Raw genomic sequence first — 41,958 nt, forward strand, 5'->3', positions numbered from 1 at the left:
GTCGCACTCGATATGATCAAAGAAAAAGAATAATCCAATCGCAACCGTTCGCACTGGATACGGGCCACTCTCACGGGATGGAGTGGCCCGTATCTCGAGCGTGTAAGCGTCGCACATCCTGAAAGGATTGCGCGGCAGTCTTATGTCAAGGCGGGGGGCGAAGCGCGGATTTACCACTTTCCATCGACCATTCTTTATATATCATTGTATATAGATTGAATGGGATTCTCGCCAATGTTCCGCATTTTGAGCCCGCTGCTGGCGGTATTGCTTCTCGTGCTGGGGAGTTGTTCCGATGCCGGGCATGGGCGAGACGAGCCGCCGCTTGTGCTGGCCGCTGCCAGTTTGCAGGAAGCGATGACGGCTGCGGCAGATGCCTGGGCCGGGAAAGGGAATCCGAAGCCGGTCCTGTCGTTTGCGGCCACTTCTGCGCTCGCACGCCAGATCGAGGCCGGGGGGGGAGGGGACATCTTCGTGTCCGCGGACGAAAAATGGATGCGCGAGGTCGCCGAAAAAGACCTGATCGTGCCTGATAGCCGAACTTCGTTTCTGGGCAATGACCTCGTCCTCATAGCTCCGGCAAACAGCAACCTTGCCATACAGATCGCGCCCGGCTTTGCGCTGGGAAATGCTTTGGGCAATGGGCGGCTTGCCATGGCCGATCCCGATGCCGTGCCTGCCGGTCGATACGGCAAACAGGCGCTTGTTTCGCTGGGTGTATGGGAAGCAGTTTCGGGCCGGATCGCAAGCGCGGAAAATGTTCGGGTTGCATTGGCACTTGTCAGTCGGGGGGAAGCGCCGCTGGGTATCGTTTACGCGACCGATGCGATGGCAGAACCGGGAGTGCGCGTGATCGGCACCTTCCCTGAAAATAGTCACACGCCGATCCGTTATCCCCTGGCTCTGCTCAAGACTTCGGACAATTCGAATGCGAAGGCATTCCGCCTGTTTCTCCTGTCATCCGAAGGCAGGGCCATTTTCCAGAGTTTCGGTTTCAGCGTGTTTTGACATTCATGACGCCTATCTCACCTTCCGAATGGGCCGTAGTGGCCCTTTCCCTGAAAGTCAGTTGTGTGGCGATCGTCATCATGCTGCCCGTGTCCTTCGGGTTGGCCTGGCTGCTGGAACGCACACGTATGCCCGGCAAGGTGCTGCTGGATGCGTTTGTGCACCTGCCTCTCGTTCTGCCGCCGGTAGTGACCGGCTGGCTGCTGTTGCTGGCATTCGGCAGCAATGGCCCTGCTGGTCGCTTTCTCGCCGATACAATGGGCATCACTTTGATGTTCCGGTGGACCGGTGCGGCTCTGGCGGCTGCCGTAATGGCTTTGCCGCTGATGGTGCGCGCGATCAGGTTATCGCTGGGCGGAGTAGACCGGAAGCTGGAGGCTGCGGCCCGAACACTAGGAGCAAGCCCATGGCGTACTTTCACATCCATCACGCTGCCATTGGCGATGCCTGGAGTCCTTGCAGCGGTGGTCCTGGGCTTTGCGCGGTCGATAGGGGAGTTCGGAGCTACGATTACGTTTGTATCCAATGTCCCCGGTGAGACGCGCACTTTGCCATTGGCAATTTATACGGCCCTGCAGGTGCCCGGCGGCGAAGGGATCGTGACAAGGCTCGCGCTGATTTCGGTGGCGCTATCCCTGGCCGCGTTGGTCATGTCCGAATGGCTTGTCCGGCGGGGGCGAACCGGGGGGGGCGGGCATGTCCTTTGAGGTCGATGTCTCCATCCGCCGCGGGCAAAGAATTATTGCTGCACGCATTGCTTCCTCGGAAAGTCTCGTCGCCCTGTTTGGCCCATCGGGCGCGGGCAAGACCAGTATTCTGGAGGCTATTGGCGGGCTTCTGCGTCCGGAAAACGGGCGCATCGCGATCGCGGGGCAGGTCCTGTTCGACAGTGCGTCCAGGATCGCCCTGCCACCCGAAAAGCGTGCCTGCGGCTATGTATTTCAGGATGGGCGCCTGTTTCCGCATCTCCGGGTGCGCGATAATCTGCTCTATGGCTGGAAACTGGCCTCCCCAGATCGTCGGTGGCTGACACTGGAAGTCGCAATGGAGTTTCTGGGAATTGCACATTTGCTGGATCGCATGCCGCACACTCTTTCAGGCGGTGAAGCACAGCGGGTAGCGATCGGACGAGCGTTATTGTCCGGCCCGCGTTTTCTCTTGATGGATGAGCCGCTCTCTTCGCTCGATTCCGCCCGACGGCATGAGATCATGCGATTGATTGAGCGGATCCGCGACGAGATGGACATCCCGATCCTTTATGTCAGCCATGACCGTTCCGAGGTGGAACGGCTTGCCTCTACTGTGATTGAGGTGGACTGACTGTCAGGATCTCTGCTGTTCGAGTGGAGCGGGTAAGAGGTTGCATTCCAGAGCTGCCCAATCGGCACCGTTCTCAATCCGCCCGGCCTGCTTTTGCAGCATACGATAGTGTTGCAGGACTTCATGCCCGAAAGAGGTCACACGTGCCCCGCTTCGCGCTGAACCGCTGGGCATCGTAGAGACGAGCGGTTCGCACCAGCAGCGGTTCATGACATCGACCAGCATCCAGGTTCTGCGATAGCTCATTCCCAATGCTCTGCCGGCAGCGGAGATGGACCCTTCTTTCCCGATGGAATCGAGCAGATCCGCTTTTCCCGGACCCATGGCGATTTCGTCGCCGCACATGATCTGGATCTTGATCTTGAGCGTGTTCATGACCGCTGTTCTGACTGAAGCTGTGGGGACGCGCAACGGTATGGTGTCCAGAGAGCCCTGCGGATCGCCGGCGTCCCTGTCAGGGCTGAAACAGAACCCGCGTGGCGGCTGACGCGGCGGATGCACGATTTTCCACACCGACCTTGATGAAAACCTGTTCAAGGTGCTTGTTTACGGTGCGAGCGCTGATGTTGAGTATTTCGCTCATATCCTTGTTGGACTTGCCCCGCGCGGTCCAGAGGAGGACTTCCGCTTCGCGCGGGGTCAGCCCGAAGGCTGCCTGCAACAGGATGGTTTCGTTTCCTTCGGACGAACGATCCAGTCGAAACAGATGATCGCCCCCGCCTGCGTCACCGAGGTGGGCAAGCGAAAACCGGCTGCCATCATCGCCAAATGTGGCGGTGGAACCGGGACTGGATGCAATGTTGTCCTGCACCTGCGTTCGGAGGGCGGCCAGCGTTTCCGGCTCCAGTCGCTCAATCAGCTTTTGCGCCTCGGGCGTAGTCCAGCCAATGGCCCCGGCATTGTTGCAAGTGAACAGAAGTGCCCCCATGCTTTCCAGGCCGGTCAGGGCGCTACGCGCCTTGTGAGCGTTGGCAAGATGGACACGGATGCGTGCGGCCAGTTCGTCCAGCACAATCGGTTTGGAGACATAATCGACGCCGCCTGCTTCCAGGCCCATGACGACGTGTTCGGTGTCGCTGAGGCCGGTCATGAAGATCACGGGGATATCAGCAGCGTTTTCTCTGGCCTTGATGAGGCGGCAGACCGCAAAACCATCGGCACCGGGCATTACTGCATCCAGCAGGATGAGATCGGGAGAAACACTGTCGAGCAGGGTCAGGGCCTGATTCCCGTTCGCGGCCAGTTCCGGGCTGAAACCCTCGCTGGTGGCAAAGCGTTCGAGCATGCTCAGCGTGTCGGGATCGTCATCCACGATAAGAATGACCGGCTTCATGATGTACTGCCCCGGCTATCGAGTTCTTCAAGATCGAGAAGCACGCGAATGCGTTCCAGAAGAACGTCAATGTCGTAGGGCTTGGTCAGGTAATCGTCATGAGGGTCGTCGGCACGGCGGGCTCGCTGGAAATCGTGAACATTGGCGGAAACCATCAGGATAGGCACTGCATCGCCATGGTCCTTGCGGATCGTGCGGGCTGCATCCCATCCATTCATGCCAGGCATGGAGACGTCCATGATAACCAGATCAGGTGGGGTCTGACGAAACCGGTCGAGTGCGGACTGGCCGCTTGCCGCGAAATCGAGCTCGAAACCGCAAGGGGACAAGAGGTCACGGGCGAGATCGAGGTGGGCCGGATCATCATCGACAATCAGGATACGTTTGCGGGGGCCGGAATAGCTATTGGCCAGGGTGGGAACATGGCCCTGACTTTCGGGCGGCTGGGCTTCGGAGAAGAACATCTTGACCTTGAATGTGCTGCCTACGCCGGGGGTGCTTTTGACAGTCAACTGGCCGCCCATGATGTCCACGAGTAAACGGGTGATGGTCAGCCCCAGCCCAACCCCCGGTTGCCCGCGGACCGATTGAATGCGTTCGAAAGGTTCGAATATGCGGTCGAGATAGGCCTCGTCGATGCCCACACCTGTGTCCTGGACTTCGAACTCCGCCACAGGATTGCGCCAGTAGATGTTGAGCGATGCCGTCCCTGCGGGCGTATATTTGATGGCATTGGATATGAGATTGATGAGAATCTGTCGAAGACGCTTCTGGTCGGTGTAAATCCAGGTCGGCAGGTGCGCGGGGCGACTGTGTTCGAACTGAATGCCGCGCGCGGCGGCCTGTACGCGGAACATATCGACGATTTGGGTCAGCAGATCCTGCAGGTTTACCCGTTCCCGCGCGATTCTTACCGATCCGTTCTCGATCCGCGAGACATCGACAAGGCCATCGACCAGGTCGGAAAGGTGGGTTGCACTGCGGCGAATGACCCGGACGGCGTCGCCGACTTCGACATTGCTGTCGCGCTCCATCAATTGGGCATAGCCGGAAATCGCATTCAACGGCGTGCGGATCTCGTGGCTGATACCGATGATGTAACGGCTCTTGGCGAGATTGGCGGCCTCTGCCGCGTTCTTGGCGCGTTGCAGTTCGGCATCCGTGCGGGCGTGTGCTTCGATTTCCTCGATCAATGAAAGCGTTTGCCGTTCGGATTCATTTTCAGCCGCGCGTTGGCTTTCCCGCGCCAGGACGAAATACCAAACGCCGAAGCCTGCCGCGGCCATGAAGCCGACATATACCGCCCACAGGACGCCACTGAGCTTGGCCGCATCGATGCCGGTTGCAAGGCGTTGATAGTAGATCAACAGCAGCACGAGCCCGATCACTGCAATCGTTATCGCGTAGGCGATGAGGAACCGGACAATCCGTGCATAGACGGCATCCGTCAGCGGGGCAGGGACTATTCGCCGTGCTATGGCGACCAGGCGGTTGATCGAGGGGGGCTGGTTCTTGCAGGCATCGTGGCAGCGGGCCTCCAGCGTACAGCATAGCGAACAGATGTTGCCGTCATAGACCGGGCAGAACGCCATATCGGGCGCTTCGAAGGTGTTACGGCAAACTTTGCAGGTACATTCGGGTCCGTCCAGCACATCGCGGGGGCGGGCGATGTAATGTTTTCCGCCAGTGGCCTTCGCGATGACCGGTGCCAGCAGGAACGCCACGGCAAGACCTATCACCGGAGAGAACATCTGAGGGCCGGGCCCGAACAGGCCGGCAAAGCACAGCGTGGAGCAGATGATCGACCCTGCCATCGCGCCGACCCCGACGGGATTGATATCGTAGAGATAGGCACGGCGGAATTCGATGCCCGGCGGGCTCAGGCCCAACGGCTTGTTCACCATCAGATCCGCGATGACCGCCCCGAACCAGGCAACCGCGAAATTGCTGTAAAGCGTCAGGACGCGTTCGACGACATTCTGGATGCCGCCCTGCATGAGCATGAGTGCGATAATGGTGTTGAATACGAGCCAGACCACCCGGCCCGGATGGCGGTGTGTCAAACGGGAAAAGAAGTTCGACGAAGCGATGGACCCGGCATAGGCATTGGTGACGTTGATCTTGATCTGGCACAGCGCGACAAAGACAGCGGTCAGGACGATTGCCCCCGTCTGGTTGGAGAACAGGCCGCCAAAGCTCATGAAATAGAGCATTGCCGGATTACCCGCATCGTTGATGCCCATGCCTTGGCCGAGTGCGATGACTGCAAGGAACGATCCAAGGGCAATCTTGACGCCGCCCAGCAGAATCCATCCTGGCCCGGTGAAGATGAGCGCGGTCCACCAGCGCCGGGCGCTGACCTCCTCCTTCGCAGGGAGGAACCGGAGGTAATCGACCTGTTCCCCGATCTGAGGGAGGAGGGACAGGAAGATGGCAAGCGCTATGGCGAAATTCTGCAACGGTTTCCCTGCCTCGGTGCCGCCGAAATGCACCCACCGTTCCAATCCTTCGGGACCTTGCATGGCGAGGAACAACAACGGCGTGACCTGCAACGCGAGCCAGAATGGCTGAGTCCAGTTCTGCCATTTGCTGATCCGTTTGAAGCCGTAAGCGGCGATGGGAATCACGACCACTGCACTGATGAGGTGCCCGATAGGTAGAGGAATGCCGAAGCACAGTTCCAGCGCGGCGGACAGAATGACTGCCTCGATCGCGAAGAGAATGAAAGTGAAGGAGGCATAGACTGCTGACGTGATGGTGGAGCCGAGATAACCGAATCCCGATCCTCGCGTCAGGAGGTCCATATCGACCCCATAGCGAGCGCCATAGTAGCAGATAGGCAGACCGGTAACGAGGAAGATGGCAGCCGCGACGGCAAGCGCCCAGGCCATGCTGTCGAAGCCATAGCCAATGGTTACAGTCGCGCCGAGCGCCTCGCATGCAAGAAATGCGATGGAGCCCAACGCCGTGTTGGCTACCCATGCGGGCGACCAGATACGCGCACGCATCGCCGTGAAGCGCAGCGCATAATCTTCAAGGGTCTGGTTGTTGACCCATTGGTTATAGCGCCGCCGCGTTCCGACGATGACCTGACGTTTTACGGCAACGTCCGACATCATGCTTTCCGGCTTCACTTCAGGGCCCGTTGCCAATCCTTGAGTGCTCCATCAACCAAGGCCGGCAAGGAGCAGCCCCATGCCTGCTCCGGCCGCGCCGAATATGCGCAATGCGGGCAACGGAAGGATTCGCGACAGCCAGTATCCTCCTGCGTGAAGGATCGCGCTCGAAAGGAAGAAACCTGCCGCGAATAACGCCGGTGCTGCGCCTTGTGGCATCTCGATGCCATGCGCCGCGCCATGCGCATAGCCAAAAGCTGCGACCGGCAAAATGGCGAGTTGTACCGGCGCTTCCAATCGGAATGCCGTGGCAAGGCCAAGTGCGATCAGCGAAACGAGAATGGTGGCTTCGACCAGGGAGCCTGAGATATATCCGGCAGTGAGGAACCCAACCACGAGGCTGGCGAGAAACGTTGCGGGAATGAGCCAGCCGCGCCGTTTGACGAATAGTGCGGCGCCCAGACCAACGAAAAGCATGGCGAGCAGATGGTCAATTCCGGTCAATGGATGCATGATTCCGTTGGCGAAACCATGCGCGCCGTCATGCCCGGGATGGGCCATGGCGCTTGCGGGAAACAATCCGACAGCGAGCGCGGCGAGGCGGGATGGGAGGTGCTTCATGCCGAGTTCCTTTCCGGTAATCCGCCGGTTCTGGCAATGAACCCGGCAATCTCTGCAACGCCTTGGCCTGTGCGGATATTGGTGAAGACGAAAGGCCGCTGACCGCGCATTTTCGCGGCATCGCGATCCATTACCTCAAGACTGGCGCCGACCAGCGGAGCGAGATCAATCTTGTTAATGACCAGCAGATCCGACCGGGTAATACCCGGCCCTCCCTTCCGCGGTATCTTGTCCCCTGCAGAGACGTCGATCACGTAGATCGTGATATCTGCCAGCTCGGGGCTGAAAGTGGCGGCCAGGTTGTCGCCCCCGCTTTCGATCAGAATCAGGTCCAGCGCGGGAAAGCGCGCCTGAAGTTGCCCGACTGCGGCGAGGTTGATCGACGCGTCTTCGCGGATTGCCGTGTGCGGGCACCCGCCGGTTTCCACGCCGACAATCCGTTCCGGAACCAGAGATCCCGCGCGAGTGAGAAATTCGGCATCTTCACGTGTGTAGATGTCGTTGGTGATCGCGGCGATTTCGTAAGTGTCGCGCAGATATTTGCACAACGCGTCCATCAACGCGGTCTTGCCGGAGCCTACCGGGCCGCCAATGCCTACCCGCAATGGGCCGGATGAGGACGGGGGATTTGCCATCGAGTTCATGTGCGAAACAACCTCGTATATTGGGTTTCGTGAGCCATGCAGCCGAGATCGGCGACAAGAGTGCAGCCGCCCATTGCCGCGAAAGGGTCGCCTTCAGGCAGTCCGTGGGCGTTTTCGACCGCCGCAAGGATGGGACCCCGCAATTCGCGCAGTACGGTCTGGCCATCGGTTTGCCCGAGCGGAACAAGCCGTTGGGCGGCGGAAACCAGATTGGAAACGGCTCCGTGCAACCATGCGGTCAGCCCCATGCGCAGGGGAATGCCCCGGCAGGCGAACAACACCGCACTGGCCACGGGGTAGGTCAGGTTCTCATCGGTCAGGCTTTCGAGATAGCAGGAAAATCGCGAGACCCCTGCCGCGCTGATTGCAATCCGCCGGAAAGCCGCACCCTGCGCACAGCTTTCCAGTTGTCGTTCATATCCCGTCTGGGCGGCGACAGCGAGTTCGGCGACGTCGAGCAGCGCCGCGGTGTCGCCAGCGTCGGCCGCGCGCCAGGCATGAACGAAAATCACCAGATCGTTGTGGATCGCACCGTTTTCCAGTGCCGCAACAATCCATTCGAGTGTGGTTTCGCGGTTGGTGACATGACCTTCCTCCACCGCCCACTCCAGCCCGCTCGAATGGGCAAAGGCGCCGATCGGCCATGCCGGAGACATCCAGCTCATCAGGTCGAACAAGTCGGTTTCAGCCATGGATTTGGCTTGCGGTGTGGCTATGATCGTCCTCGTCGTGATGGTGATGCCCATGGCCGAAGCCGCCTTCATAGGCACCGCCTTCGGGATCGAATGGGGCTATCACAGGGCTGCATTGCCCGCCGAGACCCGCGACCATCTCCGCAATCACATGATCCTGTCGGATACGTATGGTTCCGCCACAGGTGCCGGGCAGCAGCTGCGTCGGCAGGTGGCGGTTCCCCAGATGCCAGGCAATGCGGACCATGTGGGCATCCGATGTCGCGCTGATTTCGATCAGCGGCTCCCCCATGGCTTCCACTTTCACCATGGCGCCGTCCTCCAGCCTCAGCCAGTCGCCATCGCGCAGATGCACGGGGCGAGGCATGTCGAGAAGGATGGTCTGTCCGGCACGGGTGGTAAAGACCATGCGGCGGCGGTTGCGCTGGTCATGGTCCAGGCGAACAGTATCGCATGGTTCTCCATGGCCGTGCTTTTCGATGGCGGTGATCCTGCGCATAGCGGCCTCTCTCAGTACAGGTGGTAGAGCTGCGTGAGCGGCAGCTCTGTCGCGGGCTCGCAAGTCAGCAGCTCTCCATCGGCGCGTACCTCGTACGTTTCCGCGTCGATTTCGAGGTGTGGCAGCGCATCGTTCAATTTCATCTGGGCCTTACCGATTCCGCGGGTTCCGGTGACGGGCAGAACAGTGCGTTGAAGCCCCAATTCCGCTGCTATCCCCGCATCGTAGGCTGCCTGGCTGACGAAGGTGATACAGCTTGCGGCCATCGCCTTTCCGAAGCTGCCGAACATCGGACGGGAATGGACCGGTTGCGGGGTCGGGATGCTCGCATTGGGATCGCCCATCATTGCCTGCACGATCATCCCCCCTTTGAGAACAAGGTCGGGCTTCGCGCCGAAAAATGCAGGATTCCAGAGGACCAGATCGGCCAGTTTGCCGACTTCGACAGAACCGACTTCCCGCGCCATGCCTTGCGCAATCGCGGGATTGATCGTGTATTTTGCGATATAGCGGCGCACCCGCAGGTTGTCGTTGTTTTGACTGTCTCCGGGGAGGGTGCCGCGTTGCTGCTTCATCTTGTGCGCGGTTTGCCAGGTGCGCGTGATCACCTCACCGACCCGGCCCATGGCCTGACTGTCGGAGGAAATGATCGAGAGCGCCCCCATGTCGTGAAGGATGTCTTCCGCCGCGATTGTCTCTTTGCGGATACGGCTTTCGGCAAAGGCTAGATCTTCCGGAATCGATGGGTCTAGGTGATGGCAAACCATCAGCATATCGAGGTGTTCTTCGATCGTGTTGACAGTGAAGGGCATCGTTGGATTGGTCGAAGATGGAATTACGTTGGCAAATCCCGCCAGCTTGAGAATGTCTGGTGCATGGCCTCCACCAGCGCCTTCCGTATGGAAGGCATGGATCGTCCGCCCTTTGAACGCGGCAATCGTGTCGTCGACGAAGCCGCTTTCGTTGAGCGTGTCTGTATGGATCATAACCTGCACGTCCATGCGGTCGGCAACGTCGAGGCAGCAATCTATGGCCGCGGGTGTCGTGCCCCAGTCTTCGTGCAGCTTGAGCGCGGCGGCACCGGCTTTGACCTGTTCGACCAATGCCGCGGGGTCACTGGCATTGCCCTTGCCCGCGAAGGCGAAGTTGATGGGCAGCCCTTCCGCCGCGAGCAACATGCGCTGAATATGCCATGGGCCCGGTGTGCAGGTTGTGGCGTTGGTGCCGGTAGCCGGGCCGGTACCGCCGCCAACGAAGGTGGTGACGCCGCTGGCCAGCGCTTCTTCCACTTGCTGGGGGCAGATATAGTGGATGTGGGCATCGAACCCTCCGGCGGTAACGATCCTGCCTTCACCTGCGATCACTTCCGTGCCGGGCCCAATAACGATGTCCACACCCGGCTGAATATCGGGATTGCCCGCCTTGCCGATGGCGGCAATACACCCACCTTTGAGCGCGATGTCCGCCTTGTAAATGCCGGTCCAGTCCACAATCACGGCATTCGTGATAACCGTATCTGCAGCGCCTCCGGCATTTGTGACCTGACTTTGGCCCATGCCGTCGCGGATTACCTTGCCGCCACCGAATTTGACTTCCTCGCCCAGAGTGGTGGCGTCGCTTTCGATTTCGATGATGAGGTTGGTATCAGCCAGACGCATGCGGTCCCCGGTCGTGGGGCCGAACATGTCGGCATAAGCGGCGCGAGACATGCGATAGGGCATCAGTCTGCCTCCTTGTCCGCAGCTTCGTCCACCGGGCCCATAACTTTGCCTTGAAAACCGGTGACGATCCGGGCCCCACGCAGCGGGACAAGGTTTACTTCACGGGACTGACCCGGCTCGAAGCGCACGGCGGTTCCCGCAGGAATGTCGAGCCGTTTACCGGTCGCGGTCTTGCGGTCGAATACCAGCCCTTCGTTCGCTTCCGCGAAATGATAATGGCTACCGACCTGAATAGGGCGATCCCCCGCATTGGCGACTTTCAAAGTCGTGACGGGAGAACCGGCATTTAGTTCATGTTCTCCATCCGCGGCAATGATTTCGCCCGGGATAATCGCGTCAACGGATCGGGTCATGTACGCTCACCAGCTTGGTTCCGTCCGGGAAAGTCGCTTCCACCTGGACGTCGTGGAGCATTTCGGCCACGCCGCTCATGACCTGATCCGCAGTGAGGATGTGCGCGCCTGCCTCCATCAGATCGGCCACGCTGCGCCCGTCCCGTGCGCCTTCGAGCACGAAATCGGAAATGAGAGCGACCGCTTCGGGGTAGTTGAGCTTAACATTACGCTCGAGCCTGCGGCGAGCGACTATCGCGGCCAGCGACAGCATCAGTTTGTCCTTCTCGCGGGGGGTCAGGTTCATGTCAGCACCTCCAGACGCGGGGCAGGGGCCGCCCTTCGCAGAGAACGGCAAGGGCGGTGGCAATGTCGTGACGCAAGGTGTCGCAATCGGGGGCTAGCAGGCGTACTGCGAGCAGTCCGTTCCACGAACTGGCCGCAGCCTTCCCCCTTGCCTGCTGAAGCGCGTCACGAACCGGCTCCAGCAATCCGCTTGCCCCGTCGGATGCATGAACCAGCACCGCCATCGCCATCGCGCCGCCCCCGATTGCTGCGCGCTGCATGAGCGCGGCGATATCGCCGTCTAGCGCAAGCGTATCGGCATAGATCAATTTCCCGCTGCGCCAGATCCGCATCCGGTCACGCAACGAACCGCGCCGAACCGTTTCACCCATTGCCTGTCGCCCGAGAACTAGCGCTTCGACGCCCAGAAAGGTGACGTTCTCTGCCAGCACGATTTGCGCTTCCCGCTGCAGCTGACAACCGTCGAACAGGATGGTTTCCTGAGGCAGCCATTCTGCCCGTGCGCCACGCGCCACTTCAAGGTGAGTGGCAATGGTGCTGCCTTGCGCAACGGCACGATAGACTTTTTCGGCGGCCTGGGTGGTGACAGTGGCAAAGCTGTCTTCATCCCATGTGACGCGCTGATCCAGTCGATCGCCTTCGGCGAGGCCGCCCGCCGTGTTCATCAGCACGGCGCAGGGCGCTTCGTTCCCGCTTGGGCGGGGCACGCGAAGCCGCAGGCACCCGGACTGATAGGCTCGCCCAATTCGCAGACGGCCGTCCCGGTTATGGAATGACAGGTCGACAGCCCCCTTGCTGCGCAAGGAATGCGGCACTGCGGCCTGCGCTTTGCGAAGCCATGCGGGGCTGTCTGAATAGGCCGTATCTATAGCCCGGTGCACGTGGGGATGTCTCCTGTGAGCCATGCGATTTGCGTTTGCAGCATGAGAATTCACCCATTGGCTGCGAAGTCACATGGGGCATTTGACGTATGGACAGGAGGTAAGGTCCGGAAACTTCGTCCAGCAGCCACACGACCTACGTCAAATGCCCCATGGCGCTCTGCTGCTGCACTGCACAATCTCTGCGCATTGCCGGCTCGGAATTTCCCGATCGGTATGGTTTCAGCGGAGGGAAATATATGATTCTATGGAAGAAAGCCTCGCTTGTGGGGGCCGCGCTCGTTACCGGCGCGACGGCCATGGCCGGCCCAGCCCTGGCAGACGAGTTGCCGGTCAAGATAACGGGGGGCGTTACTTTTCTAACCGACTATCGCCTGCGCGGGGCCTCGCTCAGCGACACGGAACCGGTGATTCAGGGATCGGTCGAGGCGAGCGTTCCGCTGAGTGAACAGGTCAGCGTGTTCGCAGGCGTCTGGGGCTCCAGTCTGGATAAGGACGCAGGTGCCGGTTCCATGGAAACCGATCTCTATGCGGGACTGCAGGGTTCGTTTGGCGATGTCAGCGTGCGGGCGCGTTATCTCCGGCTCGTGTTCCATGACGCCAAGGATATTGACTTCGACCAGTTCGAAGTCGGCCTGAGCGCACCTGTCGGCCCGTTCAGTATCGGCGTGGGCGGCGTGCATGACGAATACAACGGCGGAGGCCACAGCACTTACGTCTACAGTAGTGCGTCATATCCGATTGCCGACACCGGGTTCGCAGTGAAGGGCCTGGTTGGATACGAAGACGGCACCAACTGGGACGACAAGGTCAACTGGTCGCTCGGGCTCAGCTATTCCAAGGGGCCGTTCGTGGTTGGGGCCGACTACATCGACACTAACCGCTTCTCTGCCGCATCGGATGGCAAGAACCGCGCAGGGGGCACGGTCGTCGCCTATGTCGGCGGGCGTTTCTGACAGTACCCGATCATCCATCAACCGGATCGCCCGGGTGGCGGTCCATGCAAGGGATTCAGAACATGAATATCATGACAAAGAGGACGTTCCTCGCCGCTGCGCTGGTGTGCACGGCAATGCTGGGGGCCTGTTCCAAGGGCAGTGAAGAGGCATCGCCCGCGGCGGACGCCGGTGGTGATGCCGTCAAGGTCGGCGTGCTTCATTCGCTGTCCGGCACGATGGCCATCAGCGAAGTTACCGTGAAGAATGCCACTCAACTGGCGATCGACGAGATCAACGCCGCAGGCGGCGTGATGGGCAAGCAGATTGCTCCGGTTATCGAGGACGGGGCATCCGACCCGGCGATCTTCGCGCAGAAGGCCTCCAAGCTGATCGAGAACGATGGCGTGGTTACCGTTTTTGGCGGGTGGACCTCTGCCAGTCGCAAGGCCATGCTGCCGGTCTTCGAAAAGACCAAGAACCTGTTGTGGTATCCGGTGCAGTTCGAAGGCAACGAATGTTCCGCGAACATCATGTATTCCGGTGCGCAGCCGAACCAGCAGGCGCTGCCTGCCTATGACTGGGCAAAGGAACAGGGTTACAAGAAAATGTTCCTGGTCGGATCGGACTATGTCTATCCGCGCACTGCCAACCTGATTTTGAAAAAGCATATCGAGAAGGATGGCCTGACCCTGTCGGGTGAGGAATACCAGCCATTGGGCGGCACGGAATTCTCTGGCGTTGTGGGCAAGATCAAGGCCGCCAAGCCCGACATCATCTTCAACACGCTCAACGGCGACAGCAACGTGGCATTCTTCAAGCAGATGGCTGCGGCTGGCATGGGCCCGAAAGTGGTTCCGGTGATGTCGTTCTCCATCGGCGAACAGGAAGCAATGGCCATGGGCCCGTCGCTGGTCGAAGGCGGCTATGCCGCGTGGAATTATTTCCAGAGCCTCGACAACGAAGAGAACAAGAAGTTCGTTGCTGCCTACAAGGCGAAATTTGGCGGTGATTCCGTGATTACCGATCCGATGGTGCACGGCTATCTCGACGTTTACGCCTGGAAGGCCGCGGTGGAAAAGGCCGGCAGTACCGATCCGGATAAGGTGCGCGCAGCCGCCGTTACGCTGGATGCGATCCCGACCCCGTTGGGCATGGCCAAGTTCATGGACAACAACAGCCTGATCCAGACAGCCTACATCGGCCAGTCGCAGGCTGATGGCCAGTTCAAGATCCTCTGGTCTTCAAAGGAAGCGATCAAGCCCGATCCCTACGATCCGGTCACCTTCCCGGGCAAGACCTGCAAGATCGGATGATGTGAGAACAGCGGCATCATCTGTGGCGCGGTGACCCCGCCGCCTGCCCCGGGAGCGCTCCACCGCCCCGGGGCAGAAAGGGGCTCTGCCGTCCGACATCCAGACAGCCGAAATCCAGACAGGGGGCATGACATGGACGCAATCTTTCTAACCGGGCAGCTCTTCAACGGCTTCAGCGTCGCGTCGCTCTATGTGCTGGCGGCGCTGGGGCTGGCGCTCAGTTTCGGGCTCATGCGGGTCATCAACATGGCCCATGGCGAAATCCTGATGCTGGGCGGTTATCTCGCCTATATGGCGATGAGCCTGTTTCCGGGGCCGTTGGGCCTCTTCGTGGCCATGATCTTCGCTTTCCTCGGTGCCGGAATTTTCGGTGGCTTTCTGGAAATATCGCTGGTCAGCAAATTGACTGCGAGACCGCTCGATACCCTGCTTGCGACTTGGGGTGTCAGTCTCATCATGCAGCAGGCGGCTCGTGACCTGTTCGGTGCGACTGGCGTTTCCGTGACTGCACCGGCCTGGCTCGACGGCGGGTTGACTCTCGCGGGCCTCCAGCTGCCGACCTTGCGCCTGTTCATTCTCGTCAGTGCCATCGGGGTGCTGCTCGGTATGGCGGCAATCCTTCGTTATACCCGGATCGGCCTGCTGGTTCGCGCGGTCAACCAGGATCGTCCGACCGCCGCGGCGATGGGGGTGAACGTGCGCCTCGTCGATTGCTTTGTCTTCGCGCTCGGCGCGGCTGTTGCGGGTCTTGGTGGTGTCGTTTTGGCCTTGCTTGGGCCGGTGACGCCCAGTGTCGGGCAGAGCTATATCGTCACCGCTTTCCTTGTCGTCATCCTTGGCGGGCTCGGCAGCATTGTCGGCACGACGATTGCCGCGCTGATTATCGGCCTGATTACGGCACTCTCGCAAATCTTCGTCGATGTCAGTTTCGCGCAAGTCCTGACCTTGCTGTTTGTCATCGTCTTTCTCCAGTTCCGGCCGCAGGGCGTTATCGCCGTCAAATCGCGTGCCCTCGATGCAGAATAGGATCGCAGCGATGCCAACAACCTTTCCTGCCAAGGCGCTTGCAGGGGGCATATTCCTTGCCCTCGCGGTGGCTGCACCGTGGTTGCTCACGCCTTATGACCTCAATCTTCTGGGGCGTTTCCTTGCCTTGTCTTTGACGGCAATGGGCCTTGTTCTCTTATGGGGGGAGGGCGGCATTCTCAGCCTTGGACAAGGGGTGTTCTTCGGTATCGGCGGCTATGCCATTGCCATGCATCTCAAGCTGGCGGACCTGGGGCCGGATGAACTGCCCGACTTCATGGTCTGGACCGGGGTGGAGAAACTTCCCTGGTGGTGGGAATTGCTTCACAGCCCGATCCTGGCGATCATTGCCGTGCTGGTGGTCGCGCCACTGGTCGCGGGATTGATCGGCTGGGCCATGTTCAGGCGGCGGATCGGGGGCGTTTACTTTGCGCTGATTACCCAGGCGCTCGCACTGGCATTCGCGACTTTGTTGATTAGCCAGCAGGATATGACGGGCGGTTTCAACGGCCTGACCGATTATCACACACTGTTCGGGTTCAACCTCAACCTGCCATCGACTGCGGTAGGGCTCTATTTCGCGACACTGATCCTTGCGGTGTGTTCTCTCTTCGGTCTGCGCTGGTTGATTGCATCGCGCTTTGGCAAGCTGTTGCGGGCCAGCCGCGATGGTTCGAACCGGATGCGTTTCCTCGGTTACGATCCGGCGCCATACAAGATCATTGCCTTTACCGTCGGCGCCCTGCTGGCCAGCGTATCGGGGGCGCTGTTCACACTGCATGCCGGGGTGATCTCACCCGCGCTGGTTGGCGTCGTGCCTTCGATCGAAATGGTGATCTGGGCGGCAATCGGCGGACGTCATAGCGTCGCCGGGGCACTTGCCGGGGCATTGTTCGTCAATTTCGCCAAAGACAAGATCTCTACCGCGTTCCCGGAATTGTGGCTCTATTTCCTGGGCCTGATGTTCATTGTCGCGGTTACTGTCCTGCCCAAGGGGATCGCGGGGCTGTTCGGGGCAGACCATCCGTTCAGGGCCCTGCGCAAGGGGGATATGTTCGCCCGCTGGCGCAAAGACAAGGCGCTGCAGAGGTATTCCGCCACTGAAACCGCGCCCCCACAAATGGAGGCAGGCGCATGAGTGCCCCGATGCTGGAACTGCGCAATGTCGTTGTCGATTTTGACGGCTTCAAGGCGATCAACGACCTTAGCCTGACGATAGAAAGCGGCAGCATGACAGTGGTGATCGGCCCCAACGGGGCGGGCAAATCCACGATGTGCGATTCAATCATCGGTCGCGTGCGTCCCACGACCGGCACCGTTCTTTTTCGCGGGCAGGAAATTCAGGCCAAGCCGGAACACGATATCGTCGGGCTTGGCATCTGCCGGAAATTCCAGACGCCCGGTGTACTCGTGGCGCTATCGGTAATCGACAACCTCACTATTGCTGCAACGAAAGACAGGCGTTGGTGGACCAAGTTTGGCCGCAAGGGTGAGGCTGCCGCGAGGGAACGGGCCGAAGATATCCTTGAAATGGTGGGGCTGGGGCCTCGCCGGGACGAGCTTGCCGGAAATCTGTCGCATGGTGAGAAACAATGGCTGGAGATCGGCATGGTCGTGGCGACCGATGCGGAACTCCTGCTGCTCGATGAGCCTACGGCGGGTATGGGCGCGGCGGAAAGCACGCAGACTGCCGAAATCGTCAAGGCGCTGGTCGGCAAGCATGCGGTGCTGGTCATCGACCATGACATCGATTTCGTTGCCCAGTTGGGGGGGCACGTGGTGGTGCTCCACCAAGGGCAATTGTTGCGGGAAGGGACCTTGGCGGAAATTCGCGCGGATGAGGAAGTCGCCGCAATCTATCTCGGGAGGGCATGATGGCCGTTGAAATGCCGAACCAGTTGCTCAACCTGCGGACAGTGAGCACAGCCTATGGCAAAGGTCAGGTCTTGTGGGAAATCGCGTTCGATCTCGACAAGGGGGACGCCGCAACCATTTTGGGCCGTAACGGAGTCGGCAAGACGACCTTGCTGAAAACGATCATGGGGCAGTTGCCTGTCCTGGGAGGCCACATTTACTGGCACGGCGATGAAGTGACAGCGATGAAGGCGCATCAAAGGTCGCGCGCCGGGATCGGTTTTGTCCCGCAGGGACGCCACGTTTTTCCGCATCTTACGGTTCGGGAAAATCTCGAGGTTGGCTTGTCTGCGTTGGCCCGGAAGGGTTTTTCCGGTCCCCGCAAAATACCCGACATGGTGTTCGAACTGTTCCCCAAGCTGACGCAGATCGCCGACCGCAAGGCAGGCGTTCTCTCAGGGGGTGAGCAACAGCAACTGGCCATCGGGCGAGCCCTGGCGGGGCAACCGGAACTCCTGCTGCTGGACGAGCCGACAGAGGGGATTCAGCCCAATATCGTGCAGCAGATCGAAGATGCACTGATGCGGGTGCGCAAGGAACTGGGCGTTGCGATCCTGATCGTGGAGCAAAATCTCGATTTCGCATGGTCATTTGCCGATCGCTTTTTTGTGATGCAGAGGGGACGCATCATCAAGGAGGGGCGCACTGACACTTCGCCTGCCGATGAAGTGGCTTCCCTGATCCACGTTTAGAGCGGTGTGTCTGAGCCGAAAATCGCGTTGATTTAGGTGCCTGCAGAAACAGCTTGTCTATAGTGGCCAGGAAATTCAGGCGAAACTTGCGCATCCAGGCTGGTCTTGTATCCCATGAGAAAAAATGGGGATGAGGTTATGCCGGAAAAAGAAATTCCTTCGCCTAGCGAACTGATCGCACGTGCGGAGGCATTAGTACCCTTTCTTCGCGAACAAGCAGCCGATCATACGCGAGAACGACGTGTGACGCCCGAAACCATTGCCAAAGTGAAAGACGCCGGGCTCTTCCGGGTGATTCAGCCGAAACGATACGGCGGTTACGAGATGAGCCCGGAGGTATTCGGCGAAGTGCTGACTACGCTGGCGCGGGGCGATGCGAGTATGGGCTTCGTGTTCGGCGTAATCGCGGTACACAGTTATCACCTCGCTTTTTATGACGATCAGGCGGCCAGGGATGTCTGGGGCCAGGACGATAGCGTGCTGGTTGGTTCGCCCTATGCACCGAATGGCACCGCCGTTCCGGTGGAGGGAGGATACCGGCTGTCAGGCCGTTGGTCATTCTCCAGCGGATGCGATAATTGTCAGTGGAACTTCCTGGGCGGTACGATCGAGGGGGAAGATGGGCCGCTGATGCAGCGGATGCATTCCTTCCTGGTCCCTCGATCCGACGCAGCCATTATCGACACCTGGCACGTCGTGGGCCTTCAAGGGTCGGGCAGCAAGGACATCGAGGTCGTGGACGCCTTCGTGCCCGAACACAGGGTGCAGCGGTTCCCCATATTCGATTCTTCCGCACATCCGGGGACCCGGCTGAACGACGGCCCCCTATTTCGGGTTCCTTTCATGCCGCTGTTCGTTCGTGCGGTATCCAGCGCCGCGCTGGGTGGTCTGGAGGGCATGATAGAGCATTTCTGCGGCTATACCGCAGACCGTCTCAACGTATTGAGCGAACGCGTAGCCCGTGATCCCATGGTGCAGGCCGCTCTCGGGCAGGCAAAGGCCGGGGCGGAGGAGATGAAAGGAACCATGCGGCGGGATTTGGCTGAAATGCGCCAGATCGGGGAAGAGGGGCGGTTGCTCGGCCCTGAGGAACAGACGTTGTATATGTTGAAGAGCGCCAATGTTCCTCACCGTTGTCAGGAACTGGCGCTCAACCTGATGCGCGCTGCGGGTGCCAACGGAATCCGGCTCGACCGGCCCTTGGCGGGAATCTATTCGGATATTCTCGTTATCGGTCAGCACGCATCGAACACGCCAGCTACGCCTGCGATCAACCTTGGCAAGCTCATGCTGGGAGTGGAAGGGTAGCGCTCGCTTTTTGATGGCTGCATCATCACGTCATTGCGATTGAAATCGGGCAGGTGAGCCCCCTGCTCGACCCTCTTGATGGTGTCGGGGGGCACAATATTGTGAATGCATTAAATATATAAAAACCGTTTAATTATCATATTCTTGCGTTTGACCGTTGCTACTTTCACACAGTGTGTGAAATGAAGGCAAAGCATGCTTGCCTGCGCATTGCATTCCAGAGTGTTCCATATATACCGAGATCCAAGTTTAAGTGTGTGCCTGGGCCGAAGCGGCGTTCCGCATGCGAAACAAGGAGGAGAGGGGATGGGCTGGCTCCGCTTTGCATGGCGGATGGTGGATATGGCCGTGGACGGGTTGAAAGCCCAAGACCGGCATCGCGCAATCGGCGAATTTCCCAACTACAGACATCACGAAAATCTATGCGGATAGCGAAGACCGGGTTCTTGCCCTGGTAGCGCGTGTTCCGCAGGCGGTTGAAACTTGAACTGACAATTGAGTGGTCCTGCTCCTTTCAAGGACTGAGCGGGGCCGGATTTGGAATAGGGAGTGATTTTGCATGGCTGATTTCGAGAACAAGGTTGCCCTGGTTACTGGTGCCGGATCCGGCATCGGCCGTGCGGCGAGCCAGAGGCTTGCAGCGGAAGGGGCCAGCGTTGTTGTCGTCGATCGCGACGAGGCCACGGCAAAACGCACTGTGGAATTGATTGCCGCAACAGGTGGCCGTGCCATTGCATGCACAGCGGATATTTCCAGCGAAGCTGACAACCAGGCCATGTTCGATGTGGCCGAACGGGAATTCGGCGGAATTGATGCGGCATACCTCAATGCCGGGATACTTCAGCCGTATGTGCCTCTCGAACAAGTAACCGTCGACATGTTCGACCGTCTGATCGGGGTCAATCTGCGCGGAACATTCCTGGGTGTGCAGCAGGCGCGTGCCCGCCTGCGCCCCGGCGGCGCATGCGTTGTCACGGCATCCGCCGCGGGCCTGATCGGTTTTGCGGAAGCGGCGGCTTACTCCATGTCCAAACATGGTGTGGTCGGGCTGGTGCGTTCGGCAGCGGCGGCTTTCGCTGCACGCGGACTGCGGATCAATGCGGTATGCCCGGGCATGGTGCTGAGCGGTATGACCGGTGCGGCTGGTCTGGAAGAGATTGTGTCGCCTGACGACCTGGCCGACCCGGAATATCGCGGTCCGCTGTCTGCCCAGCATGTCGCGGAAGTAGCCCTGTTCCTGCTTGGACGCCACGCTGCCGCCGTCAACGGCCAGGCGCAACTGGTCGATGCAGCTTCACTTTCATCTTTTCCGCCCCTGCCTGAAGGAAGCTGATCTTCAGGGTGGGGTTATATATCTATCTAAATAATGAATAAAATTTCTGAAAATTGCAAATTGGGAGAATGTGCATGAGGTATCTGAAGTTTGTTGGCGGTGTGTCGGCTCCGACCATCGCACTTGCAGTTTGCGGCGCGCAGCCAGCGCTGGCGCAGGAAGACGCGCCGGAGCAGCGGAGCGGTGGTGTCGCGGAAATCGTCGTGACAGCACAAAAGCGCGCCGAGAACCTGCAAAGCGTCCCGGTCGCGGTGACCGCGGTGACTTCCGAAGCGATCCAGAATGCCCGGATCGAAAACATCGCCGATATGCGTTCGATCGCGCCGAACCTTTACGTTACGGTCCAGGGTGGCGGCAGTTCGATCCCGACCACCACAATGCGCGGCCAAGTGTCGGGCGCTTCGTCTAACCCGACGGTCGACAACGGCATCTCCTATTATATCGATGGGGTGTACCTTGGCGCTCTGAACGGTCTGCTGTTTGACATCAGCGATATCGAGCGGATCGAAATCATCCGCGGCCCGGCTGGTACACTGTTCGGCACCAACTCCACCGGCGGCGCGATCAACTACATCACTTCGGGCCCCAAGGGCGAATTCGGGATCAAGCAGGACTTCAGCTATTCCCGCTTCAATTCCTTCCGCAGCAAAACCCGCATCGACCTGCCGGAATGGAACGGCATCAGCGCTTCGGTCAGCTATCTCCATAACGAGAAGCGCAGCAACGTCCGCAACTATACGCAGACGACGCTGGATTACACCAATCACACTGCCGGCAAGGTCGGCAAGCTGACCTCGGTCAAGGATCTCAACGAAAGCACGACAGATGCGGTCCATGCCGCTGTACGGTGGGAGCCGCTGGCCGACCTCAGCTTCGAATACAAGTTCGACTGGACACGCCAGAAATCCGCTCCTCCGGCTGTATATCTGCTCGGCTTCCCCGGCACTCCGGGCGGTGTCGGCGCCTATCAACTGGTTGCATCGCAGCAGTATTTCGGCGGCCCGACGCTGGATGACTATATCCAGACCGAGCGCGGCAAGGTGGTGTTCAATGACAACACGACCCAGACCATCACCAAGACCCAGTCGCACCTGCTGGTTACCAATTATGATGCGAACGAGTGGCTGACGATCAAGAATTCGACCAGTTGGCGGTCCAACGATCGTAACGCCTTTACCTCGAATCTCGATGGCGCCGGGTTGTTGACTACTCCGATCGCTTACGATGGCGCGATCCCCACGGCCTTTGCGCCGATCGCCCTGCTGTCGGTACGGTGCTGCAACAAGCTGCGCCAGTTCAGCAATGAACTGCAGCTCAACATCGATACGGAGAAGGTTACCGGAACGCTGGGCCTGTTCCATTATGTCCGCCGCACGAAGGCAGGGCAGAGCCCGTTTGGTGAACAGGTTACGGACGTGTTCCAAGTCTTCCCGGGCAATGCCCACCCTGGCGCACCGCTGACGGATTTCGACCGCAGCTTCTACTACCGGGTCAAGCAAACGGCCGGTTACGGCCAGTTGACCTACCATGTGAACGACCGGTTCGATATCACGGGCGGCATCCGTTACACGCAGGACGACAAGACGTTCTTTGACACTGCGGCGGGTGAACCAGGCCAGACGTATCAGTATTCCAAGGGCAACTTCAGCTTCCTCGGTAACCTGAGCTACAAGCCGACCGACGATATCATGCTCTATGCCAAATACGTCACCAGCTTCATTGCTGGCGGAACTTCGGCCGGTGCGCTCGCCTACGACAGTGTGACTAACCAGGTTTTCCAGGGGCCGGCTATTCCGTACAAAGAAGAGAAGGCGAAATCGTGGGAGGCCGGGCTTAAGGCGGAATGGTTCGACCGTCGCCTGCGTACGAACCTTGCCCTGTTCCACGTAAAGTATACCGGCCTGCAGACGCCGATCTTCCAGTCGTCGGGTTGCATTGTCTCGCCGAACGACATCTGCGAGCCGATTGCTTCCTCGCAGTTCGTGACCAACTTCGGCAAGGCGCGGGCCTATGGCGCCGAGTTCGAGATCACTGCCGTTCCGGTCGAGGGCCTGACTCTCTCGGCCTCGGGTAGCTATACGGACTTTGACTATCAGGAAATCTCGCCGCTTCTGCTCGCGAATGCGAGCGTTACCGAAGTGAAGGACTATCCTGAAACTGCCCGTCCGAAGTTCATGACCAATCTCTCGGCGGAATATGTCATGCCGTTGATGAACGAGACGAAACTGGCCCTGCGTGTGGACGGCAACTATCGTTCGAAGATCAACATCAGCACCGACACCTTCAGCAATCAGGCCTTCGTCGATGCGAACATCGATTATGACAACAGCTATATGCAGGCCCTGACCACGCAGAAGGGGCTGTTCAGGCTGAATGCCCGTGCCTCGGTAATGGACATCCCGGTAGGACCGGCCAAAGCCATGGTATCGGTCTGGGGGCGCAATCTGACCGACAAGCAGCAGCTGAACTTCGTCGCCAACACGGGGATCACCGCTGCAGGTATCTTCGACGATCCCGCCACATACGGTATCGATCTGACCTTCCAATACTGACGATCTGAAAACTGCGATGGCCTGCCGGTGGAATGTTCCGCTGGCAGGCCATTGTCATTCTGGCTCAGCCCTCGCGCGCTCCTGTATCGAGCTAGGTAGCGAACGTAGCGATTACGTCGAGAAATGCGCGCCCATAGGCCTCCCGCTTGCGCGTGCCGACGCCGCTGATGTGGCCAAGGTCCGCATCGGAATGAGGCCGCTTCTCTGCCATTTCCCGTAAAGTGCTGTCATGAAAAATGACATAAGGCGGCACACCCGCTTCCTGGGCAAGATCGCGGCGCAATGCACGCAAGGCATCGAACAGAGGATCGTCCACGGGGTTGGCTTCCGTGTTTCGCCGTTTGCCGCGTCGTGATCTGGCCGGAGGCAGGACGAGAGCGACCTCTTCGTCACCTTTCAGAAACGGACGGGCGAGTGGCCCCAGCATCAAGCCGCCATGTTCGTTCGTTTCGAGCGCATCGCGGACCATGAGGGCCCGCGCGACCGGTTTGAGAAGTGGGGCCTCCTCCGCTTCGACAATGGCGAAAACCGACAGACGGTCATGCCCGCGTTGGGCGATCCGCTCATTCCCCTTGCCGGTCAGAACCGCCTCGATATGCCCAAGCCCGTAACTTTGCCCGGTCCTGTAAACCGCTGACAACAGCTTTTGCGCGGTCAGAGTTGCGTCGACGCAGGCGGGTGGCGACAGGCAATTGTCGCAATTGCCGCAAGTAGCGGGTGGATCTTCGCCGAAATGGCGCAGCAGGACGGCCCGCCGGCAGCCTGCGGTTTCCACCAGCGCGCCCAAAGCCGAAATGCGCGATCGTTCGCCCTGTTGGCGGGCAGGGTCCACTTCATCAATGCGTTGACGTGCGCGGACGAAATCTTCGGGGCCCCATAAAAGCGTTGCCGCCGCAGGTTCGCCATCACGGCCCGCGCGCCCGCTTTCCTGATAATAGCTTTCGATGGACTTGGGCAGCCCCGCATGAACGACAAAGCGGACATCGGGTTTGTCGATACCCATGCCGAAGGCGACAGTAGCAACCATCACCATGTCTTCGCTTGCGATAAACGCGGCTTGGTTGGCTGCCCGCACAGCGGGATCGAGCCCGGCATGATAAGGCAGCACCCGTCGGCCTTTCGCACCCAGGGATTCCGCCAGCCGCTCTGTCATCGCGCGGGTCTGCGCATAGATGATTCCGGGACCGGAATTGTTTGCGAGAATATCGGCCAGTTGCCGGGTGAGCCCATCGCGAGGCTGCACGCTGTAGCGGATATTGGGCCGATCGAATCCTGAAACGATCAATCCGTCATCAGGCAGACCGAGTTGGGCAAGGATGTCGGAGCGTGTGTGACCGTCCGCAGTGGCCGTCAATGCCAGCCGGGGAATATCGGGAAAGGCGTCCAGCAGAGGTTTGAGCAAACGATAATCGGGACGGAAATCATGACCCCATTCCGATACGCAATGGGCCTCGTCGATAGCGAACAGGCAGATGTTAGCGCGTTCCAGGAGATTGCGGAAACCGTCGCTGCTTGCCCGTTCGGGGGCGACGTAGAGCAGATCGAGATCGCCGCCGACCAGCCTGTCCTGGGTTTCGCGCCAGTCTGCATCGGCCGACGTGAGGCTGGCGGCGCGTATGCCCAGAGCGCTGGCCGACCTCAGCTGATCATGCATCAGGGCAATCAGCGGTGAAATGACGACGCAACATCCGTTCATCGCAACGGCTGGCAGCTGATAGCAGAGCGATTTGCCAGCGCCCGTCGGCATGATGGCCAACGTCCCCAGTCCGGCCATCACTCTGCCGATCACCTGTTCTTGCACGCCGCGAAAGGATTCGAATCCGAAAACGTCGTGGAGAAGGGTAACCATGTCCGTGCGCATGGGGGGGCTATAGGGGGCTCCAGCGCTTCCGCCTATGCCCGGGCGCCTGTTATCCTCCGGCGGTTGATTGCCTTGTGCTTGCGGCCAGGCGCGGCCCGTGCGAGGGCGCCGGACAACGGAACCGCATGGCCTCACTCCAGCGTAGGCCTCAAATGCGACCAGCAGTGGAGCATCGCGCTTGATCGCACGGGAATTGATTGGAACGGCACAAGTGCCCGGTGGCGAGGAACTGGCGTTGTACCGCCATGACCGCGACTTCATGATCGTATTGGGCCATAACGAACTCATGAGCAGCCGGATGAGCGGCTCCGAGATTGCTCTGGCGACGCAGACCTGCGCACGCATTGCGCATGTCAAACAGCCAGGTATTCTCATCGGAGGCTATGGCATGGGCTTTACGCTGCGTGCCGCGCTGAAGGATCTGGGGGCGAGCGCCGAAGTAACTGTGGCAGAGCTGGTGCCCGAAATTATCGAATGGGCGCGTGGCCCCATGCAGGAATTGGCTGCGGGGTGTCTCGACGATGCGCGGGTACGGCTGGTGATGGCGGACGTGGCGGATGTCATCGGTGCGAAGCAGCGGCGTTATGACGCCATCCTGCTCGACGTGGACAATGGGCCTGACGGGCTTGTGCGTGAGGCAAACGACCGGATCTATTCCGCGCGTGGCCTGAAGGCAGCCAAGGCGGCATTGCGTCCCGGGGGCGTTTTGGCGATTTGGTCCGCAGGGAAGGACAATGCCTTCGCGGCCCGATTGCGAAATGCCGGATTTCAGGTTGATGAGGTGGGTGTGCGGGCGCGCAGCAATGGCAAGGGGCCAATGCACGTGATCTGGTTCGCCACTGCGGTTTGAACGAGAAGGATTGCGATGGATTTCGACGATCAGTTGCGTCGCTACTTCGGCGCGGATGACATTTCTGCCATTTCGCCCGACGGGCTGGCGGCAGGGATTGAGCGGATGCGGGTCGATTTCGGCATGGAAAAGGATCGTGGAAGGCGCTTTGCGCTATGGAGCCTGCTGCACATGTTTGGAGCCGCTCCTGACCTTGATGTTGCATTCAAGGAGGAGGCGGATCGCAACATTGCGCGCGATTTCATGGAGATGATGGAGCGCGCGCAGCAAGGGGAATAGAGCGAGAGCGGCCGAATAACAGAATGCAGGTTGCCTATACGGTAGAAGCTTCCAGCGCTTCGCTTGCCTCCAGCCAGCTGGCTTCAGCCGCTTCGATCTTCTTCTCCACTTCGGACCGGCGTTTCATCAGTTCGGTCATCGTCAACGCGGCAAGTGCCTTGTCCGCCGAGGTCGGATCGAACATCGCGTGGTCGATGGCGCTGCGCAGCTTGGTCAGTTTCTCAAGCTCTGCCTCGCTTGCCTTGGCTTTCTTGCGCAGTTCCTTGTTCTTTTCGCGCGCATCGGCTGCGGCCTTGCGCTGATCCTTCTTGTTGATCCCGCGATTACCTTCATCCTTGCGCGGTGCGGCCGGGTCCTTGGCCAGAACGAAGGCAATGTAATCTTCTATCGACCCATCGAATTCCCTGGCCGTACCATTATCGACCAGAACCAGACGGTCGGCTGTCATTTCCAGCATGTGACGATCGTGGCTGACGATCAGAACCGTGCCGGTATAGATATTGAGCGCCTGGATCAGTGCCTCGCGGGCATCGACATCGAGGTGGTTGGTCGGTTCGTCGAGAATCAACAGGTGCGGTGCATCGCGAGTAATAAGGGCCAGGGCCAGGCGGGCCCGTTCCCCGCCAGACAGCTTGCTGACCTCGGTCGTGGCCTTGTCTCCGGAAAAGCCGAACCGGCCCAGTTGGGCCCGGACGGCGGCGGGCGTGGCACCCTTCATCAATTGCGTCATGTGCTGGAGCGGAGTCTCCGTGCGATCCAGTTCTTCCACCTGGTATTGGGTGAAATAGCCAACGCGCATCTTCGCGCTGACGTTCATTGCCCCTTCCATGGGTTTCAATTGCGCCGCAAGCAGCCGGGCCAGCGTGGTCTTGCCGTTGCCATTACGACCTAGCAGCGCGATCCGGTCGTCAGGATCAATGCGGAGATTCAGACGGCTAAGAACCGGCGTTTCGCCATAACCCACGGCAGCGAGGTCAAGCGTGATGAGCGGCGGGCGCAATTGATCGGGATTGGGGAAATCGAAGCTCAGCGTGGGATCGTCGATCATTTCGGCGATAGGCTGCAGCTTCGCCAGCGCTTTCATGCGCGATTGTGCCTGCCGGGCAGTGGCGGTCCTCACGGCATTGCGGGCGATGTAATCTTCCAGCTTATCGCGGATCGCCTGCTGTTTGGCCCTGGCCGATGCGATCTGTGCCTGCCGTTCGGCACGCTGCCGTTCAAAAGCGTCGTAGCCGCCGGGGTAGAGATACAGCTTGCCCGCCGAAAGATGCAGGATGTGGTCGACCACGTTGTTGAGGAAATCGCGTTCGTGACTGACCAGGAGGATGGTCGCCGGGTATGAAGTCAGGAAATCTTCCAGCCACAGCACCGCTTCGAGATCGAGGTGGTTCGATGGTTCGTCCAGCAGCAGCACGTCGGGTTGGGAAAACAGCAAGGCCGCCAGCGCAACGCGCATTCGCCAGCCGCCGGAAAAGCTGTCCAACGGCTGATGCTGGGCTTCTTCGTCAAAGCCGAGGCCGACGAGGATGCGGGCCGCGCGGGAAGGGGCAGAATGCGCGTCGATGGCAATCAAGCGTTCGTGAATATCGGCCAGCCGGTGCGGATCGGTGGATCCTTCGCTTTCCGCCATCAATGCCGTGCGTTCGGTATCGGCGGCGAGAACAGTTTCAAATGGCGTTCCGTCGCCACTCGGGGCCTCTTGCGCGATATAGCCCAGTCGACTGCCGCGCGGCATTGCTATTGTGCCACTGTCGGCTTCCAGCATTCCTGTAATGACGCGAATCAGGGTCGACTTTCCTGCGCCGTTGCGTCCGACCAGACCGACACGTCCGCGCGGCGGCAGCTTGGCCGTGGCATCGTCAATGATCGTGCGTCCGCCGAGGCGTACCGTAATTCCAGTGAGATTAAGCATTCGCGGCGCCTAGCAGCAGAGACCGCCGACCGGAAGCTCTTGACGGACGGCGTAGCGGATCGAGCCGGGAAAACTGCTTGCTGACGCGGGCAGGGAATTGACGGCTGGCTCCCGACCGTTGAAGTGACGCTCTTTCAAAGGACTGGAACGAGTCCGAAATGGATGAGGAGAAGGGCATTGGGCCGTATCATGCGTCTGGCCGTCATCTTGCTGGCTTCCACAGGCATCGCAGGTGGAATGGCACATGCGGGAGAACCGCTTCCGCGCGTGGAAGTGATTTCGAAAGCCCCGGCATTCGGTGGTCAGTCGTTCGGCGGGGCAGGTGCATACGAGCGTATCGTCGCAGTGGCGCATATGGAGGCGGATCCGTCGGCTCAGGATAATGCCGGGATTGTCGATCTCGACAAGGCCCCACGTGATGAACAGGGCATGGTCGCCTACGATGTCGATGTGGTGATCCTGCGGCCTGTCGATGCGGCCAAGGCGCGCCAGGTGATGATTTATGATGTCGCCAATCGCGGCATGAAACCGCTGATGACGTTCAACGATGCGCCGTTCATGGCGGATGACAATCCGGGTAATGGCTTCCTCATGCAGCAGGGCTTCACATTGGTTTGGAGCGGCTGGCAGGGGGACATTGCCGGCAAAGGCCTGATCGGAGCCCGCCTCCCCATTGCAACTGGTGAGAGTGGGCCAATTACCGGCCGGATCACGGCTGAAACAATTTTCGATAATCCCGCATCCGACCTGATTACTCTGCCTTATCCGGCATTCGGGATGGGGCAGGATGAGTCAGGGCTGGGCGAGGCTGGACAGGGCAACGCCATTTTGACTGTGCGTGAGCGGGCGGGCGATCCCGCGACAGTCGTGGATCCTGCCGACTGGCGTTTCGAGGATGAACGGCATGTACGGCTGATAAACAAGCCTACCAACGATGCGGGCGCAATCTATCGTATGTCCTACGTCGCCCGTGATCCGTCGGTAGCGGGGCTGGGGTTTGCCGCAGTCCGTGATCTGGTGTCGTTCCTGCGTAGTGGCAGTGCGGAGCAGGACAACCCTCTTGCCGATATCGTAGCGAATGCTTGCAAAGATGAGGGTTCCGACACTTGTGCTGCCAGCAGCTATGACACGGTAGTTGCCCATGGTGCGTCCCAGTCGGGGCGGTTCCTGCGGGATTTCGTATGGCAGGGCTTCAACCGGGACACCTTGGGTAAGCGAGTATTCGATGGGATGCTGGTTGTGATTGCCGGTGGTCGACGGACTTTCACCAATATGCGCTTTGCCCAGCCCGGAGAATTTTCCCGACAGCATGAAGGACACGAGACTCCCGGCTTTGATTTTCCCTTCGCTTATGGCTTGCAACGCGATCCGATCACGCAACGCGAGGATGGTATCCTCGCACGTTGCAGCGAGGATGGGACCTGCCCCAACATCTTCCACATCGATACCAGCGGGGAGTTTTGGCAAGCTGGCTCTTCATTGGTCGGCACGGATGGCGATGGCATGGATGTGGCGTTCCCCCCATCCGTGCGGGCCTTCATGATCGCTGGCGGGTCGCACGCTCCGGGATTTGTCATGCCCTTCTGCAAATATCCGGCCAATTCGCTGAATTATACGGCGGTGGAACGGGCTTTGCTGCTGGCTATGGTGGATTGGACGACCACCGGGAGTGAACCGCCTGCCAGCCGCTGGCCGCAAGTTGCGGATGGGGAATTGCTGTCGCCGGGTACACTGGCGTCGCCCGATCTGTCCGCAATGGATGTTCATTGGCCCGATGTCGTCAACGAGCCAATTGCCTCATTGGGTGCGCAGGAATGGCCTGTGCTGGTGCCGCAGGTCGATGCGGACGGCAACGATCTACCCGGCATCAGGCTTCCCTCTGTCGACGTTCCAGTGGCGACTTATCTCGGCTGGAATTTGCGCAAGGCGGGATTTGCCGAGGATGAATTGTGCAACATTTTCGGGTCGGAAATTCCGTTTGCCAAAACGCGGGAGGAACAGCCCGACGATCCCAGACAGGCGCTGGCCGAGCGGTACCCCGGTACCGAAAGGCAGGATCGTGTCCATGCCTCAATAGAAAAGCTGGAACAGGAGGGTCTTCTGCTGCCTGAGGACGCCCGCCGGATGGAGGAAGCGATAGCGAGGTAGTCGTCCTCGTCGTGGGCAGGGCCTAGCCGCGCGATGCGCCGGTGCTAGCTCAATTCGCGCTCCGGGGCAGGCTTATGGACGGCATAAGTGCGCATGAACAGGTCCATCGTGCGTTCCACTTCGGCTGCAATGTCGTCAGGGCCGAGAGTGTCCGTCAATCTCAGCCAGAGTTGTTGCTGACATCGGCTGACGCATAAATGCATGAGGAATTGGGCGCAGTTGGAAGGATCATCGGAACGTATCTGGCCGCGCTCCATTGCTCCTGAAAGAAAGTCCGCCAGCAAAGCGACAGTCTGCTTGGGGGCGCGATCATAAAAGATTCTTCCCACCTCGGGGAAACGGCCTGCTTCGGCGATGACGAGGCGGCTGAGCGCGATCCCATCAGGCGAAGTGATTTTTTCCAGCAGTTTGTGACAAAAACGGCTCAACGTCAGGGCGATGTCACCGCATGGGTCCAGGACTTCCGATAATTGCTTGCGAAATTCGATGGTTGCCTGGTCTATCACGGCTGTGAAAAGAGCTTCCTTCGAGGGAAAATAATTCCACAGGGTTCCCTTGGAGCCGCCGCGCTTGGCAGCAATGGCCGACATTGTTGTTGCCGAATAGCCGTGTTCAAGGAAATAGCGCTTGGCAACTGTCAGGATGGCCTCCCGCCTGTCCTGCCGTCGTGCCTCCCGGCGGCTTATCGTGTCGCATGAACGTGCCGTCATAATAGCCGTACTATATGGTACGATTTTTTGATTGACAAGGTGGCGTGTCCGGGGGCAATGGCGCAATCCATACTGACTGGTACGGTTTTATGATTTCGGTGACTCGGACGCAAATCCTGTTTCTTTGCGCTGCCACGATGCTTGTGGGCGGGCTAGGCGGTTGTGCGGCTGTTCCCGATCTCGGGCCCAAACCGGTGCCGCTGGCGTCACAGGATGTGGCTGCGGAACGAAGCCTCGCGGGTGAAGCCGGTGAATGGCCGCAGGATAGCTGGTGGACTGCTTATGGCGACCCGCAGCTCGACAGACTGATTGCAGAAGGTCTGCAGAATTCTCCGGATACCGCTGCTGCTGCTGCACGGTTCCGTAAGGCGGTGGGCTATGCACGACAGGCTGGGGCACCATCGCTGCCGTCAGTCGATGTGACGGGTTCTGCCGCGTTTAACAAGCAAAGCTACAACAACGGCTTTCCCAAGGAATTCGTACCGAAGGGATGGCTCGATACGGGCAATGTTTCCGTCGGCCTGGGCTTTGATCTGGACATCTGGGGCAAGAACAGGGCCGCGCTGGCTGCGGCAGTTTCGGAAGTGAAGGCGGCCCAGTACGATGCGCGGCAGGCCCGTCTGATGCTGGCGACTGGCATTGCCGATGCTTATGCCGATCTCGCGCGCCTTTATGAAGAACGCGATATTCGCAAATCCACGCTTGATATTCGCATGGCCAGCCAGAAACTGGTTGTGCAGCGACAGCGCAATGGTCTCGAAACGCAAGGCAGTGTGAAACAGGCGGACGCGAATGTTTCCAGTGCCCGTGCTGATCTCGCGGCTGCTGAAGAAGCGATTGCGTTGCGGTCCAATCAGATCGCGGCATTGGTTGGGGCAGGCCCCGATCGCGGTCTTTCGCTGGAGCGACCGCAATTGTCCGCCCCTGCGATGCGTGGCTTGCCGCCTGGGGTCACTACCGATCTGTTGTCTCGTCGACCGGATATCGGTGCGGCGCTGGCCCGGTTGGAAGCGGCTGCTAGCCGTATCAAGGTCGCGCGGGCAGATTTCTTCCCGGCCATCCGGCTCGATGCCTTGATCGGTTATCAGGCATTGGGGCTGGATCAGCTGATCGAACGTGATTCCATTCAAGGGAATGTGGGGCCGGCCATCAGCCTGCCGATTTTCCATGGTGGTGCGCTTGGCGGGCAATATCGCGTCGCACGTGCGACGTATGACGAAGCTGTTGCGGACTATGACGGCACTGTTCTGTCAGCCTACCGCGACGTGGCGGATGCTGTCACGAGCCGGGCCATGCTCGCACAGCGGCTGAAAGATGCGCGCGATGCACTGACTGCGTCTGAACAAGCGCTGGACATCGCTCGCTTGCGCTACGATGGCGGGCTTTCGAGCTATATTGACGTGTTGAATGTGGAAGACCGGATGCTGGCCACCCGCGAAGCCGTTGCGGAGCTGGAGGCACGGGCGCTCACACTCGACATTGCTTTGATCCGTTCCCTCGGCGGTGGTTTCCTGCCGTCCGATATTCCAGATCCCAAGGATGATACCGATGGCTGATGCCGCAGCTACTCCCCAGACGGAAACGGCCCCTGATGCCGGGCGAGAGGCGGAGGAAAAAGCCCGCCGGAAGGCAATGCGCCGTACCTGGCTGCTACGGCTGGCCATGGCCGTTGCCGCGCTCGGCCTTCTCTGGGCAGCCTGGTATCTTCTGATCGGTCGCAATTATGTCAGCACTGACAATGCCTATGTAAATGCGGAAATGGCGCAAGTGACGCCGCTCATGTCCGCTCAGGCTGTCGAGGTGCTGGTCAGCGATACCGACAGCGTGAAGCGTGGCGATATTCTGGTCCGGCTGGACGGATCGGATGCTGAGATCGCGATTGCGCAGGCAGAAGCGGACCTGGCTGAGGCCCGGCGCAAGTTCCGGCAGGCCTCGGCGACCAGCGGCTCGCTGGCATCTCAGGTCAAGGCGCGCGAAGCGGACATCGTGCAGGCGCGGGCGGATCTCGAAAAGGCGCGAATTGATCTGGAACGTCGCGAGCGTCTGGCAGACAGTGGGGCTGTGTCAGGGGAAGAACTGACTCAGGCGCGCAACGCCTACGCAGCGGCGAAGGCCAATCTCGCACAGGCTGAATCGACGCGCGCCGCCGCTGCTGGAGAATACGCGGCCAACGAAGCTCTCGTCCGTGGCTCAAGCGAAGAAACCGATCCCGCCGTGCTGGCGGCCAAGGCCCGGCTCCAGTCGGCAAAGCTGGATTATGAACGCACTGTTATCCGTGCACCTATCGCCGGGATCGTGACCAAGCGTCAGGTGCAGGTGGGACAGCGCGTGACGCAGGGTTCGCCCATCATGACGATCGTTCCGGTGGCGAATGTCTATGTCGATGCGAATTTCAAGGAACGTCAGTTGCGCAGGGTAAAGATCGGCATGCCTGCGAAAGTCACGGCCGACCTTTATGGCGGCGGGGTCGTCTATCATGGCCGGGTTGCTGGCCTGTCGGGCGGCACGGGGGCTTCCATGTCACTGATTCCCGCGCAGAATGCGACCGGTAACTGGATCAAGGTCGTGCAACGGCTTCCGGTCCGTATCGAACTCGATCCCAAGGAACTGGCGGAACATCCCTTGCGGGTTGGCCTGTCCACCGAGGTCGAGATCGACCTGGCGGGCGATTGAGCATCCTTCGGTGACCGGCCCGCCGCCCAGCTATACTCTGATCGCGCCGTCCCGGCGCTTCATCGCCGGGATAGTGCTGGCGCTCAGCAACTTCATGGTCGTGCTCGACATGACCATCGCCAATGTCTCCGTGCCGCACATCGCGGGCAATCTCGGCATTTCCGCTTCGCAGGGGACGTGGGTCATCACCTCCTACGCAGTGTCGGAGGCGATTTGCGTGCCTTTGACCGGCTGGCTCGCGCAACGTTTCGGTGCGGTGCGGGTGTTCGTCGCCAGCATGTGCGGCTTTGGGCTGTTTTCGATGTTGTGCGGTCTTTCCCCCACTCTGGACATGTTGGTTCTGTGCCGCGTCGGACAGGGCCTTTGCGGCGGGCCGATCATGCCGATGTCGCAGACCTTGCTTCTGCGGCTCTATCCGCCCGAAATGCGTGGCCGGGCGATGGGGACATGGGCCATGACGACTCTGCTCGGTCCGGCGATGGGCCCCATTCTGGGCGGGATGATCAGCGACAACTGGAGCTGGCACTGGATTTTCTTCATCAACGTGCCGATCGCCATTCTGGGGGTGATGGCCACACTTGCGCTGCTGCGCCCGCTTGAGACGGAAAGCCGCCCTGTTCCGATAGATTCTGTGGGTTTGTTCCTGCTGGTATTCTGGATCGGATGCCTGCAGATCATGCTCGATATCGGACGCGAACATGACTGGTTCGGCGATCCGATGGTCGTGGCGCTAGCCATCGGCGCGATTGTCGGCTTCGTCGTTTTCGTGATCTGGGAACTGACGGAAGAGCACCCGGTGGTGAACTTGCGGGTCTTTGCCAATCCGGGTTTCACATTCGGCGTGATTGCCCTGGCGCTGTGTTTCGGAACATACTTTGCCAGTATCGTGATCATTCCCCAATGGCTGCAGATGTCCATGGGGTATACTGCCACGCTTGCCGGGATTGCCACGGCGTTCACGGCGATGAGCGCGCTTACCACATCGGCCATCGCCGCCCGGCTGCTGGGGCGGGTCGATCCCCGCATCATGGTTTCCTGCGCGGTCGCGTGGCTGGGCCTGATGGCGCTGTGGCGTGCCACGCATTGGACCAGTGAGGCCGATTTCTGGACGATCGCCCTGCCTCAAATGGTGCAGGGGGTGGCAATGCCGTTCTTCATCGTGCCGCTGACGGCGATTACGCTGGGCGCTGTGCCGCCTTCCGATACGGCATCTGCGGCGGGCTTGCAGAACTTCCTGCGAACCATGGCTGCGGCGATCGCGGCATCTGTGGTGCTTACGCTATGGGATGATTCCCAGCGTGTGGCGCACAATGAAATCGTTTCGAATTTGCGGCCGGACGATGTGTTGCGGGAACTCGGCAATAATGGTTTCCCGACCGATCAGGCGTGGCAAATGGTTGCGAACATTGCGAACGACCAGGCAATCGCGGTTGCCGTCAATCATGTGTTCCTGTTGTCTTCGTTCGCACTGTTTTTCGCGGCGGCAATTGTCTGGCTATCACCAAAACCCAAAGGCCCGGTGGATCAGTCAGCCGCTCACTGACGGGCACAATTTTATTAAGAATGGCAACCGGTTACCTTTGACTGTGACGCCGCAGTCAAGGGGTTCGTCTGTTTTTAACACCACGTAAAATGCGTGTAATCGGCCAAAACGCCGGGATGAGACTGATAGAACCATTTCCGCCAATTCGGACCTGTATTCTGAATAGGTCTGGTTAGCGTGCCGATAACTTGTTATCGCCCGGGAAAATGAGTCGCATAATCTGAGTCTGTTATTTCTCTTGTTTGCTGCGAATTTTGGGGGCTTGTCATGAAAGTTGAACTGCGTTGCGCCGCGTCTGCGGCTGCACAAATGCCGGGTGTGCGTCGGCGCCGGATGCTGGTTTCCAGCACTGCCCTGGCGCTGCTTGCATCGGCTGGATATTTCTCTCCGCTGTCGGTTGCGCCTGCGCTTGCGGACTGCGTGACTACAACGGGCGGTAGCCCGGATACCATCGTTTGCAGCGGCAATGACGATGTCGATGGCGCCAGCCTCAACAGCAGTGACGGCACTGGTGTTACTGTCACGGTTCAGCCGAATTCTTCGTTGACCAATGGTTCCGGCGATAGCCTGGACGTGGGATTGGAAGGGAGCGGGTTTCTCGTTGTTTCCAATAGGACTTTTAATCTGAACATGCAGGATGCGGATTCAGGCATCACCGGCGGTGATGTTCAGGTTCATGTCCATGGTGAAGATTTCTTCTTGGGAACTACGGCCGTTAATGGCACGTGGAATATCGGCGGTACGATTCAAAGCTACAATGACGATGCGATTGTCGTCGATCTTCCGGGCGGAACGGGCAGTACCGGCATCACTATGAACATCTTGCCCACGGGTGAGGTGAGCGCGGCGGAAGACGCGATTACGATCAATCACACAGGGGTCGGAGTTCTTAATTACACGTTGAATAACGACGGTACGATTTTCGCGACCAACGGTGATGGCGTGCGTGTCGATGTCAGCCTTCTTTCAGATAGCTCTGGCTCGGTAACGATCAACAACAATGGCGTGATGGGCAACGCCGTCAATCCGATTGGCGGCAATGCGATTGACATTAATTCCAATACGCCTCTGGGAACCACGATCACAGTAACCAACGACCCTGATGGCAATCTGCTGCCGGGCGCGGGGACGATCTATTCGACCGATACGGCGATCGATATTTTCCAGGTCGCAGGATCGACCTCTGTTACCAATGCCGAAGACGCTTCGATCACCTCGACCGGTGGCAAGGGTATTCAGGTTGTGACCGGCGGTGGCGCGACCATTACCAACAATGGCGAAATTACTGCTGCCACCGGCGGCATCGACGTGGCTTCGCTTGGAAATTCGTCGGTAACCGGTTCTGGAGATGTGACCACCACGGACGGCACCGGTATTTCCGTCTTGACTGGTTTCCCGATTGGAATCGGTTCGTTCGGCAGCGGTGCTGCTACGGTTGACGTGCGCGATGGCACGGTCACTTCCACCAATGGCTCGGGCATTGTCGCCGTTGCGGTTGGAACAGGCAACGCGACAGTCGATGCCGGCGAAGTCAATGCTGGCGCGGGCGGCATCTCGCTGCCCGGATCGTTCAGTGCGGTTACGTTCCCCGTTGGCGGTGGCGCGATTGCAATCACGAATGAAGGCGATGCCACGGTCAACGCGCATGGCAATATTTCGGTCGATGGGGGCACGTTCGGTGCTGCGGCAATCTCGCTGCAGGGCGGTGCCGATGTAAACCTCAACGGTGTTACGATCGACCCGCCGGCGATTGGCGCGGCGGCGATTGTGCTGGGTGGCACGTCCGATGCCAATATCACGACCGGTGCGGCTACTGTCGATGCGACCACAGTGGGCCTTCTGGGTGTTAACAATGGCACCGGCGACGTAAATATCGACGCCGAAGGGGCACTGATCGGTGACCTTACCCAGCCTCAGCTGGGCATTGGCGGTTACACCTCGGGCGGCGGTGACGTCGATATCGAGGCTGCTACCTCCACGGTCAACGCAGGTGCAGGCATCGGTGGTTATGCCAGTGCTGGCGGCAATGTCTGGATCGACAGCGGCACGGTCAATGCCAATGGTCTCGGTAATCTGAGCCTTGGCGTCATTGGCGTGGCGCAGGGCGGCGGCAGTGTCGACATCGACACGCATGGTGACACGACGGCGGCGGGCCTTGTCGGTGTCGGTGGTTATGCCGACACGGCCGGTGATGTCGATATCGGGCTGGGCGCGAACACGGTTACGGCACTGAGCGGCCTTGGCGTTGTCGGCGTTGCGCAAGGCGGCGGCGATGTCGATATCGAAGGTGCGAATTCGACAGTGAACGCGGGCGCGGGCATTGCTGGTTACGCTGATACAGGTGGCAACGTCTGGATTGATAGCGGCACGGTTGATGCCAGCGGTCTCGGCGGCCTGAGCCTCGGCGTCATCGGTGTGGCGCAGGGCGGTGGCAGTGTCGATATCGACACGCACGGCGACACGACGGCGACGGGCCTTGTCGGTGTCGGCGGCTTTGCCGACACGGGCGGCGATGTTGGTATCGATTTGCTCGGTAATACGGTCACTGCACTGAACGGCGCCGGTGTCGTAGGTGTCGCGCTTGATGGTGGCGACGTTGATATCGAAGGCGAAGGTTCAACCGTGAATGCCGCCATCGGCGTTGTCGGCGTCGCGACGGATGGCAATGCCTGGATCGACAGTGGTACAGTCACTGCTACCGGTGCGGGTCCGCTCAGCGTTGGTGTTGTCGGAGTTGGCGTTGGTGGCCAGGTCGATATCGACACGCACGGCGACACAACGGCGACGGGCCTTGTCGGTGTTGGTGGCTTTGCTTCGGGCGATGTTGGCATCGACCTTCTGGGCAACACGGTTACCGCGCTCGACGGCGCAGGTGTTGTGGGCGTTTCCTTCGATGCTGGCAATGTCGACATCGAAGGCGAAGGCTCAACCGTGAATGCGGCGATTGGCATTGCAGGCGTCGCGACGGATGGAAACGTCTGGATCGACAGCGGCACTGTCACGGCGGCAGGCGCTGGCCCGCTCAGCGTTGGCGTTACGGGCGTTGCGCTGAATGGCAGCGTGGATATCGACACGCATGGCGACACGACAGCTGAAGGGCTTGTCGGTGTTGGTGGCTTTGCCTCGGGCGATGTTGGCATCGACCTTCTGGGCAATACGGTTACCGCGCTCGACGGCGCAGGTGTTGTGGGCGTTTCCTTCGATGCCGGCGATGTCGACATCGAAGGTGAAGGCTCAACCGTGAATGCGGCAATTGGCGTTGCAGGCGTCGCGACGGATGGAAACGTCTGGATCGACAGCGGCACTGTCACGGCGGTAGGCGCTGGCCCGCTCAGTGTTGGCGTTACGGGCGTTGCGCTGAACGGCAGCGTGGATATCGATACGCACGGCGACACGACGGCTGAAGGTCTCGCCGGTGTGTCTGCATTCGCTTCGGAAAATATCGGCATTGACCTGCTGGGTAATACCGTCACAGCGACAAACGGGTTCGGCCTGATGGCTGTGGCTGGCGAAGATATTACGATCGCGGGCGTGGACAGCACGATTAACTCGGATCTGACCGGGATTCTGGCGACTTCGTTTGCTGGGGATATCGTTATCGACGCAGGCGATATTACGTCCGCGAATGGCTCCGGCATTCTGGCTGGCGCTTTGGGTGGAGATATCGATATCACCACCTATGGTGATATCGCAGCCAACGGTATCGCGGGTATCGGCGCTTTCGCAGCTGGTGACATCGATATCATATTGGGTACGAGCACTGTGACCAATACGGCAGGGGTCGGTGTTAATGCACTGGCGCTTGGCGATGTGGTGGTTGCCGGTGCGGATAGCACGATCGGTTCGGAACTGACCGGGATTGTCGCCACTGGCACCAATGTCGATGTAGATTCCGGCACGATCGTGTCCGCGAATGGCTCGGGCGTGATTGCAACTGCCTTCGGCGGCAATGCCTATGTCGATACGCATGGCAAGATCACGGCCGACAATGGGATGTATGGCGCAGCTGCGACATCGTTCGGCGGTGATGCCATTGTCACGGTGAACGGGGATATCGACCCGCCGTTTATCGGCGCTTCTGCTGTGACGTTCGGGCCGGGTACTGCCTCGGTAACGAACAATGCCAACGTCGAAGCAGATTTCATTGGGCTGGCTGCTGCCAACTTCGGCGCTGGCGATGTGATTGTCACTAACAATGGAACAGTTGGCGCGGGGGTAAATCCCGCTCCGGTATTCGGTATCTCGACGCTTAACGCGGGACCGGGTGCAACCACGATCACCAACAGCACCGGCGCGGAAATTCATGCGTTGGGTTCGGGCATTTCGGCCATTTCGTTCGATCCGGCCGGCCAGAACGACATCGATATCTACAACGATGGGTTGGTGCAGGGCGATGGAGATCTGTTCGCCACGGTATGGACCTTCAGTGACGGATCACTGACGCTGCACAACGATGTGAACGGCGTCATCACGAACAATCAGGTCGATCCGGAAGCCGGGGCCATCATATGGTCCTATGCGGAAGGAACGATCGGTATCGTCAATGACGGTTCGATGACCGGCAATGTCGCTCTGGTTGCCTTGGGCACGGATGTGAACGGTGCCAGCGTATTGTTCGACAACAATGCCGGTGCTGACTGGACCTTCGCCGGAGCTAACTACGTCTATGGCGATGGGGATATCCTGCTTGGCAATGCGGGTACGGTGAACGCCGTCACGACGTCGCTGACCACGTTCGAATCTGCCAACGGCAATGTCGCGATCGCCAACTCGGGTGAGATCAACACGAATGGCGATCATATGTTCGCGTTCGTCCATCCGAACGGCGTCAGCACTCTCGACAATACCGGCGAAGTGAATGTTGTCGGTACGCTGGCCTTCGACGGGCTCGGCGATTTCAACAACATAGGCCTGCTCAACACGGTTGACGGTGACACCGCCGAAATCGTTTCGACCACGGGTAACTTCAATGCGATTGGGGCTAACAGCGTCTTCGCATTCGATGCTCAGTTGCAGTCGAATGGCCTTGCCGATGTGCTTGTCGTGGATGGTGATGTTACCGGCACAACCAATATCCAGGTGAACGACATCACCGGGGCTGCTCCTGGCCAATTGATCGGCGCCAGCGACGGGATCGTGTTCGCGATGGTTGCTGGAAATACCAGCTCCGCCACACCTGATTTCACGACGAACGGAGGCATCGACAAGGGGCTCTTCCGTTACGATGCTTATCTGCGTGACACCCCGGTCAACAATGCGGGGTACGATGAATGGGTCCTGGCCAGCACACCTGATCGTGAGGCGTTTGAATTCCCGGTCGCAGCATATGCTGCCCAGAACCTCTGGCATGTGTCGACGGGGACCTGGCTGGATCGGACTGCCGACCTGCGTTCGGCTTTCACCGGCAACGGTGACGGCACAGTTGCGGGCAATGTCACTCCAGGCTTGTGGGGCCGTGTCTACGGTGGCCAGATCAAGCGTGATATGAGCAACACGGCTGGAGCGCCGGCTGGGTTATCCGGTGGTGGAGTCTATTCCTACGAGGACAAGATCGACCAGGATTTCTACGGCTTCACGATCGGTCTGGATTTCGGTTCGGAAAGTCGTTCGGCCAGTGGCAACGATCAGGCATGGCTGTTCGGGGTCATGGGCGGATATGCCAAGTCCGACCTCGATTTCAGCGTTTCGAATACCGACATGGATTTCGAGCAGGGTTCCATCGGGGCTTATGTCACCCGTCTGGATGGTCCGTTCTTCGCTGATCTCGCCGTCAAGGTCGATTTCGGTTCGATCGATTACAAGTTCGACGACGGGATATTCGCGGGGAGCTTTGACACCGACTATACATCTGTCGGTGCGATCCTTGATACCGGCTACAGGCTCCCGCTCGGTTCCAACATGTTCTTCGAGCCGAAGGCGACGTTGGCCTACGTCCACACCGATTTCGACAAGGCGACCTTGTTGGGTACTGGCGTGGGGCTTCACGATGGTGAGAGCTTCCGTGGCCGTCTGGGTGCCCGTCTGGGTGCTTCGATTGCGAGCGGTAACGGTAACGTGATAGAGCCGTACATCGAAGGCAGTGTCTGGGATGAGTTCGAAGGCAAGTACAAGGTTACGTTGTCGAGCGCAGGGAACAGCACTGTACTCGGGTATGAAGCGGACGACGCCTTTGGCGAAGTTGCAGCAGGCCTGAGCTTCTCGAACAAGAATAGTGGCCTCAGCTTCTTCCTGCGCGGTGCCACGCAGTTTGGGGATGAAGGTTACAGGGCCTATATCGGGAATGCCGGACTGCGGTATCAGTTCGGCGCTGCCGAGCCGGCTCCGCCGCCGCCGCCTCCCCCGCCGCCCCCGCCTCCTCCTCCGCCGCCCCCGGCACCAGAGGTGGTGTGCAACAAGGGCCCATACATCGTGTTCTTCGACTGGGATAAGTCGG

The 41,958-nt window shown here is 59.6% G+C and carries 33 protein-coding genes; 19 read left to right on the plus strand and 14 right to left on the minus strand.

Annotated elements, in window-relative coordinates; all coding sequences use genetic code 11:
- Window positions 1–234 precede the first annotated feature (234 nt).
- Genes modA through MB02_RS16970 form a run of 3 tightly spaced genes read left to right on the plus strand, consistent with a single transcriptional unit; the run spans window position 235 to window position 2,328 of the window.
- On the plus strand, window positions 235–1,008 hold the full coding sequence (modA, locus tag MB02_RS16960; RefSeq protein WP_067540684.1) for a molybdate ABC transporter substrate-binding protein: 774 nt from the start codon (window positions 235–237) through the stop codon (window positions 1,006–1,008).
- A gap of 5 nt (window positions 1,009–1,013) precedes the next feature.
- Window positions 1,014–1,715, plus strand: coding sequence for a molybdate ABC transporter permease subunit (gene modB / locus MB02_RS16965; RefSeq protein ID WP_067540687.1), 702 nt, complete (start codon window positions 1,014–1,016; stop codon window positions 1,713–1,715).
- The gene (locus MB02_RS16970) at window positions 1,705–2,328 is read left to right on the plus strand and encodes a molybdenum ABC transporter ATP-binding protein (RefSeq protein WP_067540690.1); all 624 of its coding nucleotides are present in this window, start codon (window positions 1,705–1,707) and stop codon (window positions 2,326–2,328) included. The genes modB and MB02_RS16970 overlap by 11 nt, the downstream gene beginning before the upstream one ends.
- A gap of 3 nt (window positions 2,329–2,331) precedes the next feature.
- Here the strand turns inward: MB02_RS16970 and MB02_RS16975 are convergent, their stop codons facing one another.
- From MB02_RS16975 to MB02_RS17025, 11 genes are all read right to left on the minus strand, one after another.
- Window positions 2,332–2,703, minus strand: coding sequence for a winged helix-turn-helix domain-containing protein (locus MB02_RS16975; RefSeq protein ID WP_067540693.1), 372 nt, complete (start codon window positions 2,701–2,703; stop codon window positions 2,332–2,334).
- Between the two features lie 79 nt (window positions 2,704–2,782).
- Window positions 2,783–3,661, minus strand: coding sequence for a response regulator (locus tag MB02_RS16980; protein ID WP_067540696.1), 879 nt, complete (start codon window positions 3,659–3,661; stop codon window positions 2,783–2,785).
- Window positions 3,658–6,813, minus strand: a complete 3,156-nt coding sequence (locus MB02_RS16985; RefSeq protein WP_235829566.1) for a hybrid sensor histidine kinase/response regulator — start codon at window positions 6,811–6,813, stop codon at window positions 3,658–3,660. The genes MB02_RS16980 and MB02_RS16985 overlap by 4 nt, the downstream gene beginning before the upstream one ends.
- Window positions 6,814–6,828: 15 nt before the next feature.
- Window positions 6,829–7,398, minus strand: coding sequence for a HupE/UreJ family protein (locus tag MB02_RS16990; protein WP_067540699.1), 570 nt, complete (start codon window positions 7,396–7,398; stop codon window positions 6,829–6,831).
- Window positions 7,395–8,033, minus strand: a complete 639-nt coding sequence (gene ureG, locus MB02_RS16995; protein WP_407919344.1) for an urease accessory protein UreG — start codon at window positions 8,031–8,033, stop codon at window positions 7,395–7,397. The genes MB02_RS16990 and ureG overlap by 4 nt, the downstream gene beginning before the upstream one ends.
- Window positions 8,034–8,038: 5 nt before the next feature.
- Complete coding sequence (locus MB02_RS17000; protein WP_235829567.1) at window positions 8,039–8,806, minus strand: urease accessory protein UreF; 768 nt, start codon at window positions 8,804–8,806, stop codon at window positions 8,039–8,041.
- Window positions 8,727–9,233 (minus strand): urease accessory protein UreE, encoded by a 507-nt coding sequence (locus MB02_RS17005; RefSeq protein WP_067540708.1) that lies wholly within the window; start codon window positions 9,231–9,233, stop codon window positions 8,727–8,729. The genes MB02_RS17000 and MB02_RS17005 overlap by 80 nt, the downstream gene beginning before the upstream one ends.
- A gap of 11 nt (window positions 9,234–9,244) precedes the next feature.
- The gene (ureC, locus tag MB02_RS17010) at window positions 9,245–10,954 is read right to left on the minus strand and encodes an urease subunit alpha (protein WP_067540711.1); all 1,710 of its coding nucleotides are present in this window, start codon (window positions 10,952–10,954) and stop codon (window positions 9,245–9,247) included.
- Window positions 10,954–11,307 carry an urease subunit beta gene (locus MB02_RS17015; RefSeq protein WP_067540715.1) on the minus strand — a complete coding sequence of 118 codons (354 nt, stop codon included), beginning with the start codon at window positions 11,305–11,307 and terminating at the stop codon, window positions 10,954–10,956. The genes ureC and MB02_RS17015 overlap by 1 nt, the downstream gene beginning before the upstream one ends.
- Window positions 11,291–11,593, minus strand: coding sequence for an urease subunit gamma (locus MB02_RS17020; RefSeq protein WP_067540718.1), 303 nt, complete (start codon window positions 11,591–11,593; stop codon window positions 11,291–11,293). Before MB02_RS17020 ends, MB02_RS17015 begins: the two co-directional genes overlap by 17 nt.
- 1 nt (window position 11,594) lies before the next feature.
- Window positions 11,595–12,473, minus strand: coding sequence for an urease accessory protein UreD (locus MB02_RS17025; protein WP_235829568.1), 879 nt, complete (start codon window positions 12,471–12,473; stop codon window positions 11,595–11,597).
- A gap of 239 nt (window positions 12,474–12,712) precedes the next feature.
- Here MB02_RS17025 and MB02_RS17030 point away from each other — a divergent pair, with 239 nt between their 5' ends.
- The 9 genes from MB02_RS17030 to MB02_RS17070 all read left to right on the plus strand — a co-directional run bounded on the left by MB02_RS17030 (window position 12,713) and on the right by MB02_RS17070 (window position 23,549).
- Window positions 12,713–13,429, plus strand: a complete 717-nt coding sequence (locus MB02_RS17030) for a TorF family putative porin (RefSeq protein ID WP_067540777.1) — start codon at window positions 12,713–12,715, stop codon at window positions 13,427–13,429.
- Between the two features lie 62 nt (window positions 13,430–13,491).
- Window positions 13,492–14,724, plus strand: coding sequence for an urea ABC transporter substrate-binding protein (gene urtA / locus MB02_RS17035; RefSeq protein ID WP_067540721.1), 1,233 nt, complete (start codon window positions 13,492–13,494; stop codon window positions 14,722–14,724).
- Window positions 14,725–14,856: 132 nt separating this feature from the next.
- On the plus strand, window positions 14,857–15,750 hold the full coding sequence (urtB, locus tag MB02_RS17040) for an urea ABC transporter permease subunit UrtB (RefSeq protein ID WP_067540724.1): 894 nt from the start codon (window positions 14,857–14,859) through the stop codon (window positions 15,748–15,750).
- Between the two features lie 10 nt (window positions 15,751–15,760).
- Window positions 15,761–16,888: an urea ABC transporter permease subunit UrtC gene (gene urtC, locus MB02_RS17045; RefSeq protein WP_067540727.1), complete on the plus strand. Its 1,128-nt coding sequence runs from the start codon at window positions 15,761–15,763 to the stop codon at window positions 16,886–16,888.
- A complete protein-coding gene (gene urtD / locus MB02_RS17050) occupies window positions 16,885–17,625 on the plus strand; it encodes an urea ABC transporter ATP-binding protein UrtD (RefSeq protein ID WP_067540730.1) in 741 nt (246 codons plus the stop codon). Before urtC ends, urtD begins: the two co-directional genes overlap by 4 nt.
- Window positions 17,622–18,356: an urea ABC transporter ATP-binding subunit UrtE gene (gene urtE / locus MB02_RS17055; protein ID WP_235829569.1), complete on the plus strand. Its 735-nt coding sequence runs from the start codon at window positions 17,622–17,624 to the stop codon at window positions 18,354–18,356. The genes urtD and urtE overlap by 4 nt, the downstream gene beginning before the upstream one ends.
- A gap of 138 nt (window positions 18,357–18,494) precedes the next feature.
- Window positions 18,495–19,664: an acyl-CoA dehydrogenase family protein gene (locus tag MB02_RS17060; RefSeq protein WP_067540733.1), complete on the plus strand. Its 1,170-nt coding sequence runs from the start codon at window positions 18,495–18,497 to the stop codon at window positions 19,662–19,664.
- Window positions 19,665–20,223: 559 nt separating this feature from the next.
- Window positions 20,224–20,997: an SDR family NAD(P)-dependent oxidoreductase gene (locus MB02_RS17065; protein WP_067540736.1), complete on the plus strand. Its 774-nt coding sequence runs from the start codon at window positions 20,224–20,226 to the stop codon at window positions 20,995–20,997.
- Between the two features lie 74 nt (window positions 20,998–21,071).
- Window positions 21,072–23,549 carry a TonB-dependent receptor gene (locus tag MB02_RS17070; protein WP_067540739.1) on the plus strand — a complete coding sequence of 826 codons (2,478 nt, stop codon included), beginning with the start codon at window positions 21,072–21,074 and terminating at the stop codon, window positions 23,547–23,549.
- Between the two features lie 91 nt (window positions 23,550–23,640).
- Here the strand turns inward: MB02_RS17070 and recQ are convergent, their stop codons facing one another.
- Complete coding sequence (gene recQ / locus MB02_RS17075) at window positions 23,641–25,410, minus strand: DNA helicase RecQ (protein WP_067540742.1); 1,770 nt, start codon at window positions 25,408–25,410, stop codon at window positions 23,641–23,643.
- Window positions 25,411–25,588: 178 nt separating this feature from the next.
- Here recQ and MB02_RS17080 point away from each other — a divergent pair, with 178 nt between their 5' ends.
- Together MB02_RS17080 and MB02_RS17085 are read left to right on the plus strand one after the other, a co-directional pair.
- Window positions 25,589–26,260, plus strand: a complete 672-nt coding sequence (locus tag MB02_RS17080) for a spermidine synthase (RefSeq protein WP_067540745.1) — start codon at window positions 25,589–25,591, stop codon at window positions 26,258–26,260.
- A gap of 15 nt (window positions 26,261–26,275) precedes the next feature.
- Window positions 26,276–26,539, plus strand: coding sequence for a hypothetical protein (locus tag MB02_RS17085; protein WP_067540748.1), 264 nt, complete (start codon window positions 26,276–26,278; stop codon window positions 26,537–26,539).
- Between the two features lie 34 nt (window positions 26,540–26,573).
- On the opposite strand, the gene MB02_RS17090 is transcribed toward MB02_RS17085, so the two are convergent.
- Window positions 26,574–28,451, minus strand: coding sequence for an ABC-F family ATP-binding cassette domain-containing protein (locus MB02_RS17090; protein ID WP_067540751.1), 1,878 nt, complete (start codon window positions 28,449–28,451; stop codon window positions 26,574–26,576).
- Between the two features lie 177 nt (window positions 28,452–28,628).
- On the opposite strand from MB02_RS17090, the gene MB02_RS17095 reads away from it, so the two are divergent.
- The gene (locus MB02_RS17095) at window positions 28,629–30,599 is read left to right on the plus strand and encodes an alpha/beta hydrolase domain-containing protein (RefSeq protein ID WP_156495576.1); all 1,971 of its coding nucleotides are present in this window, start codon (window positions 28,629–28,631) and stop codon (window positions 30,597–30,599) included.
- A 44-nt stretch (window positions 30,600–30,643) separates the two neighbouring features.
- Here the strand turns inward: MB02_RS17095 and MB02_RS17100 are convergent, their stop codons facing one another.
- On the minus strand, window positions 30,644–31,309 hold the full coding sequence (locus MB02_RS17100) for a TetR/AcrR family transcriptional regulator (RefSeq protein WP_067540757.1): 666 nt from the start codon (window positions 31,307–31,309) through the stop codon (window positions 30,644–30,646).
- A gap of 89 nt (window positions 31,310–31,398) precedes the next feature.
- On the opposite strand from MB02_RS17100, the gene MB02_RS17105 reads away from it, so the two are divergent.
- The 4 genes from MB02_RS17105 to MB02_RS17900 all read left to right on the plus strand — a co-directional run.
- The gene (locus tag MB02_RS17105; protein ID WP_067540761.1) at window positions 31,399–32,865 is read left to right on the plus strand and encodes an efflux transporter outer membrane subunit; all 1,467 of its coding nucleotides are present in this window, start codon (window positions 31,399–31,401) and stop codon (window positions 32,863–32,865) included.
- Entirely contained in the window at window positions 32,858–33,982 is a 1,125-nt protein-coding gene (locus tag MB02_RS17110) for an EmrA/EmrK family multidrug efflux transporter periplasmic adaptor subunit (protein ID WP_067540783.1), read from the plus strand. Before MB02_RS17105 ends, MB02_RS17110 begins: the two co-directional genes overlap by 8 nt.
- A 10-nt stretch (window positions 33,983–33,992) precedes the next feature.
- Window positions 33,993–35,525: a DHA2 family efflux MFS transporter permease subunit gene (locus MB02_RS17115; protein WP_067540764.1), complete on the plus strand. Its 1,533-nt coding sequence runs from the start codon at window positions 33,993–33,995 to the stop codon at window positions 35,523–35,525.
- 267 nt (window positions 35,526–35,792) lie between these two features.
- The coding region (locus tag MB02_RS17900; RefSeq protein WP_067540767.1) for an autotransporter outer membrane beta-barrel domain-containing protein at window positions 35,793–41,958 on the plus strand (6,166 nt) is incomplete at its 3' end.

The sequence above is a fragment of the Croceicoccus estronivorus genome (assembly GCF_001625325.1).
Lineage (GTDB): Bacteria > Pseudomonadota > Alphaproteobacteria > Sphingomonadales > Sphingomonadaceae > Caenibius > Caenibius estronivorus.

Coding starts and splice junctions, on each gene's coding strand:
- urtB (WP_067540724.1), top strand. CDS start 14,857: ATGGACGCAATCTTTCTAACCGGGCAGCTCTTCAACGGCTTCAGCGTC.
- MB02_RS16975 (WP_067540693.1), bottom strand. CDS start 2,703: ATGAACACGCTCAAGATCAAGATCCAGATCATGTGCGGCGACGAAATC.
- MB02_RS17065 (WP_067540736.1), top strand. CDS start 20,224: ATGGCTGATTTCGAGAACAAGGTTGCCCTGGTTACTGGTGCCGGATCC.
- ureC (WP_067540711.1), bottom strand. CDS start 10,954: ATGCCCTATCGCATGTCTCGCGCCGCTTATGCCGACATGTTCGGCCCC.
- MB02_RS17070 (WP_067540739.1), top strand. CDS start 21,072: ATGAGGTATCTGAAGTTTGTTGGCGGTGTGTCGGCTCCGACCATCGCA.
- recQ (WP_067540742.1), bottom strand. CDS start 25,410: ATGCGCACGGACATGGTTACCCTTCTCCACGACGTTTTCGGATTCGAA.
- MB02_RS17100 (WP_067540757.1), bottom strand. CDS start 31,309: ATGACGGCACGTTCATGCGACACGATAAGCCGCCGGGAGGCACGACGG.
- ureG (WP_407919344.1), bottom strand. CDS start 8,033: ATGGCAAATCCCCCGTCCTCATCCGGCCCATTGCGGGTAGGCATTGGC.
- MB02_RS16970 (WP_067540690.1), top strand. CDS start 1,705: ATGTCCTTTGAGGTCGATGTCTCCATCCGCCGCGGGCAAAGAATTATT.
- MB02_RS17060 (WP_067540733.1), top strand. CDS start 18,495: ATGCCGGAAAAAGAAATTCCTTCGCCTAGCGAACTGATCGCACGTGCG.
- MB02_RS17090 (WP_067540751.1), bottom strand. CDS start 28,451: ATGCTTAATCTCACTGGAATTACGGTACGCCTCGGCGGACGCACGATC.
- MB02_RS16980 (WP_067540696.1), bottom strand. CDS start 3,661: ATGAAGCCGGTCATTCTTATCGTGGATGACGATCCCGACACGCTGAGC.
- MB02_RS17000 (WP_235829567.1), bottom strand. CDS start 8,806: ATGAAGGCGGCTTCGGCCATGGGCATCACCATCACGACGAGGACGATC.
- MB02_RS17020 (WP_067540718.1), bottom strand. CDS start 11,593: ATGAACCTGACCCCCCGCGAGAAGGACAAACTGATGCTGTCGCTGGCC.
- MB02_RS17030 (WP_067540777.1), top strand. CDS start 12,713: ATGATTCTATGGAAGAAAGCCTCGCTTGTGGGGGCCGCGCTCGTTACC.
- MB02_RS17105 (WP_067540761.1), top strand. CDS start 31,399: ATGATTTCGGTGACTCGGACGCAAATCCTGTTTCTTTGCGCTGCCACG.
- urtD (WP_067540730.1), top strand. CDS start 16,885: ATGAGTGCCCCGATGCTGGAACTGCGCAATGTCGTTGTCGATTTTGAC.
- MB02_RS17110 (WP_067540783.1), top strand. CDS start 32,858: ATGGCTGATGCCGCAGCTACTCCCCAGACGGAAACGGCCCCTGATGCC.
- modB (WP_067540687.1), top strand. CDS start 1,014: ATGACGCCTATCTCACCTTCCGAATGGGCCGTAGTGGCCCTTTCCCTG.
- urtE (WP_235829569.1), top strand. CDS start 17,622: ATGATGGCCGTTGAAATGCCGAACCAGTTGCTCAACCTGCGGACAGTG.
- urtC (WP_067540727.1), top strand. CDS start 15,761: ATGCCAACAACCTTTCCTGCCAAGGCGCTTGCAGGGGGCATATTCCTT.
- MB02_RS16990 (WP_067540699.1), bottom strand. CDS start 7,398: ATGAAGCACCTCCCATCCCGCCTCGCCGCGCTCGCTGTCGGATTGTTT.
- MB02_RS17085 (WP_067540748.1), top strand. CDS start 26,276: ATGGATTTCGACGATCAGTTGCGTCGCTACTTCGGCGCGGATGACATT.
- MB02_RS17015 (WP_067540715.1), bottom strand. CDS start 11,307: ATGACCCGATCCGTTGACGCGATTATCCCGGGCGAAATCATTGCCGCG.
- modA (WP_067540684.1), top strand. CDS start 235: ATGTTCCGCATTTTGAGCCCGCTGCTGGCGGTATTGCTTCTCGTGCTG.
- urtA (WP_067540721.1), top strand. CDS start 13,492: ATGAATATCATGACAAAGAGGACGTTCCTCGCCGCTGCGCTGGTGTGC.
- MB02_RS17005 (WP_067540708.1), bottom strand. CDS start 9,233: ATGCGCAGGATCACCGCCATCGAAAAGCACGGCCATGGAGAACCATGC.